Here is a 57,671-nt window from a genome sequence, read left to right on the forward strand (position 1 = left end):
TAATATTTACCTGCAGAACTGCGTAAAACGTTGACCTATGACCGTGGACGCGAGATGTCAGAACATAAAATACTCGAAGAAGATTTAGGCATAGATGTATATTTCTGTGACCCACATTCACCTTGGCAAAAAGGCACATGCGAAAATATGAATGGTTTAATTAGGCAATATTTACCTAAAGGGATTGATTTAAATCAGGCAGATCAGCATTATTTAAATCAAGTTGCCATGTCACTGAATACTCGTCCTAGAAAGGCGTTAGATTGGCTTACACCATTAGAGAAATTTGCTCAGCTTGTTGATTATCATATGGCTTTTGAAACTGTCGCACCTCATGTTTGAATTCGCCATAAGTTTATTTACTCACTAATTAAAAAGTGAAATATATACCACCTTACGAAAATAATATTTATGAATTTCCTCATCATTTAATATTTTTATCCTATTTAAATTTTATATTCATTGTATAAGTCTTTTAATTTATATGAATCTTCTTCCAGATTTCAGTTCGCCAATCTAATCCCTTTTGAATAGGTTCAGGCCAATCATTTGAAGTTGATATTTCAACCGTATCATCGGGATATAAGTGAGCTGCTAAATATTTTTTGCCTTTTAACTGCTCTTTGGTAATAATGACTATATTTTTTGAAGTATGTACTTCCCCTGTGTTTGCATCTTTCCATGTAATTGTTTGTGGTCCCAATTTTACTGGTTCTGAACTCATCCCCCCACCAAAACCAGCTCCAATTTCATAACCATTTAATGTCACGTCATAGCTTGTATAAGCAGGATTATAGTTAAAAGATGTGGTTCCCATATAATAAGTTGCATTTGGACCAAAACTAGCGCAACCAGCCATACTTAACATCAAGCTCATAGGCAATAGTAATATTTTCTTTAAAACCATAGTATTTAATCTCTTTACCGTCTGAATTGGTCTAATAAGCTAAGACCTTTTTCAGTTGGCATAGGCCAGTTATTTGAAATCGTTATTTCTACGGTATCATCAGGATAAAGATGTACAGCTAAATACTTTTTACCTTTTAACTGTTCTTTTGTGATAGTCACTTGATTTTTAGCAGTATGTTTTTCACCTGTGCTTGCATTTTTCCATGTAATGACTTGTTCTCCTACTTTAATTGAACTAGTAAGGGTTGCATTCCCAAATCCACCTCCAATTTCAGAACCATTCATCTTAACCATATAACTATTATATGAAGGATCATAATTAAAGGATGTTGTACCCATATAATAAGTCGCATTTGGACCAAGGCTAACACAACCTACAAGACTAAATATCAAACCAAGTATTAAAAATAATCTATTCGACCGTTGCATTTTATTCATCATAAAATTTATTAGCTCGCATTTGCTACAAGTTGGACCATCACTTCATCCATAGATATTTTTTTATCTTTTAAGCGTTCTAGTTTTTGATTTAACCCTTTATCTGTTAAAAAGTTTTCTTTATAAATCAATTTTAAACAAATAAAATTTAAAATATCTCGTGTACCAAATAAGTTATACGCTCTAGCCTCAGGAATAGATTTAATAACAAATTGATATAATTCATTATCTGTCATATCACTAATAAGAAATTCATTATTGAGTTTTAAATAATAAATAAGATTATCAGGGAAAGTTGCCTCAACCATCATTTCTTCTTGTTCAACGGTAAAATGTAAAGGAACTTGCACATAAGGTAATTGTTCAACCCGTTCGTTTATTCCCCAAATTACTTGAAGTTTTCCTAACCTATCCCAATACCACCAACTTTGAAGAGGAGTAAGTAAGTCTTCAATCTGCTGAGCATTAAATACAGGCCCTTCGACATACAAAGTTTTATTTTCTTTATGGCCAACCAAGGTAGCTAAGATTACAGGGTCCCAAAATGCCAAAAACATTTCGAGTCCACCTTCAAATTTTACTTCTAAAAATTTTCGTAGGTGGTCAAACAAATAATTGAAGGACAAAGGGCTTACTATAATTGTCATGCGAGGCGTGCCTGCAATATTTTGTTGTATCCATTGCCATTCTTGTGATGAAAAATCTTGAGGGAGTTGAAGTAAATGAGGAGACACCGCTTTTGCTTCCTCACCACTCGCTTCTAACAAAAGGCATTTTTGACGTAGGTGCTCAAATTTCTTTAAGAAACTATTATCTTGTGCAGCATCTGCAAGTGTAAAAACGTTTAATCCAACTTCTGCTAAAGAGTGTTGCTGGAATGTTTTAAAAAATGTCTGAAGCGGTAATTTAGCAGCCATTTATTGACCATCTCCTTTGTTTATAAATGCACCTTTTTGTGCTGCTCGTCTCGCCAAACATTCCCAACACACGTTATTTGGAAAAATCGGTAAGGTCGGTGCTTCACTTGCTCCAGTTGTAAAAAGATGCTGACCAGCTTTAGCTGTAAATTTTTGCGGAGTAATTACTGTTACACCTGATGCATCAATTCTTAGTGCACTCTCTTTAGCCCTTAAGACAATTTCTTTAGGACTATTGATTTCAACTTTTCCTTCTGATGAAGTAATTTTGATATCTAATCTTGCAGATGCATCTAGTACATTATCTTGAGCCTGAATATCAAACTTACCTTTAGCAGCATAAATTTTTAAATCTTCTTGTCCTGCAAATAAGCTTACTTTTTTCTTCGCATTTAAAATTAGATTTTCATCTGTACTTGTATTAATAGATTTTCCACTACCAAGCGTAATGCTTTCAGATGCTTGAATATGGATATCTTTTCCTGATGTTAAACCAATACTTTCAGGAGCAGCTAAAAGTATGAGTGCATCTTTCATGGCTTTTAGGTCTTTCCATTGAGATTCTATTTTTTTGATATAGATCTCAACATTTTGAAGCATATCTGCTGCCTCAGCTTGCTGCTTACCTGCATATTCAGATAAAGCTTTCATACGCTCCAAGCCCTCGGAAAGATTTTCAATCGCTTCCTTTGCTTCGAGTTGTGTTTTTTGAGCACCCGGTTGAATGAAAGTTGAAACATATAGTCCTTTACTACGAATCGCACCAGATAAATCAGACCTTAATTCAAATCCCTGACCTCTTCCATCACTTTCAGCCTGCTCTTTAGGATGACTTAAATTACCTAAATTTAATTGACTTGCCCCATGACTACTATGGAGCTGAGTACTAATTTGCCCAGTCGTATCATCAAACCGAAGTTGGTTAAAACCAGACCCACTTACTTCTTTAGTACGAATACCACTTAACTTTTTGGTATCCGGTAGCTGGCCTTTAATATCAAATTTGGTAGGTGACCGTTGCCCTTCATGGACTCGCCCTGTAACAAATGGACGGTCAATATTTCCATCAAAAAAGTCAATTACGACGATTTCACCCACTCGTGGCAAAAAGCGTGCACCGTATCCTTCCCCTGCCCATGGCGTTAATACATCTACCCAAGCCGAGTCAGTATCATTGTCATTGCTTCCTGCACCTCCATCATGTTGATGGTCATCGGTACGGGTGAATAAAAAACGAACCTTGATACGCCCCCATTCATCTACATGAATTTCTTCTCCATCTAAACCCACTACTTTGGCCCGTTGCACATGGGCCGAGGGACGATGTATTAATGGGTCAAACTCTGGAACAATATCGATATAGCGGCGTACAACCATGAGTTCATTGGCTTGACGTTCTTGCGCTCGATCATGACTGACTTGCCAATGGCTCAAACTTAATAGTTGTTCAACTTGATCACGTATATCTTTTGGTAAATTGTTCTGGTTATAAAACCGCTTACTTAAAATCAAAAACTCTTTATCAGAACTTTCATGATTTCTTTCAAGTTCAGGATGTTCATTTAACTTGAACCAATAACCAACTTGAGCATCTCGTACGCTGCTTCGAGCAATAAAATACTTTGCCTGCAAAGCTTGATATTGATTTAATTGTTTATTTAGTTTTTCAATCTGACTATTGCTTGAAGTGGTTGCCTGATCTTCTCCGTTCAAGTCCGTAATCCAAGCAGGTGCAATTGTCCATGCCTGTTCAAGACTTAAACTTTCATTATCACGTTGTGAACTATGCTGATGTGCGCTTAAAACACTTCCACTTGCATCTTCTTGACTTAAGTTATCTGCTTGCCAACGTTGAAGATGGATTGCCGTGGGCTGCAGCTGTCTTTGTGCAATAAAACTGGTAATACTGTCATTTTGTTCAGTTGCATCGCTTCTATGATAGCGAATAGCTCGACGCTCTAAGACTTTATATTCATTATTATGATCAATAAGGCGTAGTTTTTGAGGCTCAATCGTCTGGCTATTACTCAAGACCATAGACTCTGATTCATCAATTAACCAGTTGATACCCTCTTCCCGCATGAGACGGGTTAAATACGCATAATCACTTTCATTCGACTGCATAGAAAAAGGTCGAATATCATAATTCTTAGTTAAGCCACTGCTATCTAGTTGTAAGCTTGCGGCAAATAAAGAACTTTTGTTTTGCCACTCTTTAAAAATAATCTCAATAATTTCTACTGCACTTTTATTCATAAACACCCGACTATTACGTCGTTTGTGCCATAAACTGGTCGCATCTTGCATAGTCAGTTTATATAAACAAAGTGCGCCATCACTTTGCCCTTGACTCGCCCCTATGATAATTCCTGTCGTTCTAAATAATTTGCCTGAATCTGTTACTTGTTCTACGGCAACTTGGCATCCAATAAATTGTTTTAAAGAAATATAAGGGTTTATTGATAAGCAAATAAGCTCAGCAGAAAGCCCTTCATTTATAGAATGAAAGCCATCAATACGTTGTAAAAAAACCTGATTATTTATTTCAGGATTAGTAAAATAAATATGTAGAGCCCGTTTTTGTGAAGCAAAACCAATTTTATCTAAGAAATCAAAAATATTATTTAACATTGTTATTTTAACCACAAATTAACTTACTCATATTAACAAACAGATACAAAACCATCAAACAAGTAAACATGCGAATTTTTAGTAAATTTTAATAAAATCAAAGATATAAATATAATAATATTTTTGTATTAAAAAGTTATCTTAAATAAATTATTTCACTTTATTGAATAAATATTCTGCAATATTTTTATTATTAATTAAAAATAAAATATTATTAAAATTTTACTTAATAATATTCATTTCAAAAACATAAATGCTTCTATCGTCAAATCAATTTGGCCTCTAAAACCGCTCCGACTATGATGAAACAGTGACTTTTACTTAAAATTTATAGTTGCGCGACCTGTCTGTGTATTTATCATCGTTTAGAACGCCAATACTCCCCAAAACTCATGCAGAAGCTTGGAAGGTTAAGTCTACAAAGCCCAGAAGTGCCGCGTGATTTTGTAAAAACCATGCTGCGTACGATGCAGCAGTGCCAGTCATGAAGTTACAAGTTTTTTTAAAGCAAATCGGCAAGATTCCTGATTTCTTCCATCACCGCCTTACACGCAGGCGTTAAATAGCCATGTTTAGAAATAGACAAAGAAATATAACGCTTGAGCGCGGGGTTAATAATTTTTGCAGCTTGAATTGGAGTGTATTGGCTAGCTTTCTTTAACGCTTGCGGCCCCAGCATGGTATACATGCGAGACTCGGAAACCAAATGGGTTTGTAAACTAATCGAATCGGCTTCAAACACAATATTCAGCTCTACCCCATTTTCATAAGCCATGTGGTCTAAAAAATTGCGCCAGTTACTTGGCCTGCAAAACGTGACCAGCGGTAACTGGCTTATCTTTTTAAAGTCGACTTCATTTTCACGAGTTAACACATCTCCTTCACAGCCGACCAAATAGGTATCGGCTTGGGTAAGGTAAACATCGCCCTGTTTAGGCGTTGGGTTAAAGCGATAGAGTATGGCTAAATCGACGCTGCCATCTTCTAGCCATTTTTCTAAATGCACGCCTTGCCCTTCACGTACTGAAAGTTTAATTAGGGGATATTTCTCTTGAAGCACTTTATACAAAGTCGATAACAACGGATGTGCTGTAGACGGTAAGCTAGCTATGCGCACCGTACCAATTGGGGTGTCGGTCGAGTGCAAAATTTCATTATTCAGTTGGTCGGTTACGTTCAGCCATGAACGAATTTTAGGAAGTAAATGCTGGCCTAAATCGGTGAGTTCTACGCCGCGTCCAGTTCGGTTAAATAAACGTCCGCCACATTGGGCCTCAAGCTCGTTCATTTGCCGACTGATTTGCGGTTGGTTGGTGTTATGCAGCATCGCGACTTTACTTAAGCTACCGAGTTCCACCGCATCTAAAAATATTTTCCATAATTCATAATTCATCGATTCTTCCTAAATCGTAAATAGGCAGCATTTTGAGCCATACATTTTCAGTATAACTGAAATTCAAGAATTGGTAATTCCTACATAGCTCACCTATTTCTATACTCCAATCATGTTCTCTACAACACGATTTAAGTCAGATTAAGAACCAGAGAATATTTAATTACACTGTATAGGAAGTACGATTATGAGTTTAGATTTACGTGGATTAACCCCAGCACCTGTGACTCCTTTTACCCGTGACGGACAAGTAGACCATGATGCAATTCAACGTTTAGGTTCATGGTTAGGCAGTATTGATGGTGTGAAAGGCTTGGTTGTTCTTGGGCATGCAGGTGAAGGAACATTCTTGTCGCAAAAAGAACAAATGCAGGTCATCGAAAGCTTTGTTAAATCGGTAGATGACAAAATTCCGGTAATCGCAGGGATTACGCTCGAAGGTACTTCGGTTGCAGCAGAAGAAGCAAAACGTGCAGTGAGTGCAGGTGCTTCAGCAGGTTTGATTTACCCTTCACATGGCTGGTTGCGTTTTGGCTATCAAAAAGGCGCACCACAAGACCGCTATAAAGCGATTTATGAAGAAAGTGGTTTGCCATCTATTTTATTCCAATATCCAGATGCAACGAAGGCCACTTACGACCTAGACACTCTACTTGATATTTCTGCACAGCCGGGCGTATTTGCCATGAAAAATGGTGTGCGTAACATGCGCCGCTGGGATGTCGAAATTCCGATTATTCGCCGTGAACGTCCAGACTTACAGGTGTTGACGTGCCACGATGAATATTTGCTTCACACCATGTTTGATGTAGACGGCGCTTTGGTTGGCTACGGCAATATTGCCCCTGAACTATTAATTGAAATGATTAAAGCAGGTAAAGCCAAAGATTACGCCAAAGCACGTGCGATTCACGACCAATTATTACCAGTGACTCGCAATGTTTATCACCGCGGTTCACACATGGAAGGAACAGTCGCACTTAAACATGCACTGGTTGCTCGCGGAATTTTGGACCATGCCACTGTGCGTTCACCTCTGCTTCCACTAGCAGATGGTGCTGAGCAAGAAATTCATGATGCAATGCGTCAAGCCGGAATTGGCAAGGTCGATTTAACCCAAGCCGTTGCTTAAATTCCATTCGGGCTAGCATATACGCTAGCCTTTTTTTCCTGTACGCTGCCTGAGGCCAAACATCGGGCATGTCTCTTAAAAACAATAATAAAAAGCATGCAAACTGTGGTGAACAGGTAGTGCGAAATAGAACAACAAAACTACGAGGAATGTAGTGATAAGGAGATATAAGATGACAAATCTAGCGGATGTAGAACAAATTAGTCATCATCAAAAAAATGCGGAAATTATTGCAAGACTCGAACGGCTACCCGTCACCGGACGATTGCAATTTATGCGAATTACCATCGGTATCGCGACCTTTTTTGACGCTTATACTGTTCTTGCGATTGCCTTTGCTTTACCCCAACTCATTACCGAATGGCACCTCACGCCTGCCTATGTCGGTGCGATCATTGCCGCGGGCTATGTCGGGCAACTGGTCGGTGCGATCTTTTTTGGTTCTCTTGCCGAAAAAGTCGGTCGTTTAAAAGTGCTGTCTTTTACCATTTTACTGTTTGTGGCAATGGATATTTCTTGTCTGTTTGCGTGGAGCGGAATGTCGCTGTTAATTTTCCGTTTCTTACAAGGCGTTGGTACAGGTGGCGAAGTGCCTGTTGCGAGTGCCTATATTAATGAGTTTATTGGTGCAGAAAAGCGCGGTAAGTTTTTCTTGCTCTATGAAGTTTTATTTCCACTCGGTCTTATGTTTGCAGGTATGGCAGCGTTTTTCCTGATGCCAATTTACGGCTGGGAAGTCATGTTTATTGTGGGCTTAATTCCATCAATCTTGGTCATTCCTTTACGGTTTTTCTTACCTGAGTCACCGCGTTGGCTTGCCTCAAAAGGTCGTTTTAAAGAAGCCGATCAAGTCGTCAAAAGCTTTGAAGACGGTGCCATCAAAAGCGGTAAAACTTTGGCTGAACCTGTGGTTAAAGAAATTAACCCGCAAGGCATGGCAAAAACCGACTGGCGCGAGCTATTCCGTGGTATTTACCGTAAACGTACCTTTACCCTGTGGGGCATGTGGTTTTGCGTATACATGGTGAACAATGCCATGGTGACTTGGCTGCCATCTCTCTACAAACAACACTTTGGTCTGTCGCTGCAAACCAGTTTGGGTTATGGCTGGATTACTTCGGGCGTAGGTGTGATTGCTTCTATTATCTGTGCGTTAATGATTGATAAAGTCGGTCGCCGCCCTTGGTACAGTGCAGCATTTTTCTTGGCGATTATTCCACTCATGAGCCTTTCGATTTTAGGCGCAAAATCGGCCATGCAAGTGGTGATTTTAGCAACGCTGAGTTATGCCATTTTGCAGACTATTTCATTCTCTTTATATCTTTACGCTGCCGAACTTTACCCAACTCGCCTCCGTGCGATGGGCATTGGTTTTAGTACTGCTTGGCTTCGTGCTGGCTCTGCAATTGGGCCTGTGATGGTGGGCCTCGTGGTTGGTGGCTATGGCATTCAATATGTGTTTAGTGTGCTGGCTGTTGTGGCACTCGTTGGTGGTCTGGTGACATTCTTGTTTGCCATTGAAACCAAAGGCCAAGTGCTCGAAAAACTATCTCCTTAATTCATCCATTTCATAAAAAAGCTTGCCTAACCTCAGCGTTAGGCAAAGGGCTTATTCATGCTTAAAAAAGGAATTTAAAATGAATAAATATTTGCTATGGGGCTGTATCGGTTTAGGCAGCGTGAGCAATGCTTATGCAGAGCTTCCTCAAGAATTTGGCAAGTTAGAATTAAAACTCAACACCCGTTACTGGAACGATGAAGGCACCGCCCACCCCACGCTTGCGAACCCTTCGCCTTCGTCGAGTGAATATGAGCAAAGTGCCTTAGGCCTGGAGTTAAATTATCAGTCACCTTACTTGTGGGACTGGCTTGGGGTAGATGGTTCAATCTATGCAGTCACCAAGTTATTTGACTCTGGCAAGCCTAGTGCTCAGCTTTTAGAAGTCGAAAATAACGGCAAGCTTGATCAAAACTTTGCAACTTTAGGGCAGCTCTACATCAAAGCAAAACTCGGCGACAAAGGTGAAATTAAGTTAGGCCGCCAGTTGTACGATTCGCTGTTGCTTAAAAGCACCAACAACCGCGCGGTACCCGACACTTTTTCGGGGGCGAGTGGTCAGTTTCAGCTGAATGATCAGCTACAGACTTACATCGCCTACTATGATCGCTGGAAACCGCGCAGCATGGACTCATTTGAAAAACTGGTGACTGAAAATGACGAGCGAATTGATTATGTCGGTTTGCTTGGTGCCAAGTATCAATACAAAAACTGGAGCGTGAATGCCGAATATTTAAATAGCAAAGATTATTTAAAAAAGTACGGGGCGATTGCTCAATATAAATTGCCTCTGCATAGCCTTGTGTGGACATTCAACACGGGTGCTTTTTTCTCGCGTGATGATGGCAAGCTGTTTAAATGCAGTGCCGAGTCCGAGCTGGACTGTGTCAAAGGCCAAGACATTAACAACCGTGGCAATGGTTACTTTGTCGATGTAAATATGGCCAAGAATAATCTCGAAGGTGGCATTGCCGTTTCAAAGTTTGATGGCTTTTGGATTGAAGATAACTTTGCCGTGCATTCCGACCGTAACTCGGTTTTAACGCAAGACCACGGCACCAACCCGTTTCCGACCTCGGCGACCATTGGCCCTGATTTTACCAATAACGATGAAACCGCCGTTGCCCTTCGCTTGAAATATAACTGGAAAGACTACGTGAAAGGTTTAAAAACCGAGGCGAAGTATATTTATGGCTTTGGCGCGCACCAAAGTAACATCAGCAGTGATATTGAGGGTAAAGAGCGTTACTTTGACTTTACGGTGAGTTATGCCTTGCCGTGGGTGAAAAACTTAGATGTGCGTTATTCATTTTTGCATTATGAGTCAAAATTTGAAAATGCAAACCTAGGTGAAAAAATAAATGGCATGTCTCGGAAAGATTGGGACCAGCACCGTGTATTTATTAATTACCGTTATATATTTTAAGAACAAGCTAAACGTTTAGTTTAGCTTTATTATTTTTATTAATTTACGGCTTTAAATACATTAACTTTTGAGCTTAATTAAAATATAAATTTATATTTAAAATTTTTATAATATTTTATTTAAATTGAATTGACCTATTAAAAACTTATGATTATTATGGTCTCGCTGGCCTACATTGCCAGACGGTTTTAGCAGACCGTAGATCCACGGCGGGTTATAGTTCTACTATAAGTCGTTAGACCCTTGCGTCCCTTTTCTTTGCGGTAGGACGAGAGGGGGACGCGCTTGCGCGTGCTGGTTCCATGGATCCCAGTCTGCTAACCCCTTTTCGTTCTACCACCCTAATCAATTGACGGTGATTTTCGGTGGTAGAGCTCCATAAATTCTAAGGAGTTGACCATGCCACTATATAAACTTATCCCCTCTCCCTTATAAACTTTTTATTTATTTAAAATTTAGGTTTTCTATTATCTAAATTTTCAAATTTATAAATTATTTTTATTTTAAAATTTTAATCATTTTATTTTATTGCTTTTATAGGCAGGTTAACTATTGCCTAAAAAATGATTTTAAAACTTAAAATATAGCAGTTTATTTTTTCTCATTGAGATATCCCCAAATCATCACGAGAATAATATGAAATTTTATAAAACTATTTTGGTTTTAGGCCTTGTTGTCGGCGATTACGGCGTTTCGGGTTGTGACCTCCGCACGCAGCAGGAGTTTGAAAAAATTTGCCTGTCGGGTGGGCACACCCAAGCCAGTTGCGACTGTATTTACCAACGGCTTGAACAAGTGTATTCACCTCAGCTTATGCAACGCCTAGAACATGTCAGTTTGCAAAGTCCTGCTCTCCCACAGGACTTTGCCCCTACTTTTTTTAGTGTGATGCGGCGGTGCGATAAAAACGACATGGGCTAAGCGTTTGGCTTAGCTCCCTTATCTCTGTGTCGCAATGGTGGATGACTTTAAATCAGCGCAAAAAATTAAAGTTCTGTTGTGGCACGGGGGCCTTGGGGGGAATTTCGTTACTTCCTTTTCTAAGGATTTATTCCTACCATTTGTCTTGAAGTATCTAGGTTAATCAAAAAACTTAGTCTATTCTTTTTACATAGAAAGAATACTCAAAAAAATTAATCAGTTGATTTTAAAAAAATTGTTCATCTAAAATTTAATATTTCAAAGCGAGCCATTTCTATGTCAATTGAAGATTTCTTTATAAAAGACTCTCCCTCTAAGAGATATCTTTTAATGAGCTTAGCCCTATTCATGTTAATAATGGCTTTAATTGCTTACTTTAAGGAAAAATTGGGATTTGAATATGTATTTTCACTTATTGCAGGGTACGCCTTAATATTCTTTATTTTAAAAAATGCAGCATTACCACTTTTCCCCCCACTTACGGAAAAAAGTAGTGATGCAAACGCTATGGCTAGAACAACAATAGCAATTGTTTATATCCTTGCTTTCATAGCTCTAACTATTTCTTATTCTTTATAATTAATTACTCTTCAATTTTCTTGCTTCGCTCTACAGTAATATATTCATTTGGAATCACTAACTGCTTTTCTATATCTTTCACTTTGTAAGAAACTAAAGTACTTTTACCAATGCCTTGAAATAACACTTTAACATCTTTAAAAATAAAGGTTTTATACTGATTCAGCTCCTTAGTTGTTGTTTGTGGCAATTCAATTAAATTTGCATACGGTTCTTTAATATATAAGGTTGCCTTTTCTATTCTTACACCAGTTTTTTCCATAGTGTAATATAAAAAAATTTTGCCCACGTCTTCAATCAAAGACATAAAGATTAGTGGAGTTAGAATAAGAAAAAGAGCTGACTGTATAGAATTTTTAATCCATATTTCTAATTGCTTTAACTTTGTTTCTGCAAAATTTTTTAGATTTTTACTCGCTTTAGGATCATCAATAATTTCTCTTAAATTTTCAAACTTTAAACGGTATTCTTTGACTCTCTTCTGATTAACATAAAAAGCATAATAAGAGAAAGAAATTAGACTTATAGTAATGCCAATATAAGCATTAATTTTCCAATCTAGGAAAAATAAACCACGAATAATGTAGAGAAGGTAAACAGATACGCCCAATGTAATAATACTAATCTTTGGAAATGGAAGTTTTTCTCCGATTTTGATATGAGATGGCAGATATCTATCAACCACACTTAAGATGAAATAAGTCACTGGCAGTAAAGAAATACCAAAGAAAAATAACATCATGCAGAATGCGGTATAAACAATAGAAAAAGCTGCAAAAATCAGTAAAAAAATAAGTGTATCGCCAAAGCTAATTTCTGAAGGGATATAGCTAATTGTTAAAAGGTATGCAACTAAGCACAACACTCCTATTGCAACTATCGCTTTAGTCATTGTCAGCGCAACTTCATGCCACTGCCTCAGATTATTTACACATCTCGTTATAAAGTTGTTCATTTGATCTAACCAAATCTTATAAATTATTTAAGAATCGATGATTACCCTTTCTTAAACCGCTCCCCAGCGGAGTAATCATGTTTTGAAATTTCCCCAATTTTCAGAGTATGTTTTCACATATTATTCAAAAACTATCCGATATATCTCTTTCTTATCAATCGTTTAAAGTTTACTCTCAAAATTTGATAAAGAAATAGATTTTATAAAGTCATATGGCTTATCTAAATTAAATGGAATAACCCGCAGCATAGCTTGATCATTTTGAACATTAAATTTAAAGCAAATTTCGTCTTCAAACTTATTTTTATGATAAGGATAAATTAGAATTACTTCACTGGCATGGTCTAAATAATAATGACTATAGGCAAACATTTGTTGCACATCACTATCTTTCAATCCAAAGCGTCGATTTCGATCATTTTGGTCTAATAATTTCCATTTGGTATCTAAAATAATTTTGTACGGGGAACACTTGTGCTGAATATAAATATCAGGTTTCAATCTAAAAAGTGGTTTTTCATTAAAAGTACAAATATGTTGATTCGATACTTGTGTTTTTACATCCCACTCTTTTAACTCATGATGTAAATGATAAGCAACATAATGCTCAAAAAGTTTTTCCATAGGAAATAGTAAACTCATCCCACGCCAACCACCATGAGTAGATACAGGCATATATTCACTTAAAATCAGCTCAGTCCATGGTCTTATATCTACATATAGTGCGAGTAAACGCCCTGATTGCCACTGCTTGAAATCTTGAACTATATTTTGACTCTTTGGAATTTCTCCAGTCATTAAGCGAAGCTCTTGAGCAAGTTTCCAATTTTTAGAGCTTCGTGTTTTTTTACAAACGACATCTAATGCAGTTTTAATTAACCTATTTTCAGGGCGATCAACTTCATAGATGTCGTGTTCAATCGGAAAAATATGCTTTCTTGCTGGGGATTGTCGCATATGTTTGACATGCAGTAATTGTCCTCTTAAGTACTTTTGTTCTTCCTGAACACGTTGATAATCAAAACGCAAACCATATTGAATAAGTTTTTCAAAATTACAAAGAAACTGTTCTATGATCCACTCATGTATAGGTTGTTTAAAGCGATTTAGGCTAGCTTCCCCAGCATCACGGTATGGTAAATGTAGAGATACTTTGAGCATCTTTTTTAAGAGCTCGCGTTCTTTTTCAATCGCAGTTTGATTAGACTCACTAAGAATTATATCAACATGCTTGGGCAATATTTCAATACGCGTACCACATCTGGTTTCGATAACTCCAACATATTGATCTAGTCTAAGCTTTCTATGCCCAGCTAATTCAAATACTTTTGCCCCATGTTTTGAAAAAGAAGCTGAAAGTTCGCACAAATATTCAAATGCAGATTTAGGAATATAAGCGTGATCGAGTGTTGACTGAGGACATCCATCATAAGCAATACTTATGAAAGCATATTCTCTAACGGTAAAATCAGACATGCCTCTTCTCAATTAATGCTTAATAATCTTTGCAAAGCTTTGAATATTATCAAATTCACTTTCTACCAAATTCCATATTTTTTGTTCATCAAAGAAACCTATTTCTTCTGTATTAACGTTTGGAAAAATCTTTGATCTTTCTAAAGAAGTAGCTTCCAACATACCATTCCTATTTAATACCATATTAATTTTTGACCAATCATCAAAAAAATATTCTTGAAGTTGTGGAATAATTTTTTGTTTAAAAATTTGAGCCAATTCCTCTACTGTCGACTGGCTATTTAGCGACATAAAGTTAGCATGCCCAATGCAATGATCTCGATCCAACAGTACTTCAATACGTTGGTTAATAACTGTAAGCAATTCAGAAATGTTTACAGACATATTCACGCCTTCTTGATTTACGGCATTAATCTGAATAGGTTGTCCATTTTTATCTTTAAGTAAATCTGGTCTAGGTGGCATTTCAATAAAAGTGAATCGACGGCGTAGGGCAACATCTAAACCGGTTAATGAACGGTCAGAAGAGTTCATAGTACCGATAATGTAAAGATTACTTGGTACAGTGAATTCCTGTTTAGAATATGGCAAAGTGACAGATAGTTCTTCTTCTGCCCCTGTACGTTTTGATTCTTCTATTAAAGTAATTAACTCACCAAAAATACGAGAAATATTCCCACGGTTTATTTCATCAATAATTAAAATATAAGGTTCTTGAATATAATCAGATTTATATTTTTCTTTTTTTACTTCTTGGCGTAGCTCTTTCGCGATTGCCCATTCATAACTTTTATTTGCAATTATTTCATCTGATTGATCTTTGAGATATCTAGCAATTGCTGGATGAGATAATGAGGTTGTACTGCCTTTACCCGATACCGCTCGTGCAGCAAGTTTTCCATTTTGGTTTAATCTTAATATAAACTCATAGCCAGTCTTTGTAAAAAATGAAGTTTCCTGTTTTTTGACTTTTTCAATTAACTCATTTAGTGCTTTTTGAATACTCTCATCACTAACGTAATCATCACCAAAATCAATCCTTTCTTTCTCTTTTTTTATATTTTCACAAATTCTTTTAAATATGCCCGATATTATAGGGTAGTGAACAATATATTCATTTTTTTCATTTTTTTTACTTTCTGCACGAATCCCCTCTACAAAATCCTCGTAACTGAAACTTTGATGAAAAGTTACAAACTCTATTCTTCCTTGTTCTCTGTACTCGTCAAACTGTTTTTTTAAAACTTTACGACCAAGTTTTCTTTCTTCGATTAAAATTTTCTCTAAGGAACTATTCTTTATAATTGAAAGTGCATGATTGATCGTATGGTATGTCTTACCTGTACCAGCAGCGCCAAATAAAATACGGTTTAAAGGTTGTGCTATTTCTTCCATTTGACTTACTTCCAGCTTTGATGCTTCCGAGCTATCTTGATTACTTTCATTTAACTCATCCCACCAATTACAAAATGCCTCAAGTTGCTGCATGTTTGTAACTATCACTTGTACAAACTCATCATTTCTTGTGAGTGTTTTTGTACTCTCTAAATTACTATTAGGACTTTTTCCTTTAAGAATTGAATTTACTTGTAATCCTTTTATATATTTAGGTGGTATACATTTAAGAAATAGTCGTGGACTAGATTTATCAAAATTTGTTGTTTCTAAAGCTAATTCATAGTTATATTTATTTTCTATAACAAATAAATATTCAGTATTTTTTTCAAATTCAGGATAACGTTCATGCATATAATCATATGCAATTTGCGTATTAAACTTATCTTTTGGATTTGCTTCCAAATATTTTTGAGTCAAAGCACTATTAAAATCAAATAAGTCCTGATCTCCTTTCTCGCTTATTAATTGCTGGTACGCCTTCTCTATGGTGAAATCTTTATCTTTAAGGCCTACACCAGTTAAATAACGTAATCTTTGCTCAGCAAAAGTTGGAATAATTTTTAAGTTATTTCGATCTTGATATAAAAACGCGATTTTCCACTTCACTGTTTTAATTAGATCTATGTCTTCTATTTTATGAAGATCATTATTCTGAATCGCTTTAATTACAGCTAAAATTTGAGTCTTTACATGCTGAAAAGCACTCTCCTTGGTGCGACCATAAGCAACTCGCCAAGCATATTGATCTTCATAGATATTATTTTTTGTATTTGATTTAGCTGTTTGATCTTTTCTACTATAAATTCCAAATATAAAAGAAGATGTACCCGAAATAGTTGCAAGTGGTTTGGTTCTAAACTCAACCCAATTCATAAATGAATCAGGATCACCAGCTTTGGTATATTCTTCTAATGTCATTGCTTCTACTCGTTGTACAGGCCATGACTCTAAAAACTCATCCCATAATTGATAAAGTTCATTACTATTCATAAATTATTCACTAAATACTATTTATCTATAACTGATTGAGGTACTAATCAGCTTTCCCCTTTTTTAATTTTACGGCACTCAAACTAATTTACCGATTTATTCTCTTTGCTTGCTAATACATCATAAATAATATTCGCAAACTGACGCATCTTAGCTGGATCGCTCATCAACTGCATAGTTTGTTCATTATGTGCAGTATTACTATCTAAAACAGCATCATCTAAAGCACTATCAAACTCCCCCAACATTGCTTGTTCACGAGTATTATTTTGAATTTGTTTCATCATTTTAGTGTTTTCAGACATCTTGTCTGCTACCGTATATACATAATTAATCATGTCCTGATCTGTCAGCTTATCGGTAATAAATACTTCATTTACACGCTGCAAGATGACTGATAAAAATTCTTCATTTTTATTTTTTGGCTTTGCCGTACCCAAATCATTAGCTGGTTCTAATTTATGTTCAGTACTATTGGCTTTAAGTTGGATATCCTGCTGCCGAATCTTAGAGAGTCGATAATGGCTCATAGCAACATTACTTAAGTCAATCACATCTTCATCAGCCGCTTGCTCACGCAATAAAGGACGTAAGTTACGAGCGAATAAACTGATTTTTTCGAGTTCTTTATCGTCATATTCTACAATCTGCGACATAAACTCATAAAAGCGCGTAAAACTACCTAAATCCTTTTTAAAGATTTCGAGTGCATCACGCGCTTTTTTCGCTTCGGCAAATTCATTTTCAGCATTGGCAATTAAAACGGGTTCGCCTGTTCGTTTAGTAATTTCCAAACGATTTTTTGTCACATCATAATCATTAATTGCTTTCGTATAACTTTGCTGCCAACGTTGCATCGCAGGTTTACAGATATTGGCAAGTGCAGCATTGGATTTATTTTTGCTATAGAAAGCATCAACAAATTGTTCAACTTCGGTCATTAAGAAAATACGTGCCGCTTTAAGTTTTTCAGCTAAGTCATAGACAATATCAGGATTAGAAACGTCTGCTAGTTCTGCTGTTTGGTAATAAGGTTGGAACGCATCCAAAATATCTTGCGGATCGTTAAAGAAATCTAGTACAAATGTGCCAGACTCTGCCTTACCAGGATAGATACGATTTAAGCGTGATAAGGTTTGTACACATTCCACACCACCTAATTTTTTATCGACGTACATCGCACAAAGTTTTGGTTGATCAAAACCTGTTTGGAACTTATTTGCCACAATCATTACTTGAAAGTCATCACTATCAAATGCCTTACGCATTTCACGTCCTTTCAAGTTTAGGTTCATATTACTCTCAGTAAATTTTTTCCCAATTAAATGACTACTATCTGCATCATTTTCCGAAAACTCAACCTCACCTGAAAATGCTACCATCGCTTGGATATTGGTATATTTATGTTCTGCCACATATTTATCAAAAGCCTGCTTATAGCGTACCGCTTCTTTTCGTGAACTGGTAACGACCATGGCTTTAGCTTGCCCACCCAATAAGCCCATTACATTCTTTTTAAAATGTTCAATAATCACTCGTACTTTTTGCGAGATATTATGGTCATGTAGACGTACCCATTGATTGAGTTTGATCTTAGCTTTCTTGGCATCAACCTGATCGTCTTTTTCTTCAATCTTTTGCTTAAGCTTATAAATGACTTTATAGTTGGTATAGTTCTTTAGAACATCCAGAATAAACCCTTCCTCAATCGCTTGGCGCATTGAATAGACATGGTAGGCTTCGGGCTTATTGATTTTGGATGGCGGTAGTTCAGGATTCGGCAAACGACCAAAGAGCTGTAATGTTTTATCTTTTGGTGTTGCCGTAAAGGCGTAGAAACTTAAATTTTCACTCCCTTTACGTGAAGCCATGACCGCATCTAATACATCTTCTGAAGTAAGCTGATCATCCTCATCACGCTCCTCAAGCATCAAAGTTTCTTTTAGCTGGCGTGCAGTTGAACCACTTTGCGAAGAATGTGCTTCATCGGCAATTACGGCATATTTACGTTCTTTTAAGCTGGTACTATTTTCAATAGCACGCAGTACAAATGGGAAAGTTTGAATGGTCACAATAATAATTGGCTGCGCCATCTCTAAAGCTTTTGCCAATTTTTCAGATTTGGAACCATCACCTTCTTTATTATTAATTCGTCCGACCACACCGTCAGCATGTTCAAACTGATAAATAGTATCTTGTAGCTGTGCATCGAGAATCGTTCGGTCAGTCACTACAATCACAGAATCGAACATCTTTTTATTGTTAGCATCATATAGGCTAGACAGTTGATGTGCGGTCCATGCAATTGAATTAGATTTACCTGAACCTGCACTGTGCTGGATCAAATATTTTTGTCCTGTGCCTTGTGCCAAGGAGTCTTCGACTAATTTGGTCACGACTTTCCATTGGTGATAACGGGGAAAAATCAGGCTTTCTTTTTTATATTTACGCCCTTCCCAATCTTCTTTTTCTTCAATCTGTAAATGAATAAAGTTACCAATAATATTAAGCAAGCTATCTGGGGTTAGAACTTCATTCCACAGATAACCTGTGGCATATTCATTCACATCTTCAGGTACGTCATTACCTGCCCCCTGTTCTTTGGTGCCTTTGTTAAATGGCAAGAAATAGGTATTGTCACCATTGAGGTGAGTTGCCATATAGACTTCATACTGGCTCACCGCAAAATGTACCAATGCACCTCGTTTAAAGGTCAATAACGGTTCTGGCTTATTGGTTTCAGGGTCTTTTGGCAGACGTGTTTTTTTATATTGTGCCATGGCATTTTGCACGGCTTGTTTAAACTCTGACTTGAGTTCCAGTGTTGCCACAGGAAAGCCATTAATAAACAGGACTAAATCGATGCGCCATTTTTTTGCTTGTTTACCTGTTGCTTCGAGTTCGGCTTTGTTAGCATATGGGCTATACACCAACTCAGGTACAACACGACAAATATTCTGTTTATAAATTTCATTTAAGTGTGGGTTTAAACCATGTTCAGGTTTAAACTGGCAAAATGAAAAGCGTGTACCACGGGTTTTCAGTCCATGACGCAATACGCCCAAAGTCCCATAACTGCGGGATTCAATATCTGTGGCGTTAATGTCCGCTTTCTTAAGCTGTGCTACGACGGTATCTAAAAAATGACGCTCAGTATCATTGGGGAAAATACTTTTAAATTTTTGCCACTCTAAGTCTTGGGTCTTTTGTACAAAGTCTAAAACATCTTGCTCATAAAGTGCTTTTTCACGGTTGTAGCCCTGCGCTGAACCCACCTGCCAACCGCGGCTTTGCATTTGATCAATAATATCTTTCTGGAAAATCGTTTCTAAAGTTACATCTGATCTCATGCACTTAACTCCATGTTATCTTGATTATTATTTTTATTCAAATGTTGCCAGTTACGAACGTCAATTTTACCTGTTACGACTGCTGAAATAAGGGCTGTACGGCGTTCTTGCATGAGTTGAATAGCCTTTTCAGCCGATCCCATTAACTTAGAGAAATGATCAATTTTCTTTTTGATGTCTACAACAATTTTCTTAATTTCATTTTCAGGTGGAATTGCTATCGGAATAGCTTTGACGATATCTGTATTTAAGTTTGGTTGCCCTGAACCTTGCTTAACTCTTTCACGTAAATCATTTGTCAAAATGGATAAATAAAAATAAGCATACTCTATGTCTATTTTTAAATCCTCAAATCCAACTACACCATCGTTTGCATTAGCATTGATAGACAAGATTTTAGGAACTCCAAGTGTTGCACCACTATTCGAAAGCAACAAAGTGCCTGATTGAAAAACTCGACACTGCTCACTACCTTTCTTTGTCAGGAAAGTTTCTGTACTTGTAAGATATAGCTCATCATCCTTTGTAATTTCGGCAACTGTTACCCATGGTGAATAATCACCATTAAACAATGCTGGATCACCAGCAGGACGTGGCGAACCACCACGGACTACTTGAGAAATATAACCAAATTTACTCACAGTCCAATGCTCAGGCACTTCCCCTAACCATTCCACACCTGAATCTTTCATCGGTACATTTGGATTTAAACCTTTAGTCACAGCATGACTAATCACTGCTTGGCGTTTTTCTTTAAGCAGTGCAATCAACTCTTCTTGTTTGGCAATAAGGGTATCAATTTTTGCGGTTTCATGGTCGAGATATTGTCTAATTTTGACTTGTTCAGATAAAGAAGGATAAGGGACTTTAAGTTTTTTTAATTCACCTAAGTTAATCCTAATACGTGTTGTGCCTGTTGAAACGAGTTCAGCGTTTTCCCTTACACAATCTGAATTAATCGCCCAAATTAAAAAATTTAAATCCACTAATTCTAAGTCAGGGCTTAATTTGACACAGTCTGCAACAATTACGTATTCATCATATTCATCTGATACAACGGCTGCTCTAGCCACTGGCTCAGCCATTTTAGCTATCACTATGTCTTGAGGTAATGCTAAGTGTCGAATCAAATCTATTTTTTTATTTTGCGAGATAAATTTCATGTTGCGAAGAATATGCTTTCCATCTCGTATGTTATTTAATTGGATTAAAGGTATACCTTCATCCAAATAATCATCCGATTTTAAATCTGAACCAAAAGGTCCGTCTACAAAAGCATTTTTTGTTTGCATAGAAAGAAAGCCCAACCGCTTTTCTTGCCAGTGCGAAGGTAATTCAGTTTTAAAATAATCACTATATTTGAATTCAGAATAGCTCATCATTAAGAATGCACCTCTTGCAGCAGTGCCATAATTTCACGGCTCACCGCATCTAAGTCAGCATCGATCTCCGCCAAATCACGTGGCGGTTGATACACATAAAAATGACGGTTAAACGGAATCTCATAACCGACTATGCCAATCTCGCCATCCTGTGCATCACGCTTATCGGCATTAATCCATGCATCAGGCACATGCAGTTGTACTTCACGCTTAAAATAAGACTCAATTAAATCGATGGTGCTTTGGCTTGGGTGGTCAAGCGCAATATTTTCTGCATCACGCAAATCGCCATCCTGTACAAACTCAACTACTTTAGCTTTATAGCTAAACTGACCATATAGCGGGTTTTCTTTACCCTTAATCACTTTATTAATGCATGGTTCAGCTTCTGGATTTTTCCAAGTGACGGCATCCAAGAACTGCTTTTTCTCTTTGCCTTCGAGTTTAATGCTACTGTCTTTTAAAGCCTGTTTAAGTAGCTCATCAAAGATATTAAAATCATCAAACTGTGCTGTACCGATCTTGGTTTGTAAGCTTTGTGCTTTACGCATTAAAGCCCGTTGTTCAAGCCAGAGTTTTGGCTCAAGTACAGTTTTAATATCTTTTTCTTTCAGTTCGCTAAATTCAGCTTTAATCAGAGCACGAATTTCAACTTGAGCATCGTCACTCAACTGCCCATAGCTTGTCTCAGTCCAATCTTTGCCATAGCTTTCATAGACTTTTTGCATCACGGCATTAAATGGCTTAGGCGCAAAACGTAAAGTTGCAATTCGGTCATCAGACAATTGCGCTGATAAACGTAACGGACGTTCAATGGTCACACGGCGATAGCCAAACTCATAGCTGTTAAAAATTTTGCTTGAGAATGGTTTTTGCTGTTCACTTTCACCATCTAAAGTCAGTGTATCTACTGCTTCAAACGCGCCATAGTTTTGGGTAATTGTCCTAATTTCTGATTCTGTTAGATAGTTACGCTTTGAACCAAGTGACTTACGCATTTTCGAGCTGAGGTTCGACGCATTAATTAAATGCACTTTGCCTTTACGTTCAGCATCTTTCTTATTGCTGAGCACCCAAACATAGGTCGCAATACCTGTGTTATAGAACATGTCTGTAGGTAAGGCGATTATCGCTTCGAGCAAATCCGCTTCTAAAATATAACGACGAATTTCACTTTCACCACTGCCAGCACTACCTGTAAACAATGGTGAACCATTTAAAATAATTCCAATACGGCTGCCTTGACCAGTGCTATCCACATCGCGCATCTTGCTAATCAAATGCATCAAGAACAACAGTGAACCATCAGATACACGGGGTAAACCAGCTCCAAAACGACCATTAAAGCCCTTTTGTTGGTGCTCATCTTTAATCTCGTCTTCAATCTTTTTCCAGTCCACACCAAATGGAGGGTTAGACAGCATATAGTCAAACTTTTCATAAGCGAGTTGGTCGTTAGATAATGTGTTTCCGAGCTTAATATTACGGACATCCTGCCCTTTAATGAGCATATCCGCTTTACAAATGGCATAAGACTCTGGATTCAATTCCTGACCAAAAACACGCATCACTGCTTCAGGATTATGTTCATAAACATATTCCGTACCTGAGGATAAGAAACCACCTGTTCCAGCAGTTGGGTCATAAATGGTTCGAATCACACCCTCTTTATTTAAGGCATCATCATCTTGGCTAAAAATTAGGCCAGTGGTGAGTCGTACAATATCTCGTGGAGTAAAGTGCTCCCCTGCGGTTTCATTCGAACTTTCAGCAAAACGTCGAATAAGTTCTTCAAATACTAAGCCCATATCATGGTTAGAAATATTTTCTGGACTTAAATCGGTTGAAGCAAATTTCTGAATGACTTTATAAAGTAAGTTTGCATCATCCAGTAAACCCGTAAACTCATCAAACTTAAAATGTTCAAAGATTTCACGCGCATCTTTTGAGAAGTGTTGAATGTAATTACCAAGATTTGCTCGAATATTCTTTTGCCCTAAACTACTCAAGTCAAGCTCTGAGGTATTAAAAAAAGATAGGCCATCTGTTGCTTTTAATAAAATTTTTTCTTTTGCTTCTTCTGGTAAAGGCATAGCCTTCACTTTCTCATTTGCCTCTAAAACACTGGCTTTACTAGATTCAAATACACATTCTAAACGGCGTAGTAATGTAAAAGGTAAAATTACTCTCCCATACTGAGATTGCTTAAAATCTCCTCGTAATAGGTCAGCAACAGACCAAATAAAAGCAGCAACCTGAGAAAAGTTCGTATTTGTCATGTTTACTAAAACCTTATGTACAACCGTTAATTTTAATTGGTCAATAAAAAAGCCCCAAATAATTAATATTTGGGGCTTTTTCGAATCTTGGTGGAGATGGCGGGAGTTGAACCCGCGTCCGCCAGCACTACGCTCGAGAATACTACATGCTTAGATATCGTCTATTGTTTTAACACCAAGTGACCCGACGAACAGGGTACAAGGTGCGATCCTCTAAGTTTGGTATAAAGCCCCGAGGCTTGACTCTATACGGACTTGTGTGCGTGCGCTTCAGTCGGGTTCCCAGACCACAAGTATTCTAGGAAGCGGACAAGCGGCCCTTAGGCAGCTAGAGCGTAAGTTTCGTCGTTTGCGACTATTTAAATGCAAATTTTATTTACGAGAGAAAATGCGCTCTCGGCATGCATCTATGAGTTTCATCACCGGCGTCGAAGCCAATAACATCCCCATGAATGTCTGCACATCATAGCATAAATAAAATAAAATGCTGTGCATTTTATCAACAGTCTGCCACTGATGAACATACTTACATAATTGAGTGCCTTTTGTTTTTTTCAAGGCCCCTTATAAAAAAGCTGCCAAAAATGACAGCTTTTTTTTAAAGTTTAGCCTATAAAGCACCATTGCCTAACACAATCCCTTCACGGCGTGGGTCTACCCCACCTGCGTATTTGCTTTGATTATTTATATTTACTTTCATAATCGTTGAAATACCACTGGTTTGCGCAGTATTAGAAATGCCATGCCCTTTTGCTTTTAAACCTTCAATTAGGTCAACTAAGGAAAGCTGTACATTCGAGCTATCAATATTGGTATTTGGACTATTGGTCGCGCCAAAGTTTACAAGCGAAGTGGCCTGCTGTGCATTTAAGTTCCAGTCCAACGCTCCCACTAAAGTTTTAACTACATATTGAATAATCGTACCGCCGCCTGGTGAACCCGTTGCCATATAAAACTCATCTGGCGTGGTGCCTTTAAACACTAAGGTTGGTGCCATAGTACTACGTGGGCGTTTGCCACCTTCTACACGGTTGGCAACCAGCGCCCCAGTGCTGTCATAAGGGTTCGCGCTAAAGTCAGTTAACTGGTTTGACAGCAAGAAGCCATCCACCATGTGGAATGAGCCCATGCTCGATTCAACAGTCGATGTCATTGAAACCACATTGCCATAGGCATCTACTATCGTAAACTGAGTTGTGCCATGTTCAACAGTGGTATCTACACCTGCCGCTGTATTGAAATTACCTGCTGGTGCTACGCCCATACTTTGGTTCGGGTTAATCAGTGCTGCACGTTGTTTTAAGTAATTTTTATCAATAAAACTTGGAATACCCTGTGCCGGCAAACGAACAAAGTCGGTATCTGCGACATATTTATCACGGTCAGCATAGGCCAAACGCTCTGCTTCAGACACTAAATGCACACCCATGACATCGGGCACACCACCTTCATTTTCAGGGTTCTTAGGTGGATACAGCGACATATCAAAGTTTTCTAAAATACCCAGCGTCTGTGCAACTGCAATTCCTCCCGAAGATGGAGGCGGCATGGTACATACGTAGTAACGGTCACGGTACGTTGTACAAATCGGGTCGCGTTTTTTCACCTGATAGTTCGATAAATCCTGCAAGGTCATCAAACTTGGGGTAATTGGAGTTTTTGCTGGGTCATCCCCTACGGTTTGCCCTGCTTTTGCCACAATGGCTTGTGCAATAGGTCCAGTGTGGAGAGCATTTGCCCCTTGTGAAGCGAGTGCTTCAAGTGTTCTGGCATAGGCTTTATTGGTCATGGTCTCACCGACTTTGCGTGGTGATCCATCTGGGTAGAAATAGGTTGCCATTGCATTTGCATCGAGTGCTAAATTGCTTGCATTACTTGCAATAGCATCTGCCAAACGCCCCGGAATACGAAAACCATTGTCAGCCAAACCAATCGCTTCACCAAAAAGCTGGTTCCATTTAAGTTTGCCATGTTCTTTTTGGGCTTGTTCAAGCAAACGCATCACACCCGGCACACCAATCGAGCGACCACTACGGCGCGCACTTGGTACAGGCGGAGGTGAATTTGGGTCATATATATTTTGGCGAATTAAATAAAATTCGTTGGCTGCCGCTGGTGCGGTTTCACGGCCATCATAAGCAGTGACTTGCTTGGTTTTGGCATCGTAATACATCATAAAACCACTACCAGCAATGGTGCTCGACTGTGGCTCGACCAAACCAAGCACGGCTTGTACCGCTACGGCTGCATCAACTGCGCTACCGCCTGCTTTTAAAACATCACAACCTGCTTTTACTGCAAGTGGCGTGTTTGCCACCACCATATATTTATCTGCGTATTTAACCGTGTTACCGAGTCTATAACCCGATGCACCCTCTGGCGCTGCTGGGTCACCATTTTGGTTTGAACCGACCACCACGCTTGAACCGTCTTGTGCCAGTTTGCTACAACTGGTGGGGTCATTATCTACAATTAAATTGGGCAGGGTTGTATTTGAATCATCCTTGGGCTGATCTGACGAGGAGTCATCTCCACATCCTTGTAATAAACCGACTGCTAATAAGCTACTGAACAAAAATGAATATCTTTTATTCACGTGATAACTCCAATATATCCGCCTGCCTATCCATGCAATTGCCATGCAAGCTTCTTTGTTTTCAGGTCTTCAGTTTTTTAATCTTTGATAAAAATAAAGTTTTAATAATATTAAATGATTAAGGGCATTAATCCTGTGCCCTGTGTTATGCCTCCTCGCTTGATATCACACTCTTTTATAACTGATTTGCTCAACTCTGGCATGTTTTATTTCTTAAAATACAGGCAAATTTTTCTATTTATAAACTCGCTATTTTTTAGTAGGCCTAAAAAAAGCACCTCCGAAGAGATGCTTTTTGATGTTTAGTGAGAAGGCATGCCGCTGACCTGTTTGGGTTTTGGACACAGCCAAATCACCAGCCCAGCAAAGACAAACACAATCGCAAATAGCAAAAACACATGGTTTGCTGACATAGTAATGGCTTCTTTATCGACAAGGTTTGAAATAATTCCAAGCGTCGAGTCAGTCGTAAAACCATTTTGCAGAAGTGTGTTTTGTACTTCGGTTGGGTTCAGGTTTGATACCATTTCACTACGGGCAACTTTGGCATGGTCATCCCATACGGTCACTGCAATTGAAGCACCAATCGCCCCTGCCATGGTTCTTAAGAAGTTCATGAGGCCTGCAGCAGATGCAATCTCTTGCTGGAGCACTGAACCAAGTGCAATGTTAGACAGTGGAATAAAGAAGAATGGTACAGCAAAACCTTGCAAAATTTGCGGCCAAGCCAGTGCCATAAAGTCGGCATCTGTGGTCCAGAATGCCCGCATTAAAGTCACAATGCCCAGCAAAATTAAACCAAAGCTCGCCAGCGCACGTGGGTCATGTTTGGTCGAAAGTTTTGCCACAATCGGTGACATGGTCAAACTACCAAAGCCCATGGTTGCAGTTAAATATCCGGCCCACGTCGCGGTATAGGAAAGGTTCATTTGCAGCCACTGTGGTATCAATACAATGCTGCCAAAGAATGCGCCAAAGCCAAGCGATAAGGCCAGTACCGAAATAGCAAAGCCCCTATGCCTAAAGACTTTGACATCTACCACAGGATGTTTATCGGTGAGTTCCCATATCAGGAACACCACAAAGCCAATGGCGGCAGTTAAGCCTAAAACCACAATGCTCGTGCTATTAAACCAGTCACGTTCATGCCCTAAGTCGAGCATAAGCTGTAACGCACCAATCCAGAGAATTAACAGGCCTAAACCAACGGTATCGATTCGTAAAGAAATGGTTTCTGTTTCTGCTACTCTTAACAAGCGCATTGCTGCTAATACACAGACAATACCGACCGGTAAGTTAATAAAGAAGATCCAGTGCCAAGATAGGTTGTCACTAATCAGACCACCCAAAATTGGCCCTAAAATTGGTCCAACGACTGTGGTCATTGCCCATAGGCCCATTGCCTGCGCATGTTTTTCTTGTGGGAAAATACGCATAAGCAAGGTTTGGCTGAGTGGCATAAGTGGACCACCACAAAGGCCCTGCCCAATACGGAAAAACACCAACATTTCTAACGATGTTGCCAAACCGCACAGGAAAGAAAAGACCGTAAAGCCAATTAAACCAAGAATAAAGACCCGTACCGTCCCAAAACGGCCAGCCAGCCAGCCCGTTAAAGGTACACAAATCGCTTCTGCAACTGCATATGAAGTAACGACCCATGTCCCTTGTGTACTTGAAACAGCAAGGTTACCGGTAATGTGCGGTACAGAAACGTTGGCAATGGTCGTATCAAGTACGACCATAAAGTTCGACAAGGCAATAACAAACGCTGCCAGTAGTAAACGTCCACCGCTTAACTCGGCAAAAGGTGTTTGCGTTTTCATAAGCGTTTACTTCGCAGATAAGTCGACTTTTGCTTCCATCGACAAGCCAACACGTAGTGGGTGTTCAGCAAGTTCTTTCGGATCCAGTGCAATACGAACTGGTAAGCGTTGAACTACTTTAATCCAGTTACCTGTTGCATTTTGAGCCGGAATTAAGGCAAAGGCAGAGCCTGTACCACCAGAGAAGCCCACCACTTTGCCGTGGTATTCAACATCATCGCCATATAAATCAGACGTTAATGTGACTGGCTGACCTGGGCGGACTTTTTTCAGCTGACTTTCTTTGAAGTTAGCATCTACATATAAATCGTTCAGCGGCACAATCATCATCATACTGCTACCCGGTGCAACGCGTTGTCCAACCTGAATATTACGACGTGTAATGACACCATCAACTGGTGCACGTATTACGGTACGTTCCAAGTCAAGCTGAGCTTGTTCCACATGTGCTTGTGCAACTTGTACATCCGGAGTCGATGTTTCGCTTACACCCTGAATTAAGGCTTCGTTTGCAGCTAAAGTGCTTTCGGCAGCTTTACGGCTAGAAGTCGCTTGTGCCAAGCCAGCTTTAGCAAGCTCTAGTCCTGCTTTAGCAGTTTCAACTGCACTTTGTGCTTTGGTGAGTTCTTCTTTAGATACCGCACCAGAAGCAGCAAGCTGCGCACGGCGATTAAGCTCTAAAGCAGCTTTGTCATAGTCGGCCTGTGCTTGGGCAACTTGTGCTTTGGCACTGTTAATTTCGTCAGCACGGACCACAACTTGAGAGTTTAATGAGCTACTGTTTGCCGCAGTCTGTTTGTATTGGCGTTTTGCTTTGGCAAGCTCTGCCTCGGCTTGTGCCAATGCAATTTTGGCATCACGGTCATCAATACGAACCAGCACATCACCCCGATGTACTGTTTGAGTATCATTTACCAAAACCTGAGCGACCTGACCACTCACCATTGAGGTAATTTGCGCGGTTTCTGCACCGACATAAGCATTATCTGTACTCACCGAGTGATTTAAAAATAATGCCCAGATTGCATATAAAATAGCGGCGATCAATAAAATCAGCGCAAAAAAACCAAGAAATTTTTTGCGCTTGTTTTGGTTGTTGTCATCCGAGGCAGATGTTGTTGGCACTGTTTCTTGTACATTGCTTTGTGCATCAGTCATGGTATGTTCCTAAAGATGAGTTGGCTTTGCCATCAATCTTGCACTACACCTTGTTATAGAGTTTTTATTATTCTATAAACAAGACATATCGCATTGTCAAAGCAGTCAATTTTAACGCTAAAACCTCATGATGTGAGAATAAAAAAATATAACTCATGCGTTCGTTCTAATTAAATTAATGTTTATCTCAAGATTTTTATGAAAATTCTAGCTTTTCAAGCACTAAAAAAAGCGCACATGGCGCTTTTAAAGTGTTCAATTCATCGCCTAATAGGCATATGAAGCGATCCCCGCAGCGATGGGTTTATCTTCATCATTCACCATCGTCATACGCATAGTGCAGCCTTTACGACCTAAACGTAACACTTCTGCACGCGCAATAAAATACTTACCGCGTCCCGGCGCCAAATAATCTACACGCATATCGACGGTCGCCAAGCGTGTAACCTGTTTAATGGTTTCAGGCAGGGTTTCCGGCGTTGAGCGACGATAGAGATGTTCCATTGCCACAATTCCACCAATGCTATCGAGCAAAGTTGCAGCCACACCACCATGCAAAACCTGAAAAGCCAAATTGCCAATGAGATCAGGTTTCATTTCAACATAGCCTTCAATATGCCCATCTACCACACGCATAATCATTCCACTATGCTTAAAAAAAGGACAATTATTAAACGCTTTACACAATTGGTTGAGAACCACATTTAGGTCAGTTTTAGCGCCTAATTGTATGTTCCCCGTCCAATTTTTCTTTTCATCACTCATACGTTGCCTAAATTTAAAAGCATGATAAATACCCATAATTTTGTACAAATCTAGCATTATGGGTCTACAATACAGCAGTCGGTTGACAGTAATGGAATATCCGCCAACCTATCCTAGTGTAATACCGAACATCGAGATTGTTATGACTTATACGTTCAATCGTCCTGCATTTCCAGCTACTCGCATGCGCCGTATCCGTAAAAATGACCAGTTGCGTGCGATGGTCAGCGAAACACAGCTCACTACCAATCACTTGATTTATCCAGTATTTGTATTACCGGGACAAAATCAGACCCAAGATATTCCAAGTATGCCAAACATTCAGCGTTTGTCGGCAGATTTATTACTGAAAAAAGCTGAAAAACTTCTGGAATTAGGTGTATCAAAACTGGCTCTTTTCCCTGTAACACCTCAAGAAGATAAAAGCCTTACCGCAGAAGCTGCATGGCGTGAAGATGGTTTAGTTCAGACCACTTGTCGTTTGCTTAAAACAGAATTGCCAGAAATGGTTTTAATTACTGATGGTGCACTCGACCCATATACGACTCATGGTCAAGACGGCATTATTGATGAAACTGGCTATGTACTCAATGACGAGACTGTAGAATGCTTGATTAAACAAGCATTGAGTCACGCAGAAGCAGGCGCCGATGTCGTTGCACCAAGTGACATGATGGATGGCCGTATTGGCGCAATTCGTCAAGCTTTAGAAGCCAATGGTCACATCTATACCAACATCATGGCCTACTCTGCGAAATATGCATCAAGCTTCTATGGTCCATTCCGTGATGCTGTTGGCTCTGCAACCAACCTAAAAGGTGGTAATAAATATAACTACCAGATGGACTTTGGTAACCGTGCCGAAGCATTACACGAAGTTGCGCTTGATATTCAAGAAGGCGCCGACATGGTGATTGTAAAACCGGGCATGCCATATCTGGATGTGGTACGTGAAGTGAAAGATACCTTTGGTATTCCAACATTCATTTATCAAGTGAGTGGCGAATACGCAATGTTAGCGGGCGCAATTCAAAATGGCTGGTTATCAGAATCAGTGATTTTAGAATCACTCATGTGCTGCCGCCGTGCAGGTGCAGACGGAATCTGGACTTACTTTGCAGAAACCGCTGCTGAAAAACTCAAGGAAATGAACTAAGTTCGCAGAGAAAGGATAACACTGCATGCATATTGCAATCATTGGCGCGGGCATAAGTGGATTAATGTCTGCGCTGGAGTTGGTTGAACACGGCTGTACCATCAGCATTTTTGATCAACAACAAGCGGGACAAGCAGCCTCTTGGGCTGGTGGAGGTATCCTCTCTCCGATGTACCCGTGGCGCTATGTGCATGCAGTGAACCAACTCGCTCAATTTGGTAAAGCCTCTTATCAAGCATGGAACCAAAAGCTCTACCCTATTACAGGGATTGATTTTGAAATTCATGACACAGGCATGCTGATTTTTGATGAAGAAGATTTTGACGTCGGGCTTTCCTACGCCGAGCAGCATCAAGAACCGATGCAGCGCTGTGAATATCTACAAAGAGATGCCCTAGAGCAAGTCAATCCGCATATCTCCGATCAGTTTCAAGAAGCGATTTATTTTCCTGAACTGTCTAATATTCGTAATCCGCGTGTATTACAGTCCCTGATTCGCTATTTAAAGCAACATCCAAATGTTGAGTTTTTTGAACACACTCCGGTTAAAAAACTGATTCAACAAGGTGATGTGATACAAGCGCTCCAAACCGAAGATGGTCGCAAACATACAGCAGACCATTTTGTAATAACTTCAGGCGCTTGGAGCCATTACTGGAACTCTCAATTACAACTCGAAATTCCAGTCGAACCTGTGCAAGGTCAAATGCTGTTATTTAAAACCCCTGCTCACTGGCTACCGACCATGTGTATGAATCGAGTCATGTATTTGATTCCACGTATGGACGGTCATATCGTGTGTGGGTCAAGTATGGCACATCGTGGTTTTGACACCTCTACCGACGAAACGACTCAGCACAATATTTTAGAAGCATGTTTAGAAATGGTGCCTGAACTGGCCGATTTCCCGATTGTACATCGCTGGGCAGGCCTCAGACCAAGTTCACCAAACGGTGTTCCATACATTGGCAAAATGCCTGAAATGGACAACCTCTGGGCAAACTTTGGTCATTTTAGAAATGGTTTGTGTATGGGCGCAGGTTCTGCACAATTGCTTCGTCAGCTTATGCTAGGTCAACCAACATTAGTTGATGCCAAAGCATATTCACCAGAGCGTTTGCAAAATAAAATATTAGCCTGAGGCGAGTATATTCTCTAAAGCCATTTTTAATTGAGGATAAGCAAACTCAAATCCTTCAGCTTGTAAGGCAGCAGGTTTAACGTATTGCCCATTCAAAATCAATTGCGACTGCTCTCCTAACAAACAGCGGAAAACTGTGCTCGGCGCTGACAACATTGGTTTCTTATTTAAAACTTGTGCAGCTTGATCAACAAAAGCTTGTTGGGTCACATTTTCTGGCGCTACCACATTATGAATTTGAGCGGATTGAGGATGCTGAAATATAAACTCGATGGCATTTAACACATCTTCAATATGTACCCAAACCACAGGCTGGCGCCCGTGACCAATTTGACCGACTAAATTAAGTCGTATAGGAAATAACATTTTAGGCAAGATACCACCACCCTGCCCGAACACTACGCCTAAACGAATAATTTTAGTATTTTGCTGAGCGTCTGCTAACGCTGCGCGCTCCCACTCTTGGCAAAGCTCGGACATAAAAATAGGCTGTGGCGAGCTTTGTTCAGTGCACACCTCTGTCCACTTTTCTTGAGCATCTATGCCGTAATAACCAATGGCAGAGCCAGAGACAATCACTTCGGGAAAAATTTGAGATTGCTTGAGCCACGCATAAAGTTTTCGGGTTGTATTCACACGGCTTTCAATGAGTTGTTTTTTACGTGACTCGGTCCAGCGTTTCTCACCAATATTTGCACCCGCCAAATTCACTACATAATCAATTTTATGGGTTGAGATATCTTCGAACTTTTGCACCCACTGCAAGGCAGGATGGTCAGATTCCTTTCCAGCCTGCCGTGTCACCGCAATCACGTTATAATTTTTTTGTAATAGGAACTTAATTAAATGCGTTCCAATAAAGCCACTGGCACCAGTAATTAATACATTCTTATTCATATTTCCTCCTAAGCTGAGGATTCAAGTTTTATTTTATTGTATAAGACTCATTTATATTTAATCGTATGAGTTTTCGTAGTGATCTATTGCACATTAAACATTTTGTCTGCCATACGCTGTGCCTGTTTGCCATAAAACCAGTAAGTAATTAAATACAACGGAATAGCCAACATTAAAATCATAATGACCATAATACTTAAGAACTGAGGCTGCTTGAGGTAAAGCATAAAGTTTTGCAAAATCTCAGGGTCTTTTCTGGCAAATAAAAACAGACCGAACAAAACACCACACAAGTTATAGCCCCAAAATATGAGGGTAAAGCCTAAAGTAAATTTCTTTTTTTCTGGTACAGTCGGTGCACGGCGTTCTTTCTTTAAAAATCTAAATAAGACAAAAATCATTGCGCCTAAATATGGAACGGCTGTTAAAATACCGCCTACACTCGCTGGTAATAGTGCTGCAATCACACCGACAATTAAGGTAAGCACGATGCACAAAGCAAAAAACCAGAGAAAGTAAGAGCGTAATTTGGTCATATTTTTGCCTAATTTATGGGTTCAAAAAATAATTATAAATTTTTTTCGATTTTTTTTCATTTTTCTGTCAACCAATCCTGATCTCTTGACGTTATATAGGGTAACAAGGTCGCAGCAACCGAATACTTCCTTTGCACGGCATCCGCAAAATTGTTTCGGTGACCTTTCATTACGACTCTTTCTTCCTTCGGATTAGGTTTTGTTAGCAGCCGAAACCCTTGATGAAGTCTTTGACCGACGATTCTCTCATCACTCGAATCGTCGGTTTTTATTTTCTAGCACTTTCATTTATTTTACGCTCACCATACACAATAGTGCTTTCGTGGCTATAAAGGCTATGCGTATACTTTTTACACCATAAAAATACGATTTAAATAATATGAACAATATTGCCTATTTCGAAATCCAGTCTTCAAACCCTGCCCGCGATGCGCAGTTTTATCAAGCTGTGTTTGGCTGGCAATTTAAACTCGATGAAAGCTTACCTATTGAATATTACCGCATAGAGACACCTTCAATTATGGGTGGTCTATTAAAACGCCCTGCTCAAACACCGCCAATGGAATATGGCACCAATGCATTTACTTGTTCGGTTCAGGTGGAAAATTTCGATGAGATAGCTGCAAAAATTTTAGCGCAAGGTGGTATTGTCGCAATGGATAAATTCGCTATTCCGGGCCGCGCTTGGCATGGCTATTTTGTCGATTTAGACCACAACGTTTTTGGTATTTTCCAAGTCGATGAAAATGCAGCTTAAAGATTTTATTTAACAACTCTAATTTATTTTTAATGTATAGCCACCGCTTTTTATCGGTGGCTATTTTATTTTAATTATTCAACAAAGCTAAAGCTGGCTTCACATGTAATTGGAAAATTTACCGAGTTGGCAATCATACATTCGTGATGTGCTTCTTCATGTAGTTTTGCTGCAAGCTCTGGGTCAGCACCTTTTTCTAACACAACCTCAGGCCTTAAAATAATTTGGGTAAAGTGACCACGTTTGACCGGATCTGTATCTTCCATAAACCCAAGTGCATGGTCAACATAACTCACAACGTGAATATGATTGACTGCACAAAGGTGTAAATACCAAAGCTTATGACAAGCTGAAGCTGACGCGACCAATAAATCTTCCGGGTTCCATCTGGTCACATCGCCTAAATAGGCAGGGTCTGATGAACCTTGAATAGTAGCCTTTTGAGGATGCTGAATACTAAAGTCTCGTTTATAAGAACGATAAGATGAAGTGCCTGTACCCGTATTGCCTTCCCACTGTATTTTTACTTCGTATTTATGAATAGCCATTTTGTTCTCAAAGTTCATGGTTTGACCTGATAGTAACAAAGCAAAGCTTAAAGGGACAAAATAATTCAGGTTTCATTGCTGGCTTAAATAACGAGCACTTTAAAATGTCTTGATAAAATCTCCTGCCAATTTATGCTAACGTATCTGTGTTTATTTTGGCTTGATGTCTGTTTCTATGTCCGTACATTTTCTACATACTTCTGACTGGCATTTGGGGCAGTTTTTTTATAATCACTCACGACATTACGAACACCAACAATTTTTAAGCTGGTTGCTCACTCAAATTCAAGAAAAACAACCTCATGCCCTGCTTATTGCTGGCGATATTTTTGATGTCATTAACCCGGGTTCTCAGGCACAAAAACAACTCTACCAATTTTTAGCAGATGCACATCGTATTGCACCGCACATGCAAACACTCATGATTGCGGGTAACCATGACTCAGGCTACCGTATTGAACAAGTCGAACCGCTTTTAGAAAAATACAATGCAAAAACCGTGGGCGTAGTTCGCTGGAATGAAGATAAAACCCTAGATCTCGACCGACTACTTTTACCTATTTATAATCAAAATCAAGATATTGTGGCGTGGTGCCTGGCCCTGCCTTTTTTACGCTCGGCTGAAATTACGGGCTTTAACGAACATACCACCAATAGCAAAAACGCAATTGCCTATTTGCACCAGCAACTCATTGCCGAAGCCAAACGTCGTAAGACACCGGACCAAGCGCTTATTTTGATGTCACATGCCCATATGCAAGGTGGCGAGACATCCGACTCTGAACGCCCCATTATTATTGGTAATGAAGAGGCACTTTCAACGACGTTATTTGAAGATGCGGTCGACTATGTGGCTTTAGGGCACTTACACAAACCACAAAAAGTAGGCCAGCCGCACATTCGTTATAGCGGCTCACCCATTCCACTTTCTTTCAGTGAAATTAACTATAAGCATCAAGTGGTTGAGGTCAAAATTGACCCTTCTCAAGAGACAGATAGCCGTTTGCAATTTGAAGCTATCGAAATTCCGCGCTGCATACAATTGCACCGCATTCGTGGTGAGCTAAACGAAGTACTGCAACAACTCAAAGCCTTACCACACGGCGTGATTGAAAATATTGACCACCGTGAATATGTCGATATTGAATATTATAGTTTAACGCCGCCACAGCCGAATTTACGTCAGCAGTTTGAAGCAGCTCTACCACCTGACCGCTATCGTTTAGTGCGTATTTCACGTCAATATGTAAATAAAGACACGACTGATTCAAATACTACCCAGCATATTGCACTTGAACCGCCAACACCAGAAAAACTCTTTCAAAACATCTGGGAAAAACAAGGTTACAGTGCCGATGATGCGGTCTTAAAAGATTTTCTGAGCCTAGTACAAGAAGCACAAAAACATCTTGAAAATGATGCAAGCCATTAAGGATATGTCATGAAAATTTTATCCATTCGAATAAAAAATCTGGCATCGCTTGCTGATGAACATTTTATTGATTTTGAAAGCGCACCTCTGGCCCATGCAGGTCTTATTGCAATTGTGGGGAAAACTGGCGCAGGTAAATCGACCATTTTAGACGCGATGTGTCTAGCCTTATTTAATCGGGTTCCACGTCTAAAAGACAGCGATGGTAAGTTAAAAGATGTCGATGGTTCCGAGTTACTGACCAATTCGCCTTTAACCGTCTTACGCCGTGGTACAGGGCATGGTTTTGCTGAGCTTTGCTTTATTGCACAAGATCAAAAACGTTATTTGGCTCGTTGGGAAATTAAACGTGCACGTGAAAACCCAAATGGCAAATTACAAAGTGTGCAGCGCCACTTAAAATGCCTAACCGATGGTGTGGTACTTGCTGACAAAGCCAAAGCGGTTGATGAAAAAGTTAAACAAATTACCCAGCTTTCTTTTGAACAGTTTACGCGTGCCGTATTACTTGCCCAGTCCGAAGTGACCGCATTTTTAAAAGCTCGAGACAGCGAACGCGGTGAATTACTTGAGTACCTAACCAACTCCAGTATTTTTGCTAAAATTGGTGAACTGGCTTTTCGTAAAACAGCCGATATTGCAAAGCAGCGTAAACAGTTGGAAGAATTTTTAGGTCACATTGAAATTTTGTCTGATGAAGAGATTGCTGCATTTACCGAGCAATACCAGCAAGCTGAACAAAACTATCAACAGTTAGAACAACAAAAACATGTCTTAGACAAACAGCAACAATGGTTTGAACGCAAAGCAAAACTTGAACAAGAAGTTCAAGCGAAACAGCAACAGTTTCAAACTCAGCAAAATCACCATCAACAATTGACTAGTGAGCGTGAGCAATTAAAACGTCTCGAAGTTTTCTCTGAAATACGCCCACAAGTTTTTCAGCAAGCTCAAAATTTACAAACACTACAACAACTTGAGCCACAAATTCAGCAAGCTCAAACCAAGTTTAATGACCTGCTACAAATTTTTGAAACGGAACAAAAACAATATCAATTTGCAGAACAACAACTCAAACAAACCCTCGATTTTGAGCAACAGCATCAACATGCTTTAAATCAAGTTCGACAGTCCATTCAAGAACGTGCTTTTATTGCCGATGAATATAAAAAGTGCAAAGAAAAAAGGCAGGTACTTGAGCAAAAACTAAGCCCACTGCAACAACAGCAAAACGCTGTACAACAGCAGATTGCACAGCTTGAGCAGAACAAAATTCATTTACAGCAGCAGCTGATCCAGACTCAGCAATATGCTGTATTAGATAAGGGCCTCTCAGCACATCTACATCAGCTTGGGCAATTTATTCAAAATTACCAAACAATTGAACAACAGATTGGAAACCCTAGCCTTGCTCGCCAAAAGCTATCGGAAGCTAAAAGTGAACTCGAACAACTCACAGCTTCACTAGGCACCGTTGAACAGATTGAGTTAAAGCTTGAACAACAGCGAAAAGATAAAGATCAGAAACTTGCTCAAGTCACGCAGTTAGATCTGATTCAACAGAAAATAAAAATTTATCATGAGCTATATACTGAGCTTCAGCAATTCACTGAAAAACATACTCAAGCCTCCGCGCAAGAGCAGCAGCTTAAAACCGTTTGCCAGTTAGCTGAACAAGACTACCAAACAGCAAAAACTGAACGTGAAAAACTACAACACATCCTACAACAGCAGCGTTTACTACACACCGAAAATATTGAGCAGTTACGGGCCAATCTTAAAGAAGGTGAAGCGTGTTTAGTCTGTGGAAGTACCCATCACCCCTACCGTATTGATGACAGTGCAGTCTCTAAAGCTTTATTCGACTTGCAGCAACAGCAAGAGCAACAAGCTATTGCACTCGAGCAAACTAAGTTTAATACATGGCAAACCCAGCAACATGCACTTACTCAGTGCCGTGCCGAGCTTGAGCAAGTTCAGAAATACTTAACTCAACTGCAAGTAAAACAAACGCACTTACAGCAAGAACTTGAGCAAGGGTTTAACCTCAATCAATTACACATTGAGCTTAATCAAGCACCTGAACAAATCTTGCAAACGCTTAACGAACTCAGACAAGCGACACAAACTGCCATAAGTTCATTTGACTCAGAAAACGTACGTTTAACCCAAGCCATTAAACAACACAATCAGCTTGTTCAAACGATTCAGCGTAATGAAAGCTTGCTCAATACGGCACAGCAATGGCAACAACAAGTTCAACATATTGTCGAGTGTTTGTCGGAAACCGAACAGCAGGCATGGCAGCAAGCAAGTAGCCAAACAGCTAAGCAGACTTGGGCTATTCTGGATGCACGTGCTAAGCAACTTGAACAACAAGAACAGTTTTCACAGCGTTTTGAACAACAGCAGCAAGAACTTAAAATGTTGACTGCTAGTCTTGAACAAATGGTCAAGCAAATTGATGAGATCGATCAAAACCTCCAAGAGATTACGCTTAAAGGTCAACAAAATAATGAAAAAGCAGTATCGCTCATTCAGCAAATGACGGGCCGCACAGACATTAAACCGCATGAATGGTTAATTGAGCATGATGCTAAACGTCAGCACCAACAAACAGCGTATCATGAGGCTAAACAGCGTTTCGAACAAACCAGACAACACTTTGAACAGCAAAAACAGGTGCTCGATCAACTTAAACATCAGTATCAACACACTGCACAACATCAACAGCAAATTGATGGGCAAATTCAAAACTGGTTAAAAGCCCATACTGATTTTCAGGCATCTGATCTTACGGCGCTCATACAGATTAATTCTGCACAAGAGCAAGACATTCGTAACCGTCTTAATCATGCCGAGCGTTTATTAAGTGAAGCCTCTTCTGCCCTTAAAACGATGCAAGAGCAATTAAGCGAGCACTTACAAACTCAGCCAGATATTGAATATGAAAAACTCGTTATACTCATTCAAGACAATATTGCAAAGCTCAAAGCACAGCTTGAAGTACGTGACGGGCTAAAGCTGAAACTTGAATTACATCAGCAAAACCTTGCCAAACAGCAAAAATACGCTGAGCAAATTCAAAATATTCAGCAAGAAGAACACCGCTGGAGTAAAATTTCAGGCTTGATCGGTGATGCCAAAGGTAAAGAGTTCCGCGACTACGCTCAGCAATATCACCTAGATATTTTAGTTGAACATGCCAACCAACAACTGGCGATGCTTTCTCAGCGTTATACGCTAAAACGCCTAGATCAGTCCTTAAGCCTTGCCATTATTGACCACGATATGGATGGAGAAACCCGCTCAGTCGCTTCTTTATCTGGGGGGGAGTCATTCTTAACTGCACTGGCCTTGTCTTTAGCAATTGCCAATATGGCGTCGGGTTCAATGAAAATTGAATCACTGTTTATTGATGAAGGCTTTGGTACTTTAGATGCTTCTTCTTTGCACATGGTGATGAATGCTTTGGACCAACTGCAAAATCAGGGACGTCAGGTCATTCTCATCTCACACATTCAAGAAATGCATGAACGTATTCCAGTACAAATTCAGGTGAAACCACTTGGCGCTGGCGCGAGCACTATTGAAGTCGTAGGTTAATTTAATCTAGGTAGTTATCTTAAATTTGATTGAATCTTATATAACAAAGGGGGCGTATGAATTACGCCCCCTCTTTTATTGTATGGTCTTGTACTAATTTTTTATTTTTTAAACATCAAAAAATTAATTCACGCAGAGTACGACAATTGCGAAACCAATACAGTACAGACCGAATAAATGCCAGCGTCCATGTTCTAACCATGAAGACAACCATTTTAATGCTAAAAGCCCAGCACCAAAGCTAAAGCACATCCCTAATAAGCTTGGAACTATCGAATGGAATACTTGTCCATGAGCTACGGTTTGTAAGCCTTGAGCGTGAACTAAACGATATAATTCTTTTAGAATTACTGCTGGCGTTAATACCACAGCCAATGCAAAACTGAACTCTTCAGCTTTTTGGCGAGATACCCCTAAAAATAATCCTGTAGAAATTGTAGCGCCAGAACGTGAAAAGCCACGGAAAGGTAAACATAACGCCTGTACTGCCCCAATAATAGAAGCACTACGCAAACTGATTTCACCTGATTGTCCGCGATCTAAACGCGAAGATAAAATAATCAGGACCCCTGCCGAAATCAGTGCAGCTGCCATTAATTTTGAGTTACTAAACAAATGCTCAATTTCGAAACTGCTCGCGCCGCCGAAGAATACATGTTTAATAATAGATTGGAGCGCTAAACCGAGTACACCAGTAATTAGGGTTGCTAAAATAATATAGAAAGCTTGTTTTTTAAAACTTTCCCAAGAAGAAAAATAAGTCTTTTTCCAAGATTTGCAAAAGTAAACGATCACGGCAAACATCGTACCTGTGTGCAACATCACAAGTAAGAAGGTCATGTCAGGTGCAGATGGATCATACCCCATTAACTTTTCAGCTAAAATAACGTGTGCGGAACTAGAAACCGGCAATAATTCAGCAAAGCCCTGAATAATTGCCAGAATGAAAACATGCAACAAATCCATACATTACACACTCAAATATTAAAATATCTGGTTTATAAATGAGGAAAATTAAATTTAAATTAACCGATTACAGTTTCGCCACAAAATATTTAACTAAACCTTAAAGTTATTTTTTTACAACAGGATCACGTTTTCCAAACAAAGCAGTTCCCACACGTACCATGGTTGAACCAGCGGCAATTGCGGCTTCTAAATCACTCGACATTCCCATACTCAATGTATCCCAGTCTTCTGGATGAGCATGTTGGTCTTTTACCGCATCAAATAATTTTTTGGCATCTACAAAAGCAGCTGTATTGTCAGGTGCCGGAATCACCATTAAGCCACGCAGCTTGATTTTCGGTAGTTGACTCATTTGAGCAACCAACTCGGCAACCTCTTCCGGTGCGCAGCCATCTTTAGTGTCTTGCCCATCAATATTGACTTGCAAACAAATATTAAGTGCAGCTTGGTCATCACCACGTTGGTTAGATAGGCGTTCGGCAATAATTAAACGATCTACCCCATGAACCCAATCAAACTTCTCGGCCAAATGCTTAGTTTTATTACGCTGAACATGACCAATGAAATGCCATTCAATATCCAAATCCTGTAAAGCATCAATTTTATCTAAAGCTTCTTGCAAATAATTTTCGCCGAATGCTCTTTGTCCTGCTGCATACATTTCACGCAATCTTTCACTCGGATGAGTTTTCGACACGGCTAAAAGTTGCACAGTTTCAGGCGCACGCTGAGCAAGTTCACAAGCTGTTCTGATTTGCTGTAATACGTGCTGTCGCGCATCTTGCAGGTAATTCATTGACAAGGTTCTCATTTTCAAAAAACTTTTTTGCTTTTCACCTAAAGCGAGGTGTTGGTAAGCCTCGGTGAAAGCCGTATATTATTCTACAAAATAATGACATATTTTGATTTACTTGGGGAAATTATGGATATTACAGAGCTACTCGCCTTCTCTGTGAAAAATGGCGCATCCGATTTACATCTTTCTGCTGGCATGCCACCAATGATTCGAGTTGACGGTGAAGTTCGTCGTATTAACTTACCAGCCTTAGAACATAAAGATGTCCACCGTCTTGTTTACGACATCATGAATGATAAACAGCGCCGTGACTATGAAGAAAAACTCGAAACTGACTTTTCTTTTGAAGTACCTAATGTTGCGCGTTTCCGTGTGAATGCATTTAACCAAAACCGTGGTGCTGGTGCAGTATTTCGTACCATTCCATCTAAAGTCCTCACCATGGAAGATTTAGGCTTAGGTCAAATCTTTAAAGATATTTGCGACTATCCTCGCGGGATTGTACTGGTCACAGGTCCAACAGGTTCGGGTAAATCAACTACGCTTGCAGCAATGCTCGATTATATTAATGAAAACCGCTATGACCATATTTTAACGGTGGAAGATCCAATCGAATTTGTACATCAGTCCAAGAAATGTCTGATTAACCAACGTGAAGTGCATCGTGATACACATGGCTTTAATGAAGCCCTTCGCTCAGCACTACGTGAAGACCCAGATATTATTTTAGTCGGTGAGATGCGTGACCTTGAAACGATTCGATTAGCACTTACTGCTGCCGAAACAGGTCACTTGGTATTTGGTACGCTTCACACCACATCGGCTGCAAAAACCATTGACCGTGTGATTGACGTATTCCCTGCCGAAGAAAAAGACATGGTTCGTGCCATGCTGTCTGAATCTTTACAGGCAGTTATTTCACAGACCCTACTTAAAAAGAACGGTGGTGGTCGTGTTGCGGCACATGAAATTATGATTGGTATTCCGGCTATTCGTAACTTAATTCGTGAAAACAAAGTCGCACAAATGTACTCAGCTATTCAGACTGGTGCTAACCATGGTATGACGACCCTCGACCAAAGCCTAAAAGGTTTGGTTTCACGTGGTGTAATTAGTCCACAAACAGCCCGTACAGCGGCGAAACAGCCTGAATCATTCCTATAAAAATAACAAAACAGCGAGAATACAATTATGGATTTTAATGACTTGCTCAACCTGATGGTTGAAAAAAAATCATCCGATCTGTTTATTACAGATGGTGTTGCACCATCGATGAAGATTAACGGGCAAATTGTTCCAATTTCAAAAAATAGCCTTTCAGGTGAAGTGATTGGACAGCTCTTACATTCCATCATGAGTGAAAAACAACGTAAAGAATTTGCAGAGACTCGTGAATGTAACTTTGCCATCATGAACCGCGATAAAACGGCGCGTTTTCGTGTCAGTGCTTTTCAGCAACGTGACATGCCGGGTATGGTACTACGTCGAATTGAAACGAAAATTCCTTCAATTGATGACTTACAGTTGCCGACTGTGCTTAAAGATTTATCGATGACCAAACGCGGCATTATTATTTTCGTAGGTGCAACAGGTACAGGTAAATCGACTTCATTGGCTTCAATGATCAGCCATCGTAACCATAACTCTAAAGGCCATATCATTACCATTGAGGACCCGATTGAGTTTATTCACGAACATGCAGGCTGCATCATTACTCAACGTGAAGTCGGTATTGATACAGACTCATTTGAAATTGCTTTAAAAAATACGTTACGACAAGCGCCAGATGTCATCTTAATTGGTGAAATCCGTTCTCGCGAAGTCATGGACTACGCAATTGGCTTTGCTGAAACAGGACACCTTGTATTAGCTACAATGCACGCCAACAACGCCAACCAAGCACTCGACCGTATTATTCACTTTTTCGAAAGTGACCGTCATAGCCAGCTTTACATGGACTTGTCTCTTAACTTAAAAGCCATGATTGCACAGCAGCTTATTCCAACACCAGATGGTAATTCACGCCGTGCAGCGATTGAGATCTTAATTAACTCACCATTAATTTCAGACTATATCCGTAAAGGTGAAATTCATGAAATTAAGGACTTGATGAAACGCTCACGTGAGCTTGGTATGCAGACCTTTGACCAAGCTTTATTCGACTTATATAAAGCAGGCCAAATTACTTATAAAGATGCGCTTAAACATGCCGACTCACCAAACGATTTACGTTTAACGATTAAGCTTGCAAATGAAGGGCCTGATCAAATAACAGACGAAAAACAGCATTTAACTTTTGATCGTCAGTAATTTCTTCATAAAAAAAGGAAGGTTAAACGTAACCTTCCTTTTTTATTTGTTTTCTTTGTGTGAAAACGATTATTTCTTGCGCAATGCATCCTGACATTCTGGTTCATTACAGTAACCATAGAGATTTAATGAGTGACCCGTTAAGGTAAACCCATGTTGTTCTGCTACAGAATGCTGTTCTTTCTCGATAACATCATTAGTAAATTCAATAACTTTGTTGCAGTTTTGGCAAACCAAGTGATCATGGTGGTCTTCTTGCATAATTTCGAAAACAGAATGATTATTTTCAAAATGATGACGTTGAATAATACCCGCAGCTTCAAATTGTGTTAACACACGGTAAACTGTCGCAAGTCCGACATCTTCCCCTTGCTCTAACAAAGTCTTGTAAATATCTTCAGCGCTAAGATGATGTTGTTTTGAATTTTCTAATAATTCCAAAATCTTAATTCGTGGAAGGGTAACTTTAAGTCCAGCTTTGCGCAAATCTTGATTGGAAATAGGCATGAAAAAAGGTCTCTCAACAAATCTCAAGTTGGAATAGGCAATAGAATTTATATGAAGTATGATCTATCCTTTGATCAAATGCATCATAATTTATTGGGATAGTGTAGCAAAATGCAAAAACTCGTGCTGACGTTATTCGTCACTTCACTCCTAGCTGGTTGTTCAATCTTTGGTGTATATAAGGTTGATATTCCTCAAGGGACTCCATTGACTAAAGCTCAAGCCTCTCAAGTACAGGTCGGCATGAATTTCCAGCAAGTGCGCTTTTTGCTTGGTAGCCCAACAGTGACTGATCCCCTCAATCCACAACGTTGGGACTATATCTACAACTATATCCCGGGAACATATGCTAAAAAAGCGAAAATCCCCGCAGCACATGGTCAGCATTTAAAAATTTACTTTGATGGAACTGGAACTGTAACTAAAATTGAAGGTTTAGAGACTATTCCAGAATCGCAACCAGGTTTACCTGCTTCTAAAGAAGCAATTTTAACTGCCCCACCACTATAATCGTTTTTTCTAATAAAAAGAAACCCCTCAAGTGAAAAAACTTGAGGGGTTTTGCTTATTGAGCTGATTGCTTAAAGCGATTGCCTTTAATGTATCTGCCTACAGGGTTCTTCGCGGCACGTTTTCTACGAATATCTTTTGGATTAATCGTTAAAGGTCTATAAACCTCAACTCGATCACCTGCATGTATTACGGCATCAGCTTCTACTTTTACTCCAAAAACGCCGAGCTGAAGTGGTTCAGGCAAATCAACTTGACTTGATAAACCACTGACATGAACTGCCTGTGAAGCAGTCATTCCCTCTTCAAATGGAACAGAGATTAGAAACTGTTGCTCTGGCGCTGCAAACGCAACCCAAACTTGTTGAATGCGTTCCATTAGATACTTTGCCCAATTACAGCAATCATTGCCACAATAATTGAAAGTGGCAACACAATACGTACAGCAATACGCCATAAGTTATAGAAAAGCTCATTGCTGAAATTCATCGATTTACGTAAGTGACTAATTTTCATAATCCAACCTGCAAAAATTGCATAGATCAAACTAATGAGTAAGCCCCAAAGCATAAGAATCAACGTAAATAAGTTATGAAGTTCAGGCACAGCCCAAACTGCAATCGCAACAATAAGAATCACCCATTGTAAAACAGGCATAAGCTGACGCTGAGCAAGTTGTTCTCTTGCTAACTGCACAAATAATGCTGATGTCATCACGCCAGTAAATATCCACGTAAGGACTGATAATTGAGCTTGAAGCGAGAAGAAACCAAAAGCAATTACAGCAATGAGCTGAGCCAACCAAATTGGAAGAACAGTTTTCGTTGCACCTTCTTGAGTCTGAACAGTGCCAACACTATTTTGCCAGTAAAGTCCTAAACCTAACCCGCTCGCTACAAGTGCAAGTACGGTTGCATTACCCCACTCTTTAAACTCTACATTGGTCCAATGCCAAGGCTGTAACGTGGTACCCATCATATTTGCCAACACAATAGAAGCGATTACCCCTATGGTCATTAACAAAACAAGAATTTGACGAGGAATAAATGATAAGACCAAGGCAGCAACTGCAAGGCCCGCAAAAATGATTTGACCGGAAACGCCTGGGGCAAACTGCGCAACTAATATATTGCTTGCAGTGCTCAGTACATTACTCGCTAAGAAAGGAATAAAAACAACAGCAAGCCAGCCAACCACGCGCCATTTAGGTGAACTATCTGCTTCACGAGTTAAACTCGATAACGCATTTAAAGCGGTTGTTTTAGATCGTTTTGCTAAAGCAATTTCCAAATAACAAACTGGTAATGCCAATAACAACATTGTGCCAAACCACAATAACCAGAAATCGAGCTGACGATCAATCTGGATGCCCATGGTTGGTGCCAAAGTGGCCATGATGACAAAAGATAAGCAAAACGCCATAAGAGGCGATAACCAACGTGACATAGGTATGTCCTGCATTATGCATTCCTTGAAAAAGTCTTTAGATATTTTGCCCGTCTCATGCATGAAAATCAAAGTCTGCACAATAAAAAAAGCAAACCACCGAAACGATAGTTTGCCGCGCTAACTGTATATTAGAGTTTTTCGAGTTAAATTTATGAGAAAAAACGGGCGAACCAGTTCTTTCCTTTCTTCTTTTCTTTTTCTCTAATAATCCCCATCATATTTTCTTTTACTGCCCCTACATAATCAGCATCATCATGTTGAATATGATTAATTAACCATTTAGCCAAAATTTCTTGTAATTCAGCTTCTATAGTATGCCCCATTTCAAAACGCTCACGATATAACTCTATTTTTTTAATAAACAAATCATGTACGCGTTTATGAGGTACTCTATATTTATAATCAGCTTCTTCTTGCAAACTTTCTTCAAAGGTAAAATGTGACTGTGTATAATCGATAATATTGTCTAAAACATCTTTAATACGACGTCTATCTTCATCATCTTTTACATCATCAATCTCATTAATATAATCGAGTATTCGTTTATGTTGCTCATCAATAACATCAATACCCGTATTATATTCTGAAGCCCATTTCATTTTCATACACCACCCCCAATGATGTTCAATGACTGTTGCATAAAACGCATCTTATCTTTAAAGGGTATAAATAAAAACAAACCTATTTTGTCGGCTTTATATAAATAAAAATAAATAATTAATTAAGTTTTTGATTTATAAAATATTTAATAATATTAACCAACTAAAACAATAAAGTATTTTTTAAACAAAATACTTTATTGTTAATTAAGTGAAATATATATTAGTCAAGCAATTACATTTATTTTTACTGAAGATTTAATACTGATCTGCACGAGTAATACGTTTAAGTTCAGGATTTTTTTCTTCACGTATTAATCTTTCAACATGTGTTATTGCTTTTTTTATAGGCTGGCCATGTTGAAATAAAATCATTTCACCAGGTTGATATGCTGTCCAAGTTTCATTATGTGTTAAAGGCTCAGTGGTTATTACTGCAACCCGATCTTCAGGAGTCGTTACTTGACTAAAATCGACTTCGACATCTAAATCGATTAAATGCGCATTATTAAATGGATATTCACGAACGAGCCAATGCAATTTAGTAATTGCATAACTAAATAAAGCTTTGCCATTAGATAAACAGAAATTAAATGTGCCATATTCTGCAATTTGTGGAGAAATTTTCTCTAGCACTTCAAATATCTGTTCAAGACTTGGTTCTTCATAGCCAAATACTTCTACAAGCTGGTCTAATAAATAACAAAATGCTCTTTCACTATCAGTATTTCCTACTGGTGTAAAACGCCCACTCAAGGGTGGATTAAAATCATGTAAATCGCCATTATGAGCAAAAATCCAGTGACGTCCCCATAGCTCACGAATAAAAGGATGTGAGTTCTCAAGTGTAATTTTGCCTTGGGTTGCCTTACGGATATGCGCGATTACGTTACGTGATTTGATAGGATAATTACGTATAAGATCAGCAATTGGTGATTCAACTGCAGACTGGTTGTCTACAAATAATCGGCATGCCTTATCTTCAAAAAAGGCTATACCAAAACCATCACTATGGTCAGAGGTAATTCCTGCGCGCTGTGAAAAACCACGGAAAGAAAAAGTGATATCCGTTGGTGTTGCACAATTCATTCCTAATAGCTGGCACATATTGTTTTAAACTTTTCGCTTCATTACCTCATACATACTATTGTGCATGAGAGTAAAATAGCTTGTAAATCCCAATATGCGCTCGCTATTACAAAATATAAGATATCTTTATCGCTGAGCCATTTTGTTCATTACAAAAGAAGTTGCGATTTTATTCACTTCCAAAAATACAAAATAGTCGAGACAGTTAAATTCAGCATCAAAAAAGGCATCTTTAGATAGTTTAGACTGCATACTCAAATACATTTGAAACAGTTTCGGCATGCGCTCATCTTGAGGAAAGCTAAACTCAGGATATTCAGGTTCATAAATTTTTTTAGAACGAATATCGATGGTTTTACTGTCTGGTAATTGCTGAATCTGACGGTGCGTATAGTACGCTCTGGCCAAGTTATCTTGCAGATGAATACTGACACAGCCCATTAAATATTTAGCGCGCATTGACCACAAAACTTTAGGTGCAAGATTCAACCATAACGTTGAAAGGGCCTTTCCATTACGGAAACGCGGATGTACACAGGTACGCCCTATTTCTAATACATTTGGCAAATGTGATAAGTGGGGAACAATATCAAATTCATGAGCACTATAGCTTTGTGCAATTTCATGGCCCTGAAAGAGTTTGAGGCGTGTATAAGCTACAATCTCTCCCGTCCATTTCTCACGTAATACTGCATGCTCACAGCTAAAGTCGTAAATATCTTGATCTAAGTTATCTTCAAAATGAATACCGAACTGTTTACTAAATTGTTGTGCACGAAACCGTTGTACATCTTGTAATTCTTTTAAATTATCAACCCATTCAAAGCGAAATTGTGTTTGATTCGTAGCCTTATGGCGATTTAGAGGTAAAGTCCACGTTTGGCGATATTGATTAAATTTTTCCAGCATAATGAACGCTCCTAGTGACACCCCCTACACTAGTCAAAGCTCATGACAAAAAAATGACCAAAATTAAATGGCATAAAAAAAGACCACTTAGCGTGATCTTTTAATGAAAATAATAATTTTAGTGGGCTGAATGAGTACGGTTAGAAATAAGCGTACCTACACCATGATCTGTAAAGATTTCAAGTAATGTCGCGTGCGGTACACGGCCATCAACAATATGAGCACTCACAACACCGCCTTTTACAGCATCTAATGCACAACCTACTTTAGGAATCATTCCGCCGTAAATCACACCTGTCTCAATTAAACGGTCAACTTCTTGTGTGGTTAATCCGGTTAAGAGATTTTTGTTTTCATCTAATACGCCGGTAATATTCGTAAGCAGAATTAATTTTTCTGCGCCCAGTGCTTCAGCAACCTTGCCAGCTACTAAGTCAGCATTAATGTTGTAAGTATTACCTTTTTCATCAACGCCTAAAGGAGCAATAACAGGAATAAAGTCACTTTGAGTAAACATCTCCAATACGTCTGTTTTTACCCCAGTCACTTCACCCACCATACCTAAGTCGATATGTTTGATAGAACCGTCTTCTTCGTGCTTTTCCATTAATAATTTACGGGCACGTAAAAGATTGCCGTCTTGACCCGTGAGGCCAATCGCACGTCCACCATGTTTATTAATTAAATTAACAATGGATTTGTTTACGCTACCACCTAATACCATTTCAACCACTTCCATAGTGGCTTCATCGGTCACACGCATACCGTCAATACGGTCAGACTCACGGCCTAATTGCTTCAAGAAAGAGTCAACTTGTGGGCCACCACCATGTACAACAACCGGGTTTAAGCCCACAGTTTTAAGTAAAACGATATCGCGAGCAAATGAACTTTCCAATTCCGGATCAGTCATCGCATTACCACCGTATTTCACCACCAGCGTCTTACCAGAAAAACGTTGAATATATGGCAAAGCTTCAATCAAGATTTTTGCTTTGTCGACGCCGAGATGCTGATCTTGTGGCATTGCGCCTCTCCTTATTAGGCCTCAGAAAGTTCTTGTGCAATTTGCGGGTAACGCTCTTGCAACATATCAATAAATTTTTGCTGGATTTCCTTTAAACGCAAAGGACTATCAGCGTCAAATCTTACGGTAAAATACTCACCCGTATTTGATGCTCGAATAATGCCAAAACCATCATCAAAATCAAGACGTACGCCATCAATTTTACTAATATGAGCGCCTAAACGATGGCTCAAAATTTCAATGTCTTGTAGTACATGCTTAGGATCTGATTGGTGAGTACTGATATAGGTATCTTCGGTACAGCATCTTTCAGGATAAATAGAAAATAAATCCGAAACTGTTGCCGCATTAGACTCGGTGAAATATTCCATTACACGCAGTGCCGCATATATACCATCGTCATACCCAAAACCACGTCCGTCATTAAACACATAGTGGCCAGCATATTCGCCACCAAAAATGGCTAGGCCTTTGGACTTAGACAAGTATGAACGGAGGAAACTGCTACCCGTACGAATCATTTTCGGTTTACCACCGAGTCGCTCTACGGTTCTTTGAACCATAAGCGAACATTTCACATCAAATACAATTTCTTTATGGGGCTGCTGTTCCAGACACATTTGCGCAAATAGCGACAGTAACCGATCAGCTGTAAGTATGTTGGCTTTTTCATCGAGTAATACGACGCGGTCACCATCACCATCAAGCGCAATACCAATATCTGCACTTTGTTCAACAATTGTTTTACGCAACTCTTTCAAATGTGCAGCATGTGAAGGGTCTGGCGCATGATCAGGGAATTCACCATTTGGCGCCGTACGTAAGGCAATAACCTCACAGCCCATCTTTTCGAGTACCAGTTTCGCACAGTGCCCTGCCGAACCATGTAAACCATCCAGCACTACTTTTAATGGACGTTTGAGTTGAATGTCTTCAAAGATGGCTTGCTGATATTTTTTGCAAAATTCTGATTTAAATTGAGGGGTTGATAATTCTAATAATGAAATCGGATGAGTAGGAACATAAGTTTGCGCGAACTCACCGACTTGCTGAATCATTTCTGGAGATGGAGGTTCGCTTCTTAAAATCCACTTAATACCATTATCTGATTTTGGATTATGGCTAGCTGTCACCATAATTCCATTACCGCCAAACTCACGTGCAATGTAATACATCATCGGAGTTGAGCAGCAACCAATGTTTGTAACTTTGAGGCCCTGCTCTACTAATATCTCTTCAATTAAATGCGCATAAGCTGGGCTTGTGAGACGGGCATCATAACCAATGACCAGTTGAGTTTGTTCTGCTTGTTTATATTGTTGTGCCAATCCATAGGCAATTGAACGGACGACATCCGTAGTTAAATAAGAAAGTTTGCCTCTAATATCGTAAGCACGGAAAATATTTTTTGGGAATGAGTGTCTTACATTCATAGCGTATCTTCTATTTAAAGATCAATCTGATCTATCGCAAAAATATAGAGTATTCAAAAAGGTATTTGCTAAAAAAGTTAAAAGAGTATGAGTAAAGCGTGTTGTAATATAATTCATTGTAACATTCAAGGTATAAAAAGAAACACCTGTAAAACAGGCGTTTCTTTTCATTATTTTTTATAAGTTAATTATTGTTTACCAGTGTGACCAAAGCCACCAGCACCGCGTAAAGTTTCTTCAAATTCCTCTACTTGTTCAAACTCAGCCTGAACAACTGGGACTAAAACATATTGTGCTAAACGTTCACCTGGTTCTAAACGGAAAGTGGTTTGACCACGGTTCCAAACTGAAACCATCAATTCGCCTTGATAGTCTGAGTCAATTAATCCGACCAAGTTACCAAGAACAATGCCGTGTTTATGGCCTAAACCTGAACGCGGTAAAATTAAACCAGCAAAATTCACATCATGAATATAAATTGCCATACCTGTTTTAACTAATACAGTTTGGCCTGGTTCAATATCAATTGCTTCATCTAAACAGGCACGTAAATCTAAACCTGCTGATCCTGCTGTTGCATACGAAGGTAAAGGCCATTCTTTACCTAAACGTGGATCGAGCAATTTAACTTGAACTTTCATGAGATTTCCTAAAAATTAAAAAAAATTAACGCTTTAATAAAGCTTTTAAATTTGCCAAATATTGTTGAGCCTGTTCTTTAGGGTCAACATTTGCTGCAATTTTCTTTTTACGCCCTAACCATTCGAGCTCGTCTTGTGGAAGCTCATCAAGGAAACGGCTTGGGGGCATTTGTTTCATTTGACCACCATTTTTACGCTGTTCTGCCAAAGTTAAAGTTAAGCCTTGACGCGCACGGGTAATTCCCACGTACATAAGACGGCGTTCTTCTTCAATGGTTTCAGCTGCAATCGAGTTCTTATGCGGTAAAAGCTCTTCTTCAAGTCCCATAATATACACAAATGGGAACTCCAAACCTTTTGCTGCATGCAAAGTAAGTAGGTTTACTTTGTCAGTGTCCTCTTCTTCTTGCTGTTGTTCTAACAAATCGAGCAAGACCAGTTTTCGAATAACGCTTTCAATGTTCTTTTCATCAACATCTTCTGCACGATTAATCAGATTTTGAATACTGGTAAATAAATTCTCGATGTTATCAAGCTTACTTTTCTCTTGAGCAGGTGTTGCAGACTGCTCGCGAATATAGTCGATATAACCTGCCTCATTCATCATTTGACGAACTTTAGGTACAGGCTCATCGTCTTCTAACAACTCACGAGTAAACGTTGCGATAAAGTCAGCAAACTCATGTAATTGAGTTTCTGCCTTTTTAGGAAGCACCATACTTAAACGCTGGTCGGAAGAGGCACCAAGTAAAGACAAATTATTTTCTTGCGCAAATAATCCTAGCTTCTCAAGAGTAACTGGGCCAATCGCACGTTTAGGGGTATTAATAATACGTAAGAAAGCACTGTCATCTTCAGGGTTAATAATAAGACGCAAGTAGCTCATTACGTCTTTAATTTCTGCACGAGCAAAGAATGATGTACCACCAGAGAGCTTATACGGAATCTGCATTTGGCGAAGCTGGGTTTCTAATACACGCGCCTGAAAGTTTCCACGGTATAACACAGCGTAATCTTTCCAGTTCTTACCATTCATCAGTTTATGAGTCAGCAAGTCTTTAACTACGCGTTCAGCTTCATCGTCATCATTACGACAAGTAATAATTCTAATGACCTCGCCATGGCCTTTATCACTCCACAATTTCTTATCAAAAATATGCGGGTTATTTTGAATCACACAGTTTGCAGCTTTCAAAATACGGCTGGTCGAACGGTAATTTTGCTCAAGCTTAATAATATGTAAATTTGGAAAATCCTGTTTAAGCAAAGCCATGTTTTCAGGCTTCGCCCCTCGCCATGCATAAATCGACTGGTCATCATCACCAACGGCAGTAAACTGCCCCATTACACCAACCAATAGTTTCACTAAAATATATTGTGCAGTGTTGGTATCTTGATATTCATCGACCAATAAATAACGAACACGGTTTTGCCACTTATCACGTACCTCTGCATTTTCTTGCAGTAATCGTGTTGGCATAACGATTAGATCATCAAAGTCGACTGCATTGTAGGCACGTAAATTACGCTCATAAAGTTGGTAAAGATGGGCAAATTGAACATCTTCGGGTGTTTCACACGTCGAATGTGCTTGTTCTGGCAAAATCAGATCATTTTTCCAATCTGAGATTTTCTTCATTGCCTTGGCAATTAACTCTTTACTCTCAGCACCTGATAAATTATCGCGATGCATCAGGTCCATCAAAATACGTTTACAGTCATCTGCATCCAAAATCGAAAAATTGGCTTTTAAAGGTAAATTTTTAAGTTCTAAACGTAAAAGATTTAAACCAAAAGTATGGAAAGTCGAGACTGATAAACCTTTTGCTTCCTCGCGTGATAAAAGCTTGGTTACACGCTCTTTCATTTCACGTGCAGCTTTATTAGTAAAGGTCATCGCTGTAATACGATGCGCTGGAATACGGCAATGTTGCACCAAATAGGCAATTTTACGAGTAATTACCGATGTTTTACCTGAACCAGCACCAGCAAGCACCAATAAAGGGCCTTGAGTATATTTCATGGCTTCTTCTTGCTTGTCGTTCAATTGACTGGCAGATGACATCGTGTATTACCTCTTAATTTTTCGAGCATGATTATAGTCATCTCTTTTTTAGAATCCCAATAGTAAATCTACGGATATGTATAAATGATGTCTAATAATGCAATTTATGCACCGCAGAATGTCGTGATTATTTCTTGTACTGCACCCATAAAAAAACCACCCGAAGGTGGTTTTTGAAACAATAAATTAAATCTTATTGTTTAGCATAAATGCTGATTTCTACACGACGGTTTTGTTCACGACCAGAAGCAGTTGAGTTGTCTGCGATTGGGTTAGAAGAACCATAACCTTGTGCATCGATACGGCTTGAAGAAACGCCTTTACCAGCTAAAAAGATTTTAACTGATTGAGCACGTGCTTGAGATAATGGAATGTTGATAGAGTCATTACCAGTGTTATCTGTGTAACCAGTAACTAAAATCGCACTCTTGTTATCTTCAGCCAATGTTTGCGCTACTTTGTCCAAAGTTGCATAGAAGTTTGGCTTGATGTTTGATTTGTTCGTATCAAAAGTGATGCTACCAGGCATGATCAATTGAACAGAACCATCTGGGTTACGGCCTACTTCTACACCAGTACCCGCCATTTGTTCACGTAATTTTTTCTCTTTTTGGTCAAGATATAAACCACCAGCTGCACCAAGAACTGCACCGATTGCCGCAGCACGGTTGTTTTGACGGCTAGAGTTTGCACTTGATTTAGAAATACCATAACCTCCTGCTGCGCCGATTAATGTACCTAATGCGGCTTTATCGTATTCAATTCCACCAAGGTTGTTACCTGTTGTCTGACAACCAGAAAGTACTACTGCTGCCCCTACGACTGTTGAAATAACTAATGCACGCATTGCATGCCTCCTCACTTTGTGTGTTTTGTTGTCTGGATGAATAATGAAACAAAAAGGAAGTATAAAACATTGATATTTTGTTAATAATAAACAGTTTAGTTAGTTTTTTGTAATATTTTGATGCACTTTAAGACGTGCACTCATCACAATTTCTTCATTGTTGTCTAAGATACCGTTGTATTTCATTTCATGATAGTTATAGTTGAACAACTTTCTATGGATTTTGGATATTCGGGGCCATTTATATGTCAACTGCACCCAATAAGCAATCTGCGCTAAAAAAAATTACACGTGGACTCACTGTCGGTACAGTCATTACAGGTAGCACCTTTTTTCATGGACCACCTGTATTGGCTTTGGGTTTAACCAAGTTATTTAAAAAATCATCCAAAGTAGATGAAACCAACATTCAAATTACAAATAGCTGGCTCAGTGTCAACAATTGGCTCATTGACCATGTTCTACCTAATTTAAAATGGGACATTACGATCGACGAAGGTCTTGATTTAAGTATGCAAGGCCGTTACTTAATGACTTGTAACCATCAAAGTTGGGTTGATACGACTGTAAACCAGTATTTCGGCTTAACCCGTATGCCACTTACCCGTTTTTTTACCAAGTGGGAACTCATCTTTATTCCATTCGTTGGTCAAGCCTTTAAAATTTTAGGCTTCCCAATGATGAAACGTCATACCAAAGAGCAAATCGCGAAAAACCCTGAATTAAAAGACCGCGATATGATGGAAGCACGTAAAGCATGCGAACAGCTCTTAAGCCAGCCTTTTACATTATTAAACTATTTGGAAGGTACACGTTTTACTCAGGAAAAACATGATCAACAAAATTCGCCATATAAACACTTACTAAAACCTAAAGCAGGTGGTTTGGCACTGGCTTTAAATATTTTAGGCGACAAAATTGATGCTTTAGTTGATATGACGATTGTTTACCCTGACGGTGTACCAGGTTATGGCGATTTCTGGTTAGGTGATGTTTCACAAATTGCGGTAAATCTTCGTAAAATTGAAATACCAGCTTGGGTACTCGGCGGTAACTACGAAGATGACCCAGTTTACCGTGAGCGTTTTCAACAATGGGTACATGAACTCTGGACTGAAAAAGATCAACTCATCGAACAAATGAAAGCTCGATATACTACTTCAACTCATTAAAAGCATTTACAGCTATGCAAAACAGTTCCAGAAAACAAGCACAATATTATCATATGGACCCAAACAGCATTTCATTTAAGCTGTTTTTGATTTATGACATCTTTATGGTGTTTATTATTATTTTCAATCTGTTCTGTCTTGCAGCAAATTTCTTTTTAATGAGCAGTATTGGGGCATGGTTTTTCGAACATATTCACTTGCCCCAAGTACTCAGCTTTTATAAAACCTATTTACACCCATGGGTAATTACGACAGAAGCTTGGTTTATTGGCTTTTTAATTACTGAATTTTTTGTCCGTTGGGGCATTTCTATTGTTTATAAACACCATAAACGTTGGTTCTTCTTTCCATTTATTCACTGGTATGAAATTTTAGCCATCATTCCGCAATTGCGTTTTTTACGTTTGTTTCGTGCCGGCATTATTGCCTATCGCTTATATGAATTAGGCTATCCGGTTATTCCTGAAAGCTGGAGAAAAAACGGTTTATTTTATTATCGTGTCGTTATGGAAGAGCTATCTGATCGCGTGGTTATTACGGTTATTGATGGCATTCGTAATGAGCTTCAAACAAGCTCAACACATAAGCAAATTATTCATGAGCTGGTTAACCATCATCGTGAACAATTTACGGTTACCCTGACCTCCATATTACAAGAATCCTTAGCTACAGCATTAAAAGAACAAAAGCCCGCAATTACAAAAGGTGTTGGACAAATTGTTGATCAAGCCATAGAAGATACGCCAGAATTAACCCAATTATTACGCTTAATTCCTTTAGTCGGAGGCCGTATTGAACAGCAAATACAAAGTATTGGTCAAAGACTTGGGGAAAATATCAGTGCAGGTTTAATTGAACCTTTAATTGAAGGGTCAAAAGAACAGCCCAATGCAACTTATCAATTAATTTCAGAAAAAATAAGTAACGTGAATATTAATAACCGTGAGCTTGAACAACTTGTAGAGTCTGTAGTGTTTGAAAGTCTCGAAGCAATTCGCAAACAAGTTAAAGTCAAACAGTGGCAACAAACCCTTGCGGAGCATGATCGAATCAAAGAATAAGCATTTACTTAATTTTTTATGAAACACGCTAGAGAATTGGCACGATTTGTTCTAGCATTTGCTCTATTTACAATAAACTTAACGATATTACAGCTCGTTTTAACGCCTTGAAGGAAGACTTATGGCTGATATCCG

General features: G+C 39.1%; 47 protein-coding genes, 1 other RNA gene and 2 pseudogenes (1 of these 50 running past the window's edge). 18 read left to right on the forward strand and 32 right to left on the reverse strand.

What is annotated here, in order from left to right:
- Positions 1-342: pseudogene (locus J671_RS25145) on the forward strand (IS30 family transposase); the annotation flags it as partial.
- Positions 343-475: 133 nt separating this feature from the next.
- Here J671_RS25145 and J671_RS15560 read toward each other — a convergent pair.
- From J671_RS15560 to J671_RS15570, 4 genes are read right to left on the reverse strand one after another with little or no spacing between them, the layout of a single operon-like run.
- Complete coding sequence (locus tag J671_RS15560) at positions 476-907, reverse strand: hypothetical protein (RefSeq protein ID WP_004888312.1); 432 nt, start codon at positions 905-907, stop codon at positions 476-478.
- A 14-nt stretch (positions 908-921) separates the two neighbouring features.
- On the reverse strand, positions 922-1,350 hold the full coding sequence (locus tag J671_RS0104630; protein WP_004888313.1) for a hypothetical protein: 429 nt from the start codon (positions 1,348-1,350) through the stop codon (positions 922-924).
- An 8-nt stretch (positions 1,351-1,358) separates the two neighbouring features.
- A complete protein-coding gene (locus J671_RS15565) occupies positions 1,359-2,264 on the reverse strand; it encodes a DUF4123 domain-containing protein (protein ID WP_004888314.1) in 906 nt (301 codons plus the stop codon).
- Positions 2,265-4,895 (reverse strand): type VI secretion system Vgr family protein, encoded by a 2,631-nt coding sequence (locus tag J671_RS15570; RefSeq protein WP_004888315.1) that lies wholly within the window; start codon positions 4,893-4,895, stop codon positions 2,265-2,267.
- Positions 4,896-5,224: 329 nt separating this feature from the next.
- Here J671_RS15570 and J671_RS26325 point away from each other — a divergent pair.
- Positions 5,225-5,383: pseudogene (locus J671_RS26325) on the forward strand (hypothetical protein); the annotation flags it as partial.
- 14 nt (positions 5,384-5,397) lie between these two features.
- Here J671_RS26325 and J671_RS15575 read toward each other — a convergent pair.
- On the reverse strand, positions 5,398-6,288 hold the full coding sequence (locus tag J671_RS15575) for a LysR family transcriptional regulator (protein WP_004888317.1): 891 nt from the start codon (positions 6,286-6,288) through the stop codon (positions 5,398-5,400).
- Positions 6,289-6,475: 187 nt separating this feature from the next.
- Between J671_RS15575 and J671_RS15580 the strand changes: the two genes are divergently transcribed.
- From J671_RS15580 to J671_RS0104640, 5 genes are all read left to right on the forward strand, one after another.
- Positions 6,476-7,420: a dihydrodipicolinate synthase family protein gene (locus J671_RS15580; RefSeq protein WP_000050871.1), complete on the forward strand. Its 945-nt coding sequence runs from the start codon at positions 6,476-6,478 to the stop codon at positions 7,418-7,420.
- A gap of 172 nt (positions 7,421-7,592) precedes the next feature.
- Complete coding sequence (locus tag J671_RS15585) at positions 7,593-8,978, forward strand: MFS transporter (protein ID WP_031982780.1); 1,386 nt, start codon at positions 7,593-7,595, stop codon at positions 8,976-8,978.
- Positions 8,979-9,057: 79 nt separating this feature from the next.
- Positions 9,058-10,404, forward strand: a complete 1,347-nt coding sequence (locus tag J671_RS15590; RefSeq protein WP_004888321.1) for an OprD family outer membrane porin — start codon at positions 9,058-9,060, stop codon at positions 10,402-10,404.
- Positions 10,405-11,040: 636 nt separating this feature from the next.
- A complete protein-coding gene (locus J671_RS15595) occupies positions 11,041-11,325 on the forward strand; it encodes a hypothetical protein (protein WP_004888322.1) in 285 nt (94 codons plus the stop codon).
- 276 nt (positions 11,326-11,601) lie between these two features.
- Positions 11,602-11,904: a hypothetical protein gene (locus J671_RS0104640; RefSeq protein ID WP_004888323.1), complete on the forward strand. Its 303-nt coding sequence runs from the start codon at positions 11,602-11,604 to the stop codon at positions 11,902-11,904.
- Positions 11,905-11,908: 4 nt separating this feature from the next.
- Here J671_RS0104640 and J671_RS15600 read toward each other — a convergent pair whose 3' ends face one another.
- The 11 genes from J671_RS15600 to J671_RS15645 all read right to left on the reverse strand — a co-directional run bounded on the left by J671_RS15600 (position 11,909) and on the right by J671_RS15645 (position 30,079).
- Positions 11,909-12,859 carry a hypothetical protein gene (locus J671_RS15600; RefSeq protein ID WP_006581380.1) on the reverse strand — a complete coding sequence of 317 codons (951 nt, stop codon included), beginning with the start codon at positions 12,857-12,859 and terminating at the stop codon, positions 11,909-11,911.
- Between the two features lie 162 nt (positions 12,860-13,021).
- A complete protein-coding gene (locus J671_RS15605) occupies positions 13,022-14,335 on the reverse strand; it encodes an McrC family protein (RefSeq protein WP_004888326.1) in 1,314 nt (437 codons plus the stop codon).
- 12 nt (positions 14,336-14,347) lie between these two features.
- Positions 14,348-16,723: an McrB family protein gene (locus J671_RS15610; RefSeq protein ID WP_004888328.1), complete on the reverse strand. Its 2,376-nt coding sequence runs from the start codon at positions 16,721-16,723 to the stop codon at positions 14,348-14,350.
- Positions 16,724-16,806: 83 nt separating this feature from the next.
- Complete coding sequence (locus J671_RS15615) at positions 16,807-20,073, reverse strand: type I restriction endonuclease subunit R (protein WP_004888331.1); 3,267 nt, start codon at positions 20,071-20,073, stop codon at positions 16,807-16,809.
- Entirely contained in the window at positions 20,070-21,455 is a 1,386-nt protein-coding gene (locus tag J671_RS15620) for a restriction endonuclease subunit S (protein ID WP_004888343.1), read from the reverse strand. Before J671_RS15620 ends, J671_RS15615 begins: the two co-directional genes overlap by 4 nt.
- Positions 21,455-23,734, reverse strand: coding sequence for a type I restriction-modification system subunit M (locus J671_RS15625; RefSeq protein WP_004888344.1), 2,280 nt, complete (start codon positions 23,732-23,734; stop codon positions 21,455-21,457). Before J671_RS15625 ends, J671_RS15620 begins: the two co-directional genes overlap by 1 nt.
- An 88-nt stretch (positions 23,735-23,822) precedes the next feature.
- Positions 23,823-24,182, reverse strand: a transfer-messenger RNA (tmRNA) gene (ssrA, locus tag J671_RS24840).
- Positions 24,183-24,344: 162 nt separating this feature from the next.
- Entirely contained in the window at positions 24,345-26,330 is a 1,986-nt protein-coding gene (gene ggt / locus J671_RS15630) for a gamma-glutamyltransferase (protein WP_004888345.1), read from the reverse strand.
- Between the two features lie 302 nt (positions 26,331-26,632).
- Entirely contained in the window at positions 26,633-28,156 is a 1,524-nt protein-coding gene (locus J671_RS15635) for a DHA2 family efflux MFS transporter permease subunit (protein WP_004888346.1), read from the reverse strand.
- Positions 28,157-28,162: 6 nt separating this feature from the next.
- The gene (locus J671_RS15640) at positions 28,163-29,314 is read right to left on the reverse strand and encodes an EmrA/EmrK family multidrug efflux transporter periplasmic adaptor subunit (RefSeq protein ID WP_006581382.1); all 1,152 of its coding nucleotides are present in this window, start codon (positions 29,312-29,314) and stop codon (positions 28,163-28,165) included.
- Between the two features lie 267 nt (positions 29,315-29,581).
- On the reverse strand, positions 29,582-30,079 hold the full coding sequence (locus J671_RS15645; RefSeq protein WP_004710212.1) for a thioesterase family protein: 498 nt from the start codon (positions 30,077-30,079) through the stop codon (positions 29,582-29,584).
- A 142-nt stretch (positions 30,080-30,221) separates the two neighbouring features.
- Here J671_RS15645 and hemB point away from each other — a divergent pair, with 142 nt between their 5' ends.
- Both hemB and J671_RS15655 read left to right on the forward strand, forming a co-directional pair.
- On the forward strand, positions 30,222-31,235 hold the full coding sequence (gene hemB, locus J671_RS15650; RefSeq protein WP_009504019.1) for a porphobilinogen synthase: 1,014 nt from the start codon (positions 30,222-30,224) through the stop codon (positions 31,233-31,235).
- A gap of 25 nt (positions 31,236-31,260) precedes the next feature.
- A complete protein-coding gene (locus tag J671_RS15655; protein WP_004888353.1) occupies positions 31,261-32,376 on the forward strand; it encodes an NAD(P)/FAD-dependent oxidoreductase in 1,116 nt (371 codons plus the stop codon).
- Here J671_RS15655 and J671_RS15660 read toward each other — a convergent pair.
- Both J671_RS15660 and J671_RS15665 read right to left on the reverse strand, forming a co-directional pair.
- Positions 32,368-33,273, reverse strand: a complete 906-nt coding sequence (locus J671_RS15660; protein ID WP_004888354.1) for a TIGR01777 family oxidoreductase — start codon at positions 33,271-33,273, stop codon at positions 32,368-32,370. The genes J671_RS15655 and J671_RS15660 overlap by 9 nt on opposite strands.
- An 83-nt stretch (positions 33,274-33,356) precedes the next feature.
- Positions 33,357-33,809, reverse strand: a complete 453-nt coding sequence (locus J671_RS15665; RefSeq protein ID WP_004888356.1) for an ABZJ_00895 family protein — start codon at positions 33,807-33,809, stop codon at positions 33,357-33,359.
- 379 nt (positions 33,810-34,188) lie between these two features.
- On the opposite strand from J671_RS15665, the gene J671_RS15670 reads away from it, so the two are divergent.
- The gene (locus tag J671_RS15670; protein WP_004641669.1) at positions 34,189-34,566 is read left to right on the forward strand and encodes a VOC family protein; all 378 of its coding nucleotides are present in this window, start codon (positions 34,189-34,191) and stop codon (positions 34,564-34,566) included.
- Between the two features lie 74 nt (positions 34,567-34,640).
- On the opposite strand, the gene J671_RS15675 is transcribed toward J671_RS15670, so the two are convergent.
- Positions 34,641-35,114: an OsmC family protein gene (locus tag J671_RS15675; protein WP_023188451.1), complete on the reverse strand. Its 474-nt coding sequence runs from the start codon at positions 35,112-35,114 to the stop codon at positions 34,641-34,643.
- Positions 35,115-35,277: 163 nt separating this feature from the next.
- Between J671_RS15675 and J671_RS15680 the strand changes: the two genes are divergently transcribed.
- Both J671_RS15680 and J671_RS15685 read left to right on the forward strand, forming a co-directional pair.
- Positions 35,278-36,546 carry an exonuclease SbcCD subunit D gene (locus J671_RS15680; RefSeq protein ID WP_004888360.1) on the forward strand — a complete coding sequence of 423 codons (1,269 nt, stop codon included), beginning with the start codon at positions 35,278-35,280 and terminating at the stop codon, positions 36,544-36,546.
- Positions 36,547-36,555: 9 nt separating this feature from the next.
- Positions 36,556-40,152: an AAA family ATPase gene (locus J671_RS15685; protein WP_004888363.1), complete on the forward strand. Its 3,597-nt coding sequence runs from the start codon at positions 36,556-36,558 to the stop codon at positions 40,150-40,152.
- A gap of 123 nt (positions 40,153-40,275) precedes the next feature.
- Here the strand turns inward: J671_RS15685 and J671_RS15690 are convergent, their stop codons facing one another.
- Both J671_RS15690 and J671_RS15695 read right to left on the reverse strand, forming a co-directional pair.
- Positions 40,276-41,118 (reverse strand): undecaprenyl-diphosphate phosphatase, encoded by an 843-nt coding sequence (locus J671_RS15690; RefSeq protein ID WP_004888364.1) that lies wholly within the window; start codon positions 41,116-41,118, stop codon positions 40,276-40,278.
- Between the two features lie 106 nt (positions 41,119-41,224).
- Entirely contained in the window at positions 41,225-41,917 is a 693-nt protein-coding gene (locus J671_RS15695) for a YggS family pyridoxal phosphate-dependent enzyme (RefSeq protein WP_004888366.1), read from the reverse strand.
- A 126-nt stretch (positions 41,918-42,043) separates the two neighbouring features.
- Between J671_RS15695 and J671_RS15700 the strand changes: the two genes are divergently transcribed.
- Both J671_RS15700 and J671_RS15705 read left to right on the forward strand, forming a co-directional pair.
- Positions 42,044-43,081, forward strand: a complete 1,038-nt coding sequence (locus J671_RS15700; RefSeq protein ID WP_006581387.1) for a type IV pilus twitching motility protein PilT — start codon at positions 42,044-42,046, stop codon at positions 43,079-43,081.
- 27 nt (positions 43,082-43,108) lie between these two features.
- Positions 43,109-44,227, forward strand: coding sequence for a PilT/PilU family type 4a pilus ATPase (locus J671_RS15705; protein WP_002052019.1), 1,119 nt, complete (start codon positions 43,109-43,111; stop codon positions 44,225-44,227).
- A 69-nt stretch (positions 44,228-44,296) separates the two neighbouring features.
- Here J671_RS15705 and fur read toward each other — a convergent pair whose 3' ends face one another.
- Positions 44,297-44,734 (reverse strand): ferric iron uptake transcriptional regulator, encoded by a 438-nt coding sequence (gene fur, locus J671_RS15710; RefSeq protein WP_002052029.1) that lies wholly within the window; start codon positions 44,732-44,734, stop codon positions 44,297-44,299.
- 111 nt (positions 44,735-44,845) lie between these two features.
- On the opposite strand from fur, the gene J671_RS15715 reads away from it, so the two are divergent.
- Positions 44,846-45,244, forward strand: a complete 399-nt coding sequence (locus J671_RS15715; RefSeq protein WP_001170994.1) for an outer membrane protein assembly factor BamE — start codon at positions 44,846-44,848, stop codon at positions 45,242-45,244.
- Between the two features lie 55 nt (positions 45,245-45,299).
- Here the strand turns inward: J671_RS15715 and J671_RS15720 are convergent, their stop codons facing one another.
- The 10 genes from J671_RS15720 to J671_RS15765 form a co-directional block, all read right to left on the reverse strand.
- Positions 45,300-45,623 carry an RnfH family protein gene (locus J671_RS15720; protein ID WP_004888367.1) on the reverse strand — a complete coding sequence of 108 codons (324 nt, stop codon included), beginning with the start codon at positions 45,621-45,623 and terminating at the stop codon, positions 45,300-45,302.
- Complete coding sequence (locus J671_RS15725; protein ID WP_031982781.1) at positions 45,623-46,690, reverse strand: membrane protein; 1,068 nt, start codon at positions 46,688-46,690, stop codon at positions 45,623-45,625. The genes J671_RS15720 and J671_RS15725 overlap by 1 nt, the downstream gene beginning before the upstream one ends.
- 152 nt (positions 46,691-46,842) lie before the next feature.
- Positions 46,843-47,298, reverse strand: coding sequence for a bacteriohemerythrin (locus J671_RS15730; RefSeq protein WP_000782976.1), 456 nt, complete (start codon positions 47,296-47,298; stop codon positions 46,843-46,845).
- A 252-nt stretch (positions 47,299-47,550) separates the two neighbouring features.
- Positions 47,551-48,399, reverse strand: a complete 849-nt coding sequence (locus tag J671_RS15735) for a class II glutamine amidotransferase (RefSeq protein WP_009505210.1) — start codon at positions 48,397-48,399, stop codon at positions 47,551-47,553.
- Positions 48,400-48,507: 108 nt separating this feature from the next.
- Positions 48,508-49,290, reverse strand: a complete 783-nt coding sequence (locus tag J671_RS15740; protein WP_004710230.1) for a GNAT family N-acetyltransferase — start codon at positions 49,288-49,290, stop codon at positions 48,508-48,510.
- 118 nt (positions 49,291-49,408) lie between these two features.
- Positions 49,409-50,317: an acetylglutamate kinase gene (argB, locus tag J671_RS15745; RefSeq protein ID WP_002052003.1), complete on the reverse strand. Its 909-nt coding sequence runs from the start codon at positions 50,315-50,317 to the stop codon at positions 49,409-49,411.
- A gap of 14 nt (positions 50,318-50,331) precedes the next feature.
- Positions 50,332-51,750 carry a phosphomannomutase/phosphoglucomutase gene (locus J671_RS15750; RefSeq protein ID WP_004888372.1) on the reverse strand — a complete coding sequence of 473 codons (1,419 nt, stop codon included), beginning with the start codon at positions 51,748-51,750 and terminating at the stop codon, positions 50,332-50,334.
- Positions 51,751-51,938: 188 nt separating this feature from the next.
- Entirely contained in the window at positions 51,939-52,391 is a 453-nt protein-coding gene (gene dut / locus J671_RS15755; RefSeq protein ID WP_002121799.1) for a dUTP diphosphatase, read from the reverse strand.
- A gap of 25 nt (positions 52,392-52,416) precedes the next feature.
- Complete coding sequence (locus tag J671_RS15760) at positions 52,417-54,456, reverse strand: UvrD-helicase domain-containing protein (RefSeq protein ID WP_031955816.1); 2,040 nt, start codon at positions 54,454-54,456, stop codon at positions 52,417-52,419.
- Between the two features lie 193 nt (positions 54,457-54,649).
- Complete coding sequence (locus J671_RS15765; protein WP_031982783.1) at positions 54,650-55,303, reverse strand: OmpA family protein; 654 nt, start codon at positions 55,301-55,303, stop codon at positions 54,650-54,652.
- A 245-nt stretch (positions 55,304-55,548) separates the two neighbouring features.
- Here J671_RS15765 and J671_RS15770 point away from each other — a divergent pair, with 245 nt between their 5' ends.
- The 3 genes from J671_RS15770 to minC form a co-directional block, all read left to right on the forward strand.
- Positions 55,549-56,475, forward strand: a complete 927-nt coding sequence (locus J671_RS15770) for an acyltransferase (protein WP_002051994.1) — start codon at positions 55,549-55,551, stop codon at positions 56,473-56,475.
- Between the two features lie 14 nt (positions 56,476-56,489).
- Positions 56,490-57,536: a hypothetical protein gene (locus J671_RS15775; protein WP_004888377.1), complete on the forward strand. Its 1,047-nt coding sequence runs from the start codon at positions 56,490-56,492 to the stop codon at positions 57,534-57,536.
- Positions 57,537-57,657: 121 nt separating this feature from the next.
- On the forward strand, positions 57,658-57,671 hold the 5' end (the start) of the coding sequence (gene minC / locus J671_RS15780) for a septum site-determining protein MinC (RefSeq protein WP_002052013.1). Its footprint extends 709 nt past the window's final position; only the first 14 of its 723 coding nucleotides appear in the window; the start codon lies at positions 57,658-57,660; the stop codon falls past the right edge of the window.

This window comes from Acinetobacter sp. 1130196, from assembly GCF_000588095.1.
GTDB classification, from domain to species: domain Bacteria; phylum Pseudomonadota; class Gammaproteobacteria; order Pseudomonadales; family Moraxellaceae; genus Acinetobacter; species Acinetobacter nosocomialis.

Bases quoted from the DNA above. Each gene is read 5' to 3' on its own strand.
- J671_RS15625 (WP_004888344.1), bottom strand. From the start codon at position 23,734: ATGACAAATACGAACTTTTCTCAGGTTGCTGCTTTTATTTGGTCTGTT.
- J671_RS15620 (WP_004888343.1), bottom strand. From the start codon at position 21,455: ATGATGAGCTATTCTGAATTCAAATATAGTGATTATTTTAAAACTGAA.
- J671_RS15560 (WP_004888312.1), bottom strand. From the start codon at position 907: ATGGTTTTAAAGAAAATATTACTATTGCCTATGAGCTTGATGTTAAGT.
- J671_RS15760 (WP_031955816.1), bottom strand. From the start codon at position 54,456: ATGTCATCTGCCAGTCAATTGAACGACAAGCAAGAAGAAGCCATGAAA.
- argB (WP_002052003.1), bottom strand. From the start codon at position 50,317: ATGCCACAAGATCAGCATCTCGGCGTCGACAAAGCAAAAATCTTGATT.
- J671_RS15705 (WP_002052019.1), top strand. From the start codon at position 43,109: ATGGATTTTAATGACTTGCTCAACCTGATGGTTGAAAAAAAATCATCC.
- J671_RS0104630 (WP_004888313.1), bottom strand. From the start codon at position 1,350: ATGATGAATAAAATGCAACGGTCGAATAGATTATTTTTAATACTTGGT.
- J671_RS15695 (WP_004888366.1), bottom strand. From the start codon at position 41,917: ATGAATTACCTGCAAGATGCGCGACAGCACGTATTACAGCAAATCAGA.
- J671_RS15640 (WP_006581382.1), bottom strand. From the start codon at position 29,314: ATGACTGATGCACAAAGCAATGTACAAGAAACAGTGCCAACAACATCT.
- J671_RS15690 (WP_004888364.1), bottom strand. From the start codon at position 41,118: ATGGATTTGTTGCATGTTTTCATTCTGGCAATTATTCAGGGCTTTGCT.
- J671_RS15585 (WP_031982780.1), top strand. From the start codon at position 7,593: ATGACAAATCTAGCGGATGTAGAACAAATTAGTCATCATCAAAAAAAT.
- J671_RS15730 (WP_000782976.1), bottom strand. From the start codon at position 47,298: ATGAAAATGAAATGGGCTTCAGAATATAATACGGGTATTGATGTTATT.
- J671_RS15645 (WP_004710212.1), bottom strand. From the start codon at position 30,079: ATGAGTGATGAAAAGAAAAATTGGACGGGGAACATACAATTAGGCGCT.
- J671_RS15595 (WP_004888322.1), top strand. From the start codon at position 11,041: ATGAAATTTTATAAAACTATTTTGGTTTTAGGCCTTGTTGTCGGCGAT.
- J671_RS15580 (WP_000050871.1), top strand. From the start codon at position 6,476: ATGAGTTTAGATTTACGTGGATTAACCCCAGCACCTGTGACTCCTTTT.
- J671_RS15720 (WP_004888367.1), bottom strand. From the start codon at position 45,623: ATGGAACGCATTCAACAAGTTTGGGTTGCGTTTGCAGCGCCAGAGCAA.
- J671_RS15750 (WP_004888372.1), bottom strand. From the start codon at position 51,750: ATGAATGTAAGACACTCATTCCCAAAAAATATTTTCCGTGCTTACGAT.
- J671_RS15765 (WP_031982783.1), bottom strand. From the start codon at position 55,303: ATGCGTGCATTAGTTATTTCAACAGTCGTAGGGGCAGCAGTAGTACTT.
- J671_RS15725 (WP_031982781.1), bottom strand. From the start codon at position 46,690: ATGTCACGTTGGTTATCGCCTCTTATGGCGTTTTGCTTATCTTTTGTC.
- J671_RS15660 (WP_004888354.1), bottom strand. From the start codon at position 33,273: ATGAATAAGAATGTATTAATTACTGGTGCCAGTGGCTTTATTGGAACG.
- J671_RS15670 (WP_004641669.1), top strand. From the start codon at position 34,189: ATGAACAATATTGCCTATTTCGAAATCCAGTCTTCAAACCCTGCCCGC.
- J671_RS15665 (WP_004888356.1), bottom strand. From the start codon at position 33,809: ATGACCAAATTACGCTCTTACTTTCTCTGGTTTTTTGCTTTGTGCATC.
- J671_RS15570 (WP_004888315.1), bottom strand. From the start codon at position 4,895: ATGTTAAATAATATTTTTGATTTCTTAGATAAAATTGGTTTTGCTTCA.
- J671_RS15575 (WP_004888317.1), bottom strand. From the start codon at position 6,288: ATGAATTATGAATTATGGAAAATATTTTTAGATGCGGTGGAACTCGGT.
- J671_RS15685 (WP_004888363.1), top strand. From the start codon at position 36,556: ATGAAAATTTTATCCATTCGAATAAAAAATCTGGCATCGCTTGCTGAT.
- J671_RS15715 (WP_001170994.1), top strand. From the start codon at position 44,846: ATGCAAAAACTCGTGCTGACGTTATTCGTCACTTCACTCCTAGCTGGT.
- J671_RS15600 (WP_006581380.1), bottom strand. From the start codon at position 12,859: ATGAACAACTTTATAACGAGATGTGTAAATAATCTGAGGCAGTGGCAT.
- J671_RS0104640 (WP_004888323.1), top strand. From the start codon at position 11,602: ATGTCAATTGAAGATTTCTTTATAAAAGACTCTCCCTCTAAGAGATAT.
- J671_RS15655 (WP_004888353.1), top strand. From the start codon at position 31,261: ATGCATATTGCAATCATTGGCGCGGGCATAAGTGGATTAATGTCTGCG.
- J671_RS15680 (WP_004888360.1), top strand. From the start codon at position 35,278: ATGTCTGTTTCTATGTCCGTACATTTTCTACATACTTCTGACTGGCAT.
- J671_RS15605 (WP_004888326.1), bottom strand. From the start codon at position 14,335: ATGTCTGATTTTACCGTTAGAGAATATGCTTTCATAAGTATTGCTTAT.
- J671_RS15770 (WP_002051994.1), top strand. From the start codon at position 55,549: ATGTCAACTGCACCCAATAAGCAATCTGCGCTAAAAAAAATTACACGT.
- fur (WP_002052029.1), bottom strand. From the start codon at position 44,734: ATGCCTATTTCCAATCAAGATTTGCGCAAAGCTGGACTTAAAGTTACC.
- dut (WP_002121799.1), bottom strand. From the start codon at position 52,391: ATGAAAGTTCAAGTTAAATTGCTCGATCCACGTTTAGGTAAAGAATGG.
- J671_RS15635 (WP_004888346.1), bottom strand. From the start codon at position 28,156: ATGAAAACGCAAACACCTTTTGCCGAGTTAAGCGGTGGACGTTTACTA.
- J671_RS15675 (WP_023188451.1), bottom strand. From the start codon at position 35,114: ATGGCTATTCATAAATACGAAGTAAAAATACAGTGGGAAGGCAATACG.
- J671_RS15740 (WP_004710230.1), bottom strand. From the start codon at position 49,290: ATGCTGGAAAAATTTAATCAATATCGCCAAACGTGGACTTTACCTCTA.
- J671_RS15615 (WP_004888331.1), bottom strand. From the start codon at position 20,073: ATGAGATCAGATGTAACTTTAGAAACGATTTTCCAGAAAGATATTATT.
- J671_RS15735 (WP_009505210.1), bottom strand. From the start codon at position 48,399: ATGTGCCAGCTATTAGGAATGAATTGTGCAACACCAACGGATATCACT.
- J671_RS15590 (WP_004888321.1), top strand. From the start codon at position 9,058: ATGAATAAATATTTGCTATGGGGCTGTATCGGTTTAGGCAGCGTGAGC.
- hemB (WP_009504019.1), top strand. From the start codon at position 30,222: ATGACTTATACGTTCAATCGTCCTGCATTTCCAGCTACTCGCATGCGC.
- J671_RS15700 (WP_006581387.1), top strand. From the start codon at position 42,044: ATGGATATTACAGAGCTACTCGCCTTCTCTGTGAAAAATGGCGCATCC.
- J671_RS15610 (WP_004888328.1), bottom strand. From the start codon at position 16,723: ATGAATAGTAATGAACTTTATCAATTATGGGATGAGTTTTTAGAGTCA.
- J671_RS15775 (WP_004888377.1), top strand. From the start codon at position 56,490: ATGCAAAACAGTTCCAGAAAACAAGCACAATATTATCATATGGACCCA.
- J671_RS15565 (WP_004888314.1), bottom strand. From the start codon at position 2,264: ATGGCTGCTAAATTACCGCTTCAGACATTTTTTAAAACATTCCAGCAA.